The sequence below is a fragment of the Terribacillus sp. DMT04 genome (assembly GCF_019056395.1).
Taxonomy (GTDB): domain Bacteria; phylum Bacillota; class Bacilli; order Bacillales; family Amphibacillaceae; genus Terribacillus; species Terribacillus aidingensis_A.
The window spans coordinates 499,553-557,223 of sequence record NZ_CP077639.1 but is presented as its reverse complement, the minus strand read 5'-3'; the positions used below and the strand labels follow the sequence as shown (position 1 = coordinate 557,223).

Below are 57,671 nucleotides of genomic sequence, written 5' to 3'. Positions count from 1 at the left end.
TCACTTGGTGACGACTCTATGTATTTTACAACATCTTTTAGCAACTGTCAACTGCTTTTTGCAATTTATTTTTCGTTGCCGTTCGTCATATTTCGTTGCCGTTCGTCGACGGCTTAATAAATTTATCATGTATTAACGAAGACGTCAACACTTTTCGCTAACTTTTTTACTCTTTTTCTTATTAAGCCTCTGTAAGCCCCATTTTATCAGCATTTTTAAGCTTTCCGCCGCACTTGCCACATCCATATTTACGTAGGTTAACGGCCTTCTTCCGTTTATAAACGTGCCCGCATTTTGAACATATATACGTATGCAGCTGCTTTTCTTTCACAGATGGCAGCATGCTGCAAAAGCGCGGCGACTTTGTTTTCTTAAGTAGTTCACGGAATTCTGAATCCCGGTGCCCGTATCCCTTTCCTTCTATATGAAGATGATAATGACAGAGTTCGTGCTTAATTATCCCGATTGTTTCTTCCTGCCCCAGTTCTGCCAAATACTTAGGATTGATTTCAATAATTCGAGTACCTGGCAAATACCTGCCTCCGGTCGTTCGCAGACGATTATTATATCTAGCTGTATCTGTAAATGGTTTATGGAACCAATCTGCGGAAATCTCTTCTACAACTTGCTGGAGATTTTGCATCGTTATTTCTCTCAATGTTCCTGCACCTCCTGTTGCTGTTCTGCATATGATGCTGCAGACATTCATTTTTCCCTACATCTATGGGCTGCAGGAGGTAAAAGAATGCCTAATTGGTTAAAAAACCAGCTATCCCAAGCCTTCTTAACGAAAAACGTAAACCAATTGAAAGTGTTGAACCAATGCTGGTTCTTCTATAAAAGAAAACAGCAATCCAACGACGGATAAAGCCTCTGCCCTGCTCAGGACAGAGGCTTTTCCCTGTTGCTGTTACTTCACCATTGTAAGAGCAATCCGCTGTTTGTCAATATCCACCTTATCAACCCAAACAGTAACGACATCCCCTACCGATGCAATATCCATTGGATGTTTTACAAATTTATTCGACATTTTAGAAATATGCACAAGTCCATCCTGTTTAACCCCTATATCCACGAATACACCAAAATCAACTACATTACGGACGGTACCTTGAAGTTCCATGCCTTCTTTCAAGTCTTCCATTGCTAGTACATCTTGTTTTAATAATGGCTGTGCCAAATCATCCCGCGGGTCTCTCCCCGGTTGATTGAGTGCTTGTACAATATCCTGCAATGTAAGTTCTCCGATTTGCAATTCTGCAGCAGTTTCTTCTACTTGAAGCTGCGAAAGCTTCTCTTGCAGCTGTTTACTTCCTATGTCCGTTACATCGGCATTGAGCCGTTTAAGCAGCTGTTTTGTAACGCTATAGCTCTCGGGGTGAATTGGCGTACGATCCAACGGTTCTTCTCCATCTAGTACACGAAGAAACCCGATGCTCTGTTCATATGTCTTACTTCCTAATCTAGGTATGGACTTCAGCTGCTTCCGAGAAGTAAACTTACCAACCTCATTACGCTGCTTCACCACATTAGCTGCTACTGTTTTACTAAAACCAGATACATACTGCAGCAGAGACTCTGAGGCTGTGTTCACGTTCACGCCGACTTGGTTTACTGCTGTTTCGACAACAAAGCCAAGAGAATCATTCAGCTTCTTTTGCCCTACATCATGCTGATACTGACCTACTCCGATTGATTTCGGATCAATCTTAACCAGTTCTGCCAGCGGATCTTGAATACGGCGTCCTATCGAGATGGCACTCCGCTCTTCCACTTGCAGTTCCGGAAATTCTTTTCTGGCTAATTCTGAGGCAGAATAAACACTTGCACCTGCTTCATTTACGATAATATAAGCAACATCACGTTTTGAATCCCGAATCACATCGGCTATAAACTGCTCTGTTTCACGAGAAGCTGTTCCATTTCCAACTGCAATTAACTGGACATCATATTTCTCCAGCATATGTTCAACAACGCGGCTAGCCCCTTTTATATCATGTTTGGGGGCTGTGGGATAAATGACGTTCTTCTCTAGCAGTTTTCCAGTCTCATCAATCACAGCCAGCTTACATCCTGTACGAAACGCTGGGTCAACCCCTAGTACAACCCGTCCTTTCAATGGAGGCTGCAGCAAAAGGTTTTTTAAGTTTTCAGAGAAGATTTTGATTGCCTGCTCTTCTGCTTTCTCGGAGAGCATCGTGCGTATTTCACGTTCTACAGACGGCTGAATCAGTCGTTTATAACTATCCTCGATTGCCATATGCAAAACGGATACAACGGAAGATGATGTTCGCTGTTTGATAATTTTACGTTTCAAATAGGCTAGGATGACATCAGCAGGCGGTTCCACCGTAACTCGTAAAATACCTTCCTTTTCGCCGCGGTTGACGGCCAATACCCGGTGAGATGCCATCTGACGTACCGGCTCTTGATATGCATAATACATTTCAAAAATGCCCTTCTCATCTTCTTCTGCTTTCTTTACCTTCGTAAGCAGAACACCTGCTTTTTCTGTTTTATCACGAATATAGTCACGGAATGCAGGCTGTTCGCTGATCCATTCTGCCATAATGTCATTGGCACCTTGCAGCACATCTTCCGCTGTATGTAATTCCTTTTCAGAATCCAGATATTCTCTAGCTTCTTCTTCTGGGCTCTCTATTGTCTGTTCATACAATGCTTTGGCAAGAGGCTCTAACCCTTTTTCTTTGGCAATGGTCGCCTTTGTACGTCGCTTCTGCTTGTATGGTCGATATAAATCTTCAATACGCTGCAGCTGCATAGCGGCATTGATATCATTTTTCAGGCTGTCTGTAAGCTTTCCTTGCTCTTCAATTAATCGAATAACTTCCGTCTTCCGTTGATGAAGCTGCTGGGCATATTCCCATTTATCTTGAATTGCTTTAATTTCTACTTCATCAAGTGCGCCTGTTTGTTCTTTTCGGTACCGGGCGATAAATGGTACCGTATTTCCCTCTTCCAGCAGATGAATAACTTGTTTAACAGATGATTGCTTGATTGCTGTTTCTTTTTCGACCCATAGGATGAGTCTGTCTTGTATGGTAGCTTCCAATTTTGCTCCTCCTGACTTCTAATATAACTATTGTAGCAGAATTGATGGTTAGATAAAAAAAGGATCAGCACCATGATGTGGCTGCTGATCCTATTCCGTATATTTCATCGCAATTAACGTGACGTCGTCTTTATGCGGTTTCTGTTTTGAACAAGCGAACATATCACGTATTTTTCTAACATCTTTTTCTTTGAAAAGATGATGTGTCAGTTCATTATCCGTAACACCGTCAGAGAACATGATGAATATCATCTCATCCTGCAGCAGCCCGCGAGAAACTTTGTATTTCCTCGGATAGCCGGCAAGGAATCCCTGGCTGGGAATACATCGCTCTCTTTTACCGCCTGTAACAGTCATAATTCCGATGTTACCAATCGAGGTGAAGGAGTATGTTTCCGAACGATAATCCACTTTCAAAATACCAAGAACGACGCCTCGTTTTCCTATTAACACTTCATTTGATTTTCTAATTAATTCATCAATACCGCTATGAACGTTGTCTCGAATGACATCGACGACTACCTGAGAGGACTCTTTAGCGAATTCTCCGCTGCCAAGTCCATCTGCCAGCACACAAATAAATTCATGCTCTGATTCATAGTAGAAGTAACTGTCCCCACAGTAATAGTTGCCTTTCTTAGGCTCTTGAAATGCAGATACATCCATATGCTGATAAGATTCACTCAAAATCGTCAGCACCTTCAGCTTGCAGAGCTTCCCGCAATTTCCGCAGTGCTCTCCGCTGAAGACGCGACACGTGCATCTGAGAAATACCGAGTCTTTCTCCTGTATCTTTTTGGCTCATATTTTCAAAGTATGTGCAGCGAAGAATTTCCTGCTCCCGTTCACTAAGGATTGGCAGTACTTTTTCTAACAGCATTCTGCGATCAATATCTTCATAGCCATTATCCTGAGAACCTACCAAATCAAGGATTGCTACTGTGCTACCATCTGAGTCGGCTTCAATCTTCCGATCAACAGACAATGCCTTATAGCTTTTCCCCATCTCCATCGTCTCTAGAATATCCTCTTCTGATACTTCCAGATAGGCAGCAATTTCTGCTACTGTCGGGGAATGTTGATTTGAAGTTGTCAATTCATCAATTGCTTTACGAATCTTCGGACCAAGCTCCTTGATACGGCGCGGAACATGAACACTCCAGGTTTTGTCCCTGATGAAACGCTTAATCTCCCCAATAATTGTAGGAATAGCGAATGATTCAAAGGACTTGCCGAATTCCGGGTTATAACGGCGGATTGCAGCAAGCAAACCGAGCATACCGACTTGAACCAAATCTTCATGAATCGAACTGTTTTTTGAATATTTTCGTGCTATGGATACAACGAGATCTTTGTATGTGAGTACGATTTTTTCTTGGATTTCTTCATCTGTGGGATTCTTTTGCAGATGATCTATCCATGTATAAACCTCATCCTCACGGTTATTGTGTGGTTGAGATTTGGTCGTCATCTAGCCCCACCTCATTTTCATGAAGGTATTTCGTCATGAGGACGATCACTCCGGAATCACTGTTGATTTCCACTTTGTCCATCAACGCATCAATCAGGAATAAACCGAATCCGCCCTCCCTTAGTTGTTCGATGGGTTCTGCGGCTTCATAAGGGCCAATGTTCTGCTTCACTTGATCTAAATTAAAGCTGCCGCCATGATCTGCAACCATCACTTCAAGCCGATTTTCATAAACACCGAAACCAATTGTAACTTCGCCATCTTCATCTTTTTCATAAGCATGGTTCACAGTGTTTGTTACAGCTTCAGATATCGCTACCTTCAGATCTTCAATATCTTCATAGGAAAAGCCCATCCGATTTGCGACACCTGAAGAAGTCAGACGAATCACACCAACATATTCTGGTTTTGCCGGTACTTTAATCTCGATAAAATCGAAAGATTCCATAATTAATAGCCACCTTGTACTGTTTTGTCAACATCGATCACATCGATTAAGCCTGTAATCTCGAACAAACGGTATACACGGTCTTGCAGCTGTACGAGCTTCAATTCACTGTTGTTCTCTTTTGTCGACTTTAATCCGCTCACGAATACGCCTAACCCAGTACTGTCCATATAATTCACTTGCTCCAAATTCACTTCCACTTTGTTGCCTTGTTTCTCAGTAAGCGATAAAAGTGTTTCTTTCAGTTTAGGAGCTGTATATGCATCTATTTCACCAGCTAAAAGAACAATTGATTTGTCTTCTTGTTCTTGCACGTCAACAGTTAAGTTCATCCTGTACCTCCTAATGGCTTGTTACCATTCCTATGTAATACCCGTTTGTTCTTCATTTAAACATCTTTTTTGATAATAATTAACGTAAAATCATCTCGAAGATGAAAATCTTGGAGTTTCTCGAAATGTCTGTACACGCTCTCCACCAGTTCCTGGGCCGGAAGATGGGAAAAGCTTTTGATTACTTCAAGCACTTCTTCACTTTCTATGAACCGATCACCCTGGCGGCATTCGGTAACACCATCGGTCAGCAAAATAATCATATCACCAGCATGAATCTCTCTTTCATACTGCCGATATTGTGCTGTATCTGTCACCCCAAGAACGACACCTTTTGCTCGAATTTCCTCAAATGTATCATCAGCAGCGTGATAATAAAAGCCTGGTTCATGACCGGCCGATGAATAGGAAATCGTGCTAGCAGCCGGATTGAAAAGGGCATAGAACATCGTGATAAACATACTTGGGTCGACGTTCCGTTCCACTACTCGGTTAAGGCTTTCTAATATTTCACTCGGATTTTTATGCTCTGAAGGAAAACTCTCCATCGCATACTTGATCATCGACATACATAGCGCAGCAGGAATACCCTTTCCGATTACATCTGCTACCGTTATGCCGACAGTACCATCTGTGTGATGAATAAAATGATGATAATCACCGTTCATCTGATTGGCTGGAACACTGACAACTCCAATGTCAAAGCCCTCTACGTCCGGCTTCACTGTCGATAGCAATGTGTTTTGCATACGAGCTGCCACAGAAATCTCTGATTTGATCTCAAGCTGTGATTCACGCAAGTCCTGGAATTCCTGCAGTGCCAAACCATAAGAAATCATAACCTCCAGCAAAAAACTCATCGAGTGCTGGATGTTCTCCGGAAGGTCTGGATAAATCCCTTCCAGCGCATTAATATGTGTGTTGATGATCTCCTCCAGCGATATATTATGCTGTATGGAGCGTTTACTAATTTGCTCTGCCTCGTACAAGGCAGACTCATCTTGTGTATCGATATATTGCTTTAGCAATTGCCGATAGTGAGACAGATCTAGTTTTAGCGCATCCATCTGGCATCATCCTCCTCTAACGAACCCATTTAACGACTCTGATCTCGGTCCCTTCGCCTTCTTTTGATGTGATATCAAATTCATCCATCAGCCGTTTTACACCTGGAAGACCTGCGCCCAGACCTCCAGACGTGGAGAAACCATCCTCCATGACCTGACTGATATCTTTTATACCGGGACCTGTATCAAGGGAGACAATGCAGATACCGCGCGATCCGACATTCTCTACCTCATCAAAACAGATTTTGCCGCTTCCGGCGTACAGGTAGATATTACGGGCAAGCTCCGAGATAGCTGTCGCAATACGTGCTTGGTCAACAATACCAAAGCCAAGCTTTTTCGAAAAATCGCGGCCAAACTGTCTTGCACCGACAATGTCCCATTCTTTCTGTATATTTACGCAGGTTCTGAAGTCCATGATCACTCCTCCAGTTCCTGGCGCAGTTTAATCAATCCTTGTTCTAAATCTAATGCTGTTGTTACCTCATTCAAATGGATTCCCAAGTCAATAAGTGTAACTGCTACAGCTGGCTGGATGCCTGTCAAAACGACTTTTGCCCCCATTAAATCTGACATCGTTACAACATCACCCAGTACTTTAGCGATGAAGGAATCAATAATATCCACAGAAGTCAAATCAATGACAACCCCTGTTGCACCGCTCTGGTGAATCTTATTGAGCAAGTCTTCCTGAAACTGGATGGCAGTTTGGTCATCCAAATCAATCTGAATGCTGATCAGCAGGTAATTGTGCAGCTTCAATATTGGAATTCTCACGATTGTTCACTCCTATCAAGCGAATCGATCAGCTCTTCTATCGTCTGTTCTTCGCTGTTTGTTTGTACGATCATCTGATTCGTCATTTCTAATGCTGCTGTGAAACCTTTACGCAAAGAGCTTTTCGTCGGGAACTTACTAAGATCTATTCCTAGGTTGACGATTGTCTGCGCGATCTCTGGACGAATACCTACCAAGATACAAGTAGATCCAACCAACCTGACTGCTTCTGCTGCTTGGATAATATGGTGCGCCACCATGGTATCGACGACAGGGACTCCGGTAATATCTATCAGCACAACTTCGGCATGATGCTTAATGACACCATCCAACAAGTTCTCCATAATAAATTTTGCACGTTCCGTATCAATTGTGCCGATAAGCGGCATAACCGTTATATTCTCCATGACAGGAATTAACGGAGCTGACAACTCCTGCAGAGCAACTCGCTGAAGCGAGACAGTATTCTCCCAGCTGCCGGAATATTCATTCACTAGCTGATTGATAATTGGATTGACGAGCTCGTCCACATTCCGCAGTACTTCCGGAACAGATACCTCCAGCTCTTCATGCTCAATGAGAAACTCTATCGCAACTCTTTTAAAAAGCTGCAAACCATCTGTTAAATAACTAAGCGGCCAGCCTAGATTGATTACACGCTCTGTAAAGCTGTCCAAATCAGAAGTTAAGCTCTCCTTTTCAACACTGCCGAATATAATATTAACGAATTCACGATTCGTATTTTCGAAAAGATCGTTTGAAATAGACGAATTTGTGACTTCCTTCTGCTTTTCCGCGACTTCTTCAAGCCACATATGAACTAGGTTGTTACTATTATCAACCAAGATCTCCTTCAGTTTCTTTGCCATCATGAAACCCCCGTATTGTAACGTTCACCTTGTAAAGGCTGTAATAGCCGCAGTCATTTGCTCAAGGTCACTTTAATCTACTAATAATCTAACACCTATAAGACCGCCTTGCCAACATGGCGCCTCTGTTTAGTATATACTATTTTCCAATATGACTGAAATCATATAAAAAAAAGCCCTTACGATTACCGTAAGGGCTGGTCCGCACCTAAAACTCTGTAAGGCCGAGACTTATTTCGAGAGCTCGATTAATATTCTCCATCATTTGCGTATCAAGCTGTGTTATTTTGTCTGTCAGTCGCTGCTTGTCGATTGTTCGGATCTGTTCCAGAAGAATGACGGAATCCCGTTCAAAACCATACTTCTTGGCATCAATCTCCACATGTGTCGGCAGCTTGGCTTTTTGGATTTGCGCTGTTATCGCCGCTACGATGACTGTCGGACTGAATCTGTTGCCGATGTCATTCTGCAGGACCAATACTGGGCGCACTCCCCCCTGTTCTGATCCCACTACCGGGGACAGGTCGGCGAAATATACTTCGCCTCTCTTTACGATCAAAGGCCTACACCCCGCTTACAAGGCGCTCTAACGTTACTTCTGCCTCCTCTTCAGCTTGGAAAGCTTCTGAAGCGATATTTAAGTTGATACGTGCCATTTCCATGTATCCTTTTTGCATGGTTTCACGGATATCTTTTCTTTCTTGCACGTATGATTTCGTTGCTTGATAGAAGAAATGATCGAGACTGTCGTTATTATTCTGCATTAAACCATCCACCTCATTTAGGAGTTTCTTAGGCAGCTTTACAACGATTTCTTGTAAGCCTTCGGACACAACCATACACCTCCACCAATTCGCTCGGGTCGTTTCTGTAAAAATCCACTCTCATCATACCACCCGAGCCCGCTATTTGCAAAGGACCCTCCGGTACTTTTTGATAAAAAAAACCTTTTTTAAACAAAAAGTATAAGAGAAAGGCTGTCTTCCTGCCGAAAATTAGAATGTTCTGCCAGTATACAGTGTATTTGTCACTTCTACAGTCTGACCGGCGTGTTTATAAACGCGCGGCATTCGCGCTCCAATAAGACATGGAACTTCGTAATTTATTGTTTCCACCCAGTCGGCTGCTTCGTCCATGCTGATACAAGCGCCTTGCTGCGTTCCGATCAGTACAACTTCCGTACCAACAGGGTACGCTCGATCGAGCTTCACCATACATTGATCCATACATACCCTTCCAACGATCGGCATCCGTTTACCATCTACAAGCACCTCAAAACCTTGCATTTTACGAATCCATCCATCTGCATAGCCTATAGGCAATGTACCGATCCATTCTGGTCCGTCTGTTTCATAGGTTGCACCATAGCTTACCGCTTCATGCGCTTCGAGCTGTTTCACATGTACAATTCGGCTGTGCAGCGAAAACGCTTGTCGGAGTGAAATAGGATGCTCTTCCTTTACGACCTTTGACGGATAAAGACCATACATCCCAATACCAAATCGGACATAATTCGACTCTTCGGCGGCAAAGCGCATGCTGGCTGCACTATTATCGGTATGAATAGTGATTGGGTCAATCCATACTTCCCTTAATGTTTCCAGCAATTCATCTAACTTGCTTCGTTGTCCTTCAAAGTAAGCCAAGTCTGCTTCGTCCGCTGTTGCAAAATGGGTAAAGACCCCCTCTAGATGGAATGATGGATCTTTTAGTAACGAGACAACGGAACGAATTTCTTCCGACGTGCGAAAACCAATCCTGCCCATTCCTGTATCCAGCTTCATATGGAGACGAAGCGTTTTTGCCAGTTGCTGTGTACGCACTTCTTCCAGCCAATCTTTTCGATAAAAGGTCAGTGTAATATCGTGATCTGCAGCGATTGCAGCATCTTCCGGCCGTGTTGCTCCCATTACGAGAATAGCGGCTTGAATTCCAGCTTGGCGCAGGTGAAGCGCCTCATCCAAGAAAGCGACTGCCAATGCTGATGCACCTGCATGTAGCGCTGCTTGTGCGATCTGTATATATCCGTGTCCATAGGCATTCGCTTTAACTACCGCATAAATTCCTTTGTCTTCTCCGATATGTTCTGCCAGTTGCTTTATATTATATTCAACATCATCAAGATTTATTTCTACCCAGGAATCTCGATAAAAATGGTCAATCTGCATTACATGTCATCTCCTAGAAAATTTACCTTTGTTTATTATATGTATTATAACAGGAAATTAAAAAAGCAGACGAATGTCGTCTGCTTCCTTCGTTATTTGATGGCTTGACCGCTTATAGAAGTAGCAACTTCCTGAATCTCTTCTCGTGTTAATTCTTCACTGGCAAGCATGTAATCGACACCATTTTGCGTCCAAGTTAAACTGGAGGAAGTAATAGCACCGACCGTAAACCCGAGACTGTAAGGCTCACCAGACGCAGGAATTGCCGCAGCCGCTACTGCATTAGACACATCTGCTGGTTCTTGAATCAATGTAAAGTTCTTCTCCCCTTCATATGTGAGGATGACACGTTCCTGTCCGTCCGCATTGACTTCCTTCTCTTCTGCAAGCGTAGCTCCTGCTGTTTCTGTCGGATAGAGGACAGTTAATCCTTGCTGCTCAGCTGGCGCTGCGGATGCTGGTGTACCGGATACAGAGCTTGTCATATTGTTTTCCAGCTCAAAATCCTTTGCTTCAAACTTCGGATCAAGCTTAAATGATGCAAAACTCACTTCTACCATTGGCTTTTTGTCTTTATCCAAAACTTTAACCAATTCTGGTGTGTACGTTTTCTTATTAAAGTAAACTTCCTGATACGGCAGCGTCGTATTGTTCTGGTACGTTGTCTTCGTACGGAAAATGTAGTGCTCTTCTGTCATCTCAAACGTCGCATTGCTATCTTTCAGCACATCTTGCACGAGGGATTGATACAAGTAAGGCTGACTGCTGTTATAAGGCCATTCGCTTTGAAATTTAAAGCTTTTTTTCATGGCCGGAGTAAGCACAAATACACCATCTTTATTTCGCAAAATCACTTGGCTGCCTTGTTCGTCTGTGCCATTTTTTAATAGGACACGGTAATTGTCATCTTTTTGATACCAAACATCAATTCCGTATGCTTGCTGTTCTTCTCCAGTGTTCAGCTTCATAGTGGCTTCTGCTTTGTAGCCTTTCATTTCAGCTGATGTTTCTTCCAGCTTTTTCACTACATCTTCCTGAGAGGCCTCGCCGCATCCGGCCAATAAAAGTAAAAAGGCAGCAAAGACGATCATACCAGCAAATTTCTTCATGGTCACACTCCTTTGTCAGCTATACAGCGAACAAAGAGAACATGCCACCGTTATAAGGAAATGTCACGAAAGACTTTGGCCAGCCCTTTCATCAGGTCTGTTGCCAAAAGATCTTGCTGCGAATGCGTATCTTCTACCAAGACATCCGCCGCTTTTCCATGGACATAGACACCGTTTGCAATAGCTTCCAGAGGATCTTCATGCTGCATGAGCATGGCTAGCAGGATACCGGAAAGAACATCACCGCTGCCGCCTTTCCCCAAACCAGGGTTGCCCGTTGTATTGACAAGCTGGGTGCCATCAGGTGCGGTAACGATTGTATACGTTCCCTTCAGCACGAGATAGACCTGATAGACAGTCGCAAATTTCCGGGCCAGTTCAAATGGCTGCTCAAGAAGCTCAGGCACTTTCATATCCAAGAGCATCGCCATTTCTCCAGGGTGCGGCGTTAAAATGGTCGGTGCTTGTCTATTCCGCAGGATCTCCAAGTCAGATTTAATATGATATAAGCCATCAGCATCTAACAGAACAGGAACCTCTGCTTGTTCCAGCACTCTTTTCGTAAGCGCTGCGGTATCTTCTCCTCTGCCCATCCCCATTCCGGCAACTACTGCATCGTATGGGCTCACATCTAAGCTCTCCGTATCCACTAGTACACCGTTTTCTCCAGCAAGGCTAGTAAATGTTGCTTCTGCCAAGTGAGATAGAACAGACGGAATGACCTGCGGAAGCGTGCCGACAGTAAGTAAACCTGCACCAGCCCGAAGCGCAGCCATGCTAGCCATAGTGACTGATCCCGGCATCTCTGTTCCTCCCCCAATGAGGAAGCCCTTCCCATTCGTCCCTTTATGAGAGAAAGACTGCCGAACAGGGAATGTCCGCTTCACGTCCTCTTTTGTCCATGTTCGTGCACCAGCTTGTCTGCCTAAGTAAGCAGCTGGCAGGCCAATGGATACCGTTTCCCACTTTCCATAAAACGGAGCCGTCTTCTGGATAAAAGCAGTAGGCTTTGGTGCTTCTATAATAAAGGTGTAATCTGCTTGTAAGGCTTCTTGAAAATCGGCTGCATCATCAGCTGGGACACCAGAAGGCAAGTCAACAGCTAAAACAAGGGCATCTGTACTGTTAACTGCTTGAATGGTTTCGGTATACGGACTGCGCAACTCACCCCGTACACCTAAGCCTAACATGGCATCAATAATAACATCAGCCGAATCTAATGAGGACTGAAATGTGTCTGCCTCCACATCCGCTACATGGCCGCCAAGCCGGTTATATAACTGCTGGCACAGTGCCGCATCTGCCGTTAAATTACGGCCGACTTGCACAGCCGTCACATCATACCCTTCATTTAAAAGCGTTCTAGCTACAACGTATCCATCGCCGCCATTATTGCCAGACCCACAGAGGACAAAAATTCGGTCCGTGGTTCCGATCAGCGGTTTCATTTTCTCAGCAATTGCCCGGCCAGCAGATTCCATTAAGATGCTGCCGCTAATTCCGATATCCTCCATCGCATAACGATCTACTTCGTACATTTCCTTTGCGGTGACAATATACACGCTGTTCCCTCCTACCCGCACTACAATTTATGAGACATGTCCAAGAAATATGCAGACAAGTCTATTTGTCTTGCGTGATGATTACTTGTGCTGCAGCATATGCATCTGAATGTGTAATTGATAAGAAAAAGTGTTCTCCCGCTTCTTGATCTGCTGCTTGCAGAACAGGCGCGCCGGCTTTGTTCGGTAAAACCTCAATATCTTGCAGACTAAGTCTTCCTAAGCCTGTTCCGCGTGCTTTTGCATAAGCTTCCTTTGCAGCGAAACGCCCTGCGGCGAATTCCGCTTTTCGTTTCTCGGACGTCAGTTTTTGATAGTGCGCTTTTTCTTGGTTTGTCAGTATCCTATCCAAAATCCGCTCATTGCGCTGGATTGCTTTTTCAATTCGTGCTAACTCTGTAATATCTAATCCGATACCCTTTATCACCGTCGGACAACCTCCTTTCGTACAGATTCTCTATCGTGTATTGTACCCTATATGTATAAAAGCAGGGAGAAAAGATATAAGATGTTATGACAAGCATTTTTTATTGTTATACGCTAAGCTTTAACCTATGAAAGCTATGAAGGAGGAATGATCTTGTTCCGCAGAACGGAGAGCTTTAAAGAATATCTATATGCATACCCTGTTATTAGCTCGATTGTAGCAATCAACTTGCTGCTTTGGATTATTACTGGCTTATTTTCCAATCCATTGGGCAATAGCATTTACCAGTGGGGTGCTGGTGTAAACTTGCTCATCTCTTACGGAGAATATTGGCGGCTTGTCAGCCCCGTTTTCTTGCATGCGCCAGGCAGTATCTCTCATGTTTTATTCAACTGTTTTTCGCTTGTTATTTTTGGTCCAGCCTTGGAACAAATGCTTGGCAAACTAAGATTCATCCTGATTTATTTACTAACTGGGATTATTGGCAATGTCGTCACATATGCACTGGATCCTTACAGCTTTGTAAGCCACATCGGTGCGTCTGGTGCTATCTACGGATTATTCGGCACTTACTTGTTCATGGTTTATTTCCGCAAGCACTTGATTGATGCAGCTAATGCTCAATTAGTTGTTATTATCTTCATTATCGGTGTGGTCATGTCGCTGTTTTCTGCCAATATCAACCTTACCGCTCATCTAGCAGGCGCGGTAGCAGGATTTATTCTGGCACCGCTTTTCCTCCTAAAAGCACAGCCATTCTCCGTTTACCGAAATAAACGTCCCAAAGCGCGTGAAGGAGATGAAGGCTTTGATCCTAATCGCTGGAAAAAGCGGCCTTACGGAAAACAAACGAACAAAAAACCTATTTTATGGATTATCATTGCAGCCTTAGTGCTTATCGCAATTTACGATTATATGACTTAATGAAATAACAGAAATAAACCGGGAGACATCCGCCTCCCGGTTTATTTTATATCATGATACTCATTTTGTTCATTTTGAGACAGCGTATGGTCGAGGCGGATATACTGACCACCTTTACGATCTTTAATTGCTATTCCCATTTTAGCTAAATCCTTTTGTAACTGTCTCGCTTTTGAATCTTCGTCATCCTTGAGATAATCTTTTCTAGCACGAAGCAAGCTATGCGCAGCTGCTGGTACTTGTAAATCACTCTCTTCCCAACGGCGATAAGCCGCCAAATAAGGATCGTCATAAAACCATGGATAGCCTAGGGAGAGAAAAGCTTGCGCAAGCTTCTCTTTATTGGCATCATATGCTTCTTTGTACATCTCATTATCTTGCCGCCCTACTAGGACGAGTGACTTACCCTCCAAATAGACGGACTGAATATCTTGTTTTCGAAAGTTGTCTTTTGTTTTCCTAATCTTAAGCAAGACAGCTTCTTTATTAATGATGACCGTTAATGTTTCATAGAAAATGAATTGAGATAGAGCTATCCCAGCAACTGCACCTACTATGCATAAGATAGCAGAAGCTGTTATCCCTGAATACGAAGCAATCTTTTCAACAAGATCTTCAAGCGGAAGCCAAGGCAGCTTTAGTATCCATTTCGCAATTACCGGCAAATACCAGCCTAAAATCGCCCCTAAAATAGGCGGTATAACATGTATGGCCGCTCTTTCTATTTTCGTTAGTCCTAATTCAATATCTTGCAAGTTTTATATCCTCCTTAGCTGCGAAAAGAGTACCAATCGGCAGCTGCCTGCGCATCCTCTTCCGCCAAATGCTTTACTTTAAAACTGCTGCCCGCCGCTCCGCCTGAAGCAACTGAAATTTTCACCGACTCTAATTGTTTTTTTGATTGAAAATAATGCTGTGATTCGCGAAATGCCTGCACTTTTTTACGCGGCACATGAACCGTAACACGTGACAATTCGCGGTAGCGCATCGTCAGCATATCAGCTGTCCAAGAAACACCGGCATCTTTATAATCCAACACACAGAACCAGACTGTAAGTAAAATTAACAGAATAGCAAGAAGGCCATACCAGTTTAAGAAGTACACCAGAACCCCCGTTATGAGCACAGAAATTAGTGTCGGTACGAAAGCATAACGCAGCCAGGCTCGTTTCGGAGGTTTTCGGAATGCCGTCTCTGTCACATATCCTGGTACTATCTCTTCCAAGAATTGCTGCAGTTCAGACCGCTTCAGCAGCGGGAAGAGAATCGTTGAGAAATTGTGTTTATCCGATTCCGCTCCTCCTGCAATCTCTGCACTAACTGCCAGTAAGCCCAATGGCTGTCGGAAAATATTTTCTTCGATTTTCAACGCCTGAATACGATGCAGCGGAATGGTGATTTCTCGTTTCTCCAATAAACCTCGTCGGACAAATAATTCCTCTCCTTGCTTGGATATCTCGAAGAAACAATATTTAAGAATTGTCCCGACCATCGCTATCATCCATGTAATTGCCAGACTGCCGATAACGAACAGAATAGATAACACAAGGCTTTGTTCCAACAGCCAATCAAAAGCAAAAGAGTAGATATCGAAGTCGGCAATATTATCTAACTGCTGTGTTATAGTAAACAGAAAACCGAAAAAAACACCTGTCCCTCCTGAAGTGGCAGCGGCAGCTAATAGACGCTGGAAACTAAGTTGATAACCCGCCTGCTTCTCGGAAAGAAGATCCTCCTTTAATTCAGTAATTCCATCATCTTCCTGTTCCTTTCGTTTTACAAACTGAAGAATAGCAGCAGCATCCTCTTTGGAAAGAGCCCCTATTTTACCTTCTGCCTTATTCCCGCCGCCTGCTGTTTGCACTTCCAGCTTCACGATACCGAAAAGCCGATGCAAGATATTGGCACTTGTATTTACAGAATGAATCCGATGTTTGGAAATATAGCGCTTTTTCCGAACAAAAAACCCTGATTCCAGGCGTAATTCATCTGCTTCTATCCGATACGTAAAACGGTACCAATGGAGAAAAGCTGCAAGTCCGCTTACTAACAGTACTGCTCCAATAAGCGCAAAAGGACTCCACCAAAACATTTCACTCAGATTTCGAAAGAACGCTATAAAGCCTAAAACTAATGGTATGATGGCATCTTTGATTAACTTCAACATCAGAAGAACGATACTGATTGGGTGCATGCGTTTTGGTTCAGACATCATCTTCCTCCACACGAGCCAGCGTTCCAATGCGATCGCGCAGCTCTAGTGCTTCCTCCAATAGTAAAGCCGGTATCTGATGTGTTGTTGCTGCTGTTGAAATAGATACGGTTGCTAATTTAAATCCTTTTAGTACCGGTCCTTGTTCCGTATCGACATGCTGTACGCGAATCATTGGCACAATTGTTTGGGTGACAATAAAGATACCATGCTGTATGTATATTTCCTGTTCAAAAACTTCATAACGCCACCTTCTCCAGCGAATACCCGGAAGCAGCCAAATAAAGATACAGGAGACCAATGCAATGAATGCCCATCCCAGATAGATAATATATGCTGGAATAGACCAATCACCCATAAAATAGGTCAGCACACCTGCCGCAATTGCTAGCACCAGTACGGAAATCCCCGCATTAATCCGCCAGACCTTCTTAGCACTGGCAGCAATTCTGTTTTGTGGTTCTCTTTTCATTAGATTCCCTCACTTCCTCGTTTCATCATACGATAAAAATGGTAATTTGTTTCAAAAACAACAAAAAAAACAGACACCAATGCTGGTGTCTGTCTTAGAATTAACTATTTTCGTTATTACGTTTACCACGGTAGCCGCCACTAGAGCGTTTGCCTTGTCCTTGGTAATTACGGCTGCGTGATTTACCGCCGCCGTTACTGCGTCCGCCGCCAGAATTGCGTCGGTCGCCGCCGCGGGAACCGCCGCCACGATATTTTTTCTTATCCTTGAAGTTGCCTTTAACACTGATTGGAGCGATAGAAGTAATGCGTACCGGTGCATTACGACGTTCTTTTGTCAGCATTTTCAATGCAGCTGCAACAACTGTTTGTGCATCAAACTGATTAATCAGCTCGTCTGCTTTGTCGTTGTAAGCTTGCAAATCTTTGCTTTCAATCGTACGCATCATTTTTTCAATAGCAATCTGCTGCTGACCTTGTGCTGCTTCATCATTTGTAGGTGCAGTTTTACGCGCAATCTTGCTCTTAGTTGTCTTTTCAATCAAGTGCAGATGCGGAACTTCTCTAGGCGTGATGAAGGAGACAGCTTGTCCGCCTTTACCAGCACGGCCAGTACGTCCAATACGGTGGACATAGCTTTCCGGATCCTGCGGAATATCAAAGTTATATACGTGCGTTACGCCAGAAATATCAAGACCACGTGCTGCTACATCTGTTGCAACTAACACTTCTACGCGGCCATTTTTAAATTTGTTCAACACGGACATACGCTTGCCTTGTGTAAGATCGCCATGAATACCTTCTGCGCGGAATCCGCGAGCTTGTAAACCTTCTGTTACTTCATCAACACGCTTTTTCGTTCTGCCGAAGATGATTGCCAATTTTGGCTCATCAATATCAAGCAAGTTTGAAAGTGTATCGAATTTTTGTCTTTCTTGTACTTCGATATAAGACTGATCAATGTTTGTTACAGTCATCTCTTTTGCTTTTACTTTGACTTCTGTAGGGTCTTTCATCAGTTTTGTACCGATATCACGGATTTCCTTCGGCATTGTTGCACTGAACAGCAATGTCTGACGCTCTTCTGGAATAGAAGAAAGGATTTCACGGATATCGTCGATGAAGCCCATGTTCAGCATTTCATCTGCTTCATCCAATACAGCAGTATGAACGCCGCTGAAATTAATTGTTTTACGACGAATATGGTCAAGCAGACGTCCAGGAGTCGCAACTACGATGTGCGGACCTTCTCTTAGAGCACGAATCTGACGTTCCATGTGCTGACCGCCATAAACTGGAAGTGTTTTAATACCTTTGAATTGACCAAGACGGTGAAGCTCTTCTCCTACTTGGATAGCAAGCTCACGTGTTGGTGCAATAACAAGGCCTTGGATTTGGCGTTTAGAACGATCGATTTTGCTGATCATCGGAATACCGAAGGCAGCAGTTTTACCAGTACCAGTCTGCGCTTGACCTAGTACGTCTTTTCCTTCTAGTGCGGAAGGAATCGTTTCGGCTTGAATCGGCGTCGCTTCTTCAAACCCCATTTTATCTAATGCTTTTAAAATTGGTTCAGAAATACCTAATGAACTAAATGTTGTCAATTTCTATTTACTCCTTTATATAAAAAAAGTTCTCACTGATGAAGCACGGCAGTTATACACAATAAAAAAGCCTTCTCCACGCTAAGGAAGAGGCCTTAAGCAAGCATTCATTGGATTTAATTATAGTAACACACTATTTGTCCGAATTCTACCTATATCTATGATTACACGTATATAGACGTGCATATGCCTCATAAAGCCCATCCAAAATTAAACACATATTTTGGAAACTTCTATTCGCTTTTCAAGCAGCAGGTCTACCGGCATTCTCAGCTTCATTCTTATTTTCTCCCTGGAGAAAGATATTAAACACCCTTACGTAAATTTCAAGCCTCCAGTAAAAAATCATCGACTTGGCTGCAGATCTGATCAATATCGGGCCCCAGACAAATTAAGTGCTTTGATTCATCAAACAGCACCAGCTTCTGATCAGCCGAACCTAAATGCTTATGCAAATACTTAACCGTCCGATACGGGACCGTACTATCTTGAATTCCCTGGACAATGAAAACCGGACAAGAAACATTCGGAAGTGCTTTCTTCGTATAATCTATACACTTTTTAAATTCTACAAATGCGCGAAGGGGCACCTTGCCTCGTTTCTCTTGCCGAAGCATATTCAAATCATCCATCATTTCACCTGAGAATGATTTCTTCATGTACTGTAATGCCTCTAACGTTAGCAGTTTCCAGTTAAGGTATTTACCTGAAGCGGAAAGCAGTACAAGCTTGTCTGCTCCATATTTTGCCGCTAAATGGCTTGCAATCATACCGCCCATAGAAAATCCAATAATATAAACAGGCGTACAATTTTCTGCCAGTCGCTCATACGCTACTTCGGCCGCTTGAATCCACTCTTTATATCCAACATCCTTTAGACACAATTCGTCTGTCTGACCATGGCCGGGCAGCGCAACCATTTCCACCTGCCATTCCATATGCTGCTTGCGGAGGTACTGGGTAAGTGGCTCCACCTCATACGTCCCGCCGGTGAAGCCATGGATACATAATATTCCTGTCATTCGATCATCTTCACTTTCTCTTTGTGTTATTTCAATATATTTAAAAAAGAGCCTAATGATTTTACAATAGGCGAAACTTGCTGGACTGTCGTCGCCATTTGCCCAACTGTAGACATCATTTTGTTAATATCCATCTGTCCATTCTTATCTTGAAAGTAGGATGCCAGCCCCTTGGTGAGCTGTGCTTGCTGTTTAGGCTGATACACATTTGTCGGCTGGGCGTACGCATGCCAGTATGGCGCAAGCGGCGGTTTCTTAAAGTATTCATAAGGTGTCGCCGCTGGCTGCTGCGGGGGCGGCGTTTGCTGCTCTCCCCATTGACTGAATTGCTCAGGTGGATATGGGTTAAAAAGATACGGATCGGTTTGTCTGTTCGTATCACCCACACCATCATTTGTTTGAATCTGTTCTTTATTATAATACTGCGATGCCGGATTTGTCTGGTAAACCGGCTCGTAATAATAACGCTGACGGCCATCGCTCATCTGCTGTTTCTGTGTATGGGAGCGCGGCGCTGCCGAATTGTAATAGTACATCGTCCACACGCCTTTCCTATTTCTCCTATATCGTATGTTGGGCGAAGGAAGGGCGTTAACTATACAAAAAAGAAAGCAAAAATCACGCTGAGTCCGTTGATTTTTGCTTCAATAACTAATCTGTGTCCGAGTGGATCGCATTCTATTTATAAGCCCAAGCACTTGCTGGAGCCTGTCTTTTTGGAAACCATGCACTTTCTCCCCATTTACCAAAACGAGAGGTGTGCTGTATATGGAATATGCCTGCATTTCTTTCAATAAAGCTGGCGAATCGGTAACATTCTTTACATTATAGGAGATATTCCACTCATCAAGCTGCTGTACTACTTTATCGCATTGCCTGCAATGATCACTGATGTAGACGTCCACTCTGCGATGCTTCATTTTCATTTCTCCTTTAGACTCTTACTTCATTCTATTCCATATTTTACCCAGTAATATGGTACATAAAACCTCTATACGTACAGAAATACTTTTCTTTTTCATGTAAGCCTTTACTTTTCAAAATTCAGTTTGAGCTCTTTCCTGCGTGGTATCAGTAGCATATGCAATTATATAAAAAGGAGCTGTTAGACATGCCAAAAGATCCAAAAACACAATATTACCATGATACGTTTCCAAAACAATTCCAAGACGCACCAGGACTCCAAAAAGAAATGGATCCGAAGCCAGATTGCGGCGAAGAGAGCTACAAAGGCTCTGGTAGATTGGACGGTCGCAAAGCACTTGTAACAGGCGGAGATTCAGGTATCGGCCGCGCCGCTGCTATCGCATATGCACGAGAAGGCGCAGACGTTGCCATTAACTACCTTCCTGAGGAGCAGCCTGATGCAGAGGAAGTAAAACAATTAATTGAGGAAGCGGGCAGGAAAGCTGTTTTAATTCCTGGCGATTTGAAAGATGAAGATTTTAACTACAAACTAGTCGAAGAAGCGCACGAGCAATTAGGCGGCTTGGACATTCTGGCTCTTGTAGCTGGTAAGCAGCAAGCTGTCGAGGATATTGCTGATTTGCCTACCGAGCAGATAAAAGAAACTTTTGAAACAAATGTTTATCCGCTTTATTGGCTGACAAAAGCTGCGATTCCGCATATGCCAGCTGGTTCTTCCATTATTACAACTACATCCGTTGAAGGCTTTAATCCTTCTCCGATGCTATTGGATTATGCCGCTACTAAAACAGCGATTATCGGATTTACCAAAGGACTAGCGAAACAAATTGCTGATAAAAGTATCCGCGTAAATTCTGTTGCACCAGGTCCCATTTGGACACCATTGCAAATTTCCGGCGGACAGCCGCAAGAGAACATTCCAGAATTCGGCTCAAATACACCGCCGACACCTGTAGGACGTGCCGGACAGCCAGCAGAGCTCTCCAGCGTTTACGTATTCCTTGCTTCTGAAGAATCCAGCTATGTAACTGCCCAAGTGTATAGCATTACTGGCGGTATTCCGACTGCATAAGCAAAAAGCTGCGAGCGTCTGCTCGCAGCTTTTTTTACTGTTTTACTGCTTTCCAATGATGTTTCGTTTGTTCATACGTTCCAATATGCCGGTGCAAGACACCATCTTCTAAATATGCTGTATGAGAAAAGCAAGCATTCAGCAGGTGCCGATCATGACTGATCCCAATGACCGTTCCATCAAATCGCTCCAAAGCTTCCTCCAGAACATGTCTTGATTCTAAATCCAGGTGGTTTGTCGGTTCATCCAATATCAGTAAGTTAATGCCTTCATGCATGAAAATAGCCAGCTTGAGGCGCATTCTCTCTCCCCCGCTCAGCCGTCCAATTGGCTGAAATACGGCATATCCGTAAAACATAAATGCTGCTAGCATATGACGTGCTTCCGCTTCCGTTACAGAAATGACGGACCGGAAATAATCAATCATACGCATGCTAGCATCAGCTTCTTCTAATGGATGCTGCGGTAAATAGCCGGCACGAACTGCACTGCCAACCTGCACACTTCCGCAATCTGCTGCTACATCTCCAAGGACTATTTTAATAAGTGTTGATTTTCCGCTGCCATTATCCCCGACAATTGCTAATCGTTCTTTATAACGGAGGTGCAGCGAAATATCCCGCAATATATCTCTAGCGCCGAAACGCTTATGAACTGACTCCAACCGTATGACATCTTCACCGCTGCGATTGTCAGCAGCCAGCTGCAGCTTCATCTTAGCTGGATCAATATTTGGTCTATCGAGTTTTTCCATTCGCTCCAAAGCACGTTCCATATTTCGCGCTCGCTTATGCAGCCCTTCATTTGGGGGATTAGCTTGGTTAGCCCATAATTTCAGGCGCTTGATTGTTTCTTTCATTTTCTTCATCTTCTTCTGCTGTTCTTTATAAGCTTCAAATTCCTGTAGCAGCTTTGCTTCTTTTTGCTTCAGATAGGAAGTGAAATTACCGGTATAGATTGTTACCTCTCCATCTTCTAAATCTGCAATTCGTGATACAGTGGCATCCAGAAAATACTGATCATGCGAGATAACACAAGCAGCACCTTGGTAATTGACCAAGAAATTTTCCAGCCATTCAATTGCAGCGAGATCAAGGTGATTCGTCGGCTCATCCAGCAGCAATAAATCCGGCTGCTGCAAGAGCACGTATGCTAATCCTACTTTTGTTTTTTCCCCGCCGCTAAGCTTCTCAAAAGGCTCTTCCAGCAAATGGCCAATATGCAAGCCATTTGCCGTGCGAGCTATGTGAGCATCCATTTCATACCCGCCTGCTTCTGCGAATTGCATTTGGACTTCTCCGTATACAGAAAGTGCTTTTTCCAGTTTCTTTGGATCGAGCATCTGCTCTTCCAACCTCTGCATCTTCTCTTGTAAAGCTCCCAGTGCATGAAAAGCGCCTGCCAAGTATTGCTGAACAGTTCCGTCTCGACCTTCAGGTAATTGCTCTAAATAACCTATCCTCGTTTGCTTGCGTATAAACACTTGCCCATCATCACAAGCTTCCAGACCTGTGAGTAATTTAAAAATAGTCGATTTCCCGCTGCCATTTCTGCCTACGAGTCCAAGTTTTTCTCCTGGTTTCACTTCTAAGTTAAGCTTGTCAAACAACAGATTTCCGCCCATGATTTTTTTTACGTTTTTTAGTGTTAATAACATCGCTTATCCGCTCCTTTTCTATATAAAAAAAAGCCAGACAGCAAGACTGTCTGACTCTGGCAAATTCAAAAAAGGGTACAAAAAAAACCACACGCAGGGTGTGGTTCTCTTCACGCCTATTTTATTTGTCGTAGAGAAATAGATCCTGCACATTATTCAGTATTCAGTTGATAAAAAAGGACATACGTATCCCGTTACCAACAAAACCATGAATAATCGCGCGGCGATGCAATAGATTTTGATCTGCTTCACGCGAAAGATTGTGCAACATCTGATTCCCCTCCTTCTCCTTCTAATTATTTCCACTATATGCGATTAAGAGCGAATTGTCAAACTATTCCCCAACAATCATATTCAGATGACCGGGATGTATATTAATCTCACCAGCGGTCTCTGCATATACTTCTCCGTCCATATCAACCGGTTTGCCAGCAGGAGACAAAATACGGACGGTTTCAGCATCCTGCATTTCTACTTCCGTGAGTTCCGTCAAATCTGTTTTATCTTGCTTTATTTGGAGAAGTTGTTTAAAGCTTGAAAGGGTAGAGTTCTTTACGACACAAAGCTGCAATTTGCCATCATCCGGCCTGATTGCTGAACCCGCCATCTCTCTTGTTCCAATGAATCGGCCATTCATCACTAAGATCATCACAGCTTCACCAGTTGCTTTTTCTCCATTCACCTCTATTTCATACGTAAAAGGCTCGACTTGATTAATGGTCCGTAACGTACTCATAAAATAAGAGAGCACGCCCCAAGTAGATTTTTCATTCTCATTGATATTGTTAGAAGTATCAGCAATCAACCCCATCCCCCAAAAGTTTAAGAAATAGGTGTCCTCATATTGTCCGATATCAATAGCCGCTGTCCGTCCGTCAGCAATCGTCTGTGCTGCTTTTTTCAAATTCTGTGGAATACGAAGCATACGACTGAAATCATTGCATGTACCACCAGGAATAATAGCTAGTTGCGGACGTACTGAAAGGGGGGCAATTGCGTTGATCACTTGGTGGATAGTTCCATCGCCTCCATGAATAATTAATAAATCTACCTTCTCCGCCATCCGCTTGCAGTAACTTACTAACTCCTCCAGATCCTTCGTCTGCATGATTTCAAGCTGTTTTACCGCTGGCGAAATCTTTGGAAGCGTTTGTCCAAGTTCTCGTTCCATTTGGTCTTTGTCCATATTTCCATTAATAACATAAACAGCATGTCCAAAAATCTGCATCGTTCTTCACTCCTTCCCTTTTATGTTCCCTGCAAGTTTTCCACTCTAAACTAAAGTAAGAAAAAAGCCGGCTGATAACCGACTTTACAATGCATGACCTGTCACAATCATATATCCGAGCATGAAGGCATTTAGAACGACGATCATTCCTGTTGCTGTCCAAGCCAGAATTTTGACATGCAGCTTATTCACGAACGGCCCCATTTTCTTTTTGCTGTTTGTGAACAACACCAATGGAATAACAGCAAATGAAAGCTGCAGGCTAAGAATTACCTGACTCCATACGAGCAAATCACCAGTACTTGATGGGCCATAAATACCAACGAAAATCAAAGCGGGAATTATAGCGATGATCCGCGTAAACAAACGCCGCACCCATGGCTTGATCCGAAAACGAATGAAGCCTTCCATAACAATTTGTCCAGTTAAAGTTCCTGTGATTGTGGAAGATTGACCTGACAAGAGCAAAGCAAAACCGAATAAGAAGCTGGCAGCACCAGCACCCATCACCGGGGTGAGCAGCTTATATGCTTCTTCAATACCGCCAACATGCTCGCCAATTGTATGGAAAGCAGCTGCACCTAAAATAAGAATCGCTGAATTAACGAAAAAAGCGACACCGAGCGAAAAGGTTGAATCAATATAAGCAAAACGGACGGCTTCTTTCTTTCCTTTCACTGTGTCATGATAATTTCTTGTCTGCACAATCGAGGAATGCAGATATAAATTATGCGGCATGACAGTCGCTCCCAGTATCCCGAGTGCCAAAAACAATATCGATGGATTTGTAACAACTTCTGCTGAAGGAATATATCCTTTTAGCGCTTCCGATAGCGCAGGATGTGAGAAAATCATTTCAAATAAGAAACAGCCAGCGATCGTGACCATCAATACCGTAATGATTGCTTCCATCCAGCGGAATCCTTTTTTCTGCAATAACAGAAGAAGCAGGACGTCCAATGCTGTAATAATAATTCCAATCATAATAGGTATATGGAAAAGTAAATTCAACGCTATGGCTGATCCGAGTACCTCAGCCAAATCGGTAGCGATAATTGCAAGCTCTGTCAGCAGCCACAATACAACTACTACTTTCGGATGAAACGCATCTCGAGTTGCCTGTGCTAAATCTCGCCCTGTAGCTATACCCAACTTGGCTGCGAGGCTTTGCATGAGCATTGCAATCAAGTTAGACAACAGCACGACAGCAAGCAGTGTATACCCAAAGGATGAACCGGCCGATATCGACGTCTCCCAGTTGCCGGGGTCAATGAAGCCGACAGCTACAAGTACGCCAGGTCCCATAAAAGCAAATAGCTTTTTAAAGAAATTCCCATTCTCTGGTATTTCCACACTACGATTCGATTCTTCCAGACTTTTTTCACCAGTCTTAGTGAGCCAGCCCTTATCCCTTTCTTTTCCCATAAGAATCCGCTTCTTTCTTGTTATATAATAGCGCAAGTTTACCAGAGGAAACATTTTTAATCAAGGAAAACAACACGATGTAAAAAAGCTTTCCTGTCATGCCAGGAAAGCTTTCTTTCTCCAAAATCTATCCAAGCTGCTGCTGAAGAAAAGCAATAACTTCTTCTGGAGATTTTGCATTGGCGCTGTGTAGATGCGCAAGTTTCTCACCGTTCTGGAAGATAAGGATGCTTGGTATTCCCATTACTTCCTGTTCAGTAGCAACGTCAGGTACTTCGTCATTATTCAGCTCAAACCATTTATAATTACCGTATTCCGCAAGAACTAAGTCGATAAACATATCCATACGCTTACAATCCGGGCACCAGTCCGCGAAAAACTTCACAATAACCGGCTCCTCACTTGCAATAACCTCATTAAATCTTTCTTTTGTGTTGATGTGTTCCATTCTCGTTTTCCCCCTTTTACATGTCTTTCTAAAGATACGGTACACACTAGAACGAAAGCAAGCAGTTAGCTCTCAGGTGCTTCCTCAATAAACGTAAGCTCAGGAACTAGCTTTGCCATATGTTTTTTCTTTGCCTCATATGCCGCCTTCATATCTGGCAGCTGGTACATCGGTTCAATGCGATAGTCATGCCAGTCTGTAAAGGTTAAATAAGTCAAAAGCACACTTGGATTCGCAGCAGTGACAGTTTGTCCATCTTGTTCCAGATCAAATTGAAAAGCAGCACCAATTCGCCGGTCCGTTTCCTCTTGTGCCGCAATAAAGTTCCCTAGTGAATAGATGGCAAGCGTCTTATTGCCGCCTTTTCCTGTCAGCCATTGTACAGGCTGTAAAACATGCGGGTGACAGCCTAATATTGCTGTTGCACCTTGATCTGCAACAAATTGCGCAAGTTGTTTTTGCTCTTCATTTGGATTATCTTGATATTCAGTCCCAAAGTGAAGGCTGACTATCGTTGCGTCGGCTGCTTGTTTTGCCCGTTTTATATCGTCTTTGATTTTTTGCTTATCAATTAAGTTAACAAGATAATCTTTTCCCTCGGGTACCGGAATCCCGTTCGTACCATACGTATAGCTAAGAAACGCAACAGAAATGCCTTCCGGTGTAGTTTCTATTGTTAGCTTTTCACTATCCTGCTTCGTTGCATACGCTCCAGTATATGCCAAGCCAATCTTTTCATATTGTGCAGCAGCATGCTTAATACCGGCCTCACCCTGGTCTAACGTATGATTGTTGGCCATCGTAACAACATCCACGCCCACATCCTTCAAGGTATCGCCAATTTCATCTGGGCTGTTAAAGGTTGGATATGTGGACACACCGAGCGCTTCTCCCCCCATGATGGATTCCTGATTGGCTACCGTGAGTGTCGTCTCTGTTAAGTATGGCTTCACATCTTGAAACATCGGGTCAAAGTTATAACCTGTCGCAGTCTTCGCTTCCGAATAAATCGAGCTATGTAATAGCACATCTCCAATAGCTGTAACCGAAACCGTTGGTTGAACCGGCTCCTTCTTCGCCTCCAACTCTATTGTATGCTGCTGTACAGCTGTGACTGCTTTTGCTTCTTCCTGTTTCGGCGTACCACCGCTGCATGCTGTTAACGTGACAAGAACCGCCACCCCTATCGTCATTGCTATTTTATTCATTCTTCGCCGCCTGTCTGTGCGTATTTTACTAGTATTATATATGCAGAACAGAATGAAAAACAGCACTTTTTGTAGAAATTGGTAACATTTCATACGGTTATTGCTTACAAAGGAGGTTTCGCATACAATTATCTTATTTTCAAGCCGACGGCACCTATCCAAACGGCAAGCTGCCTGTGCTGTTTCATCTCGATAGAATGTCCTTTAATACAACAATACAAGAATTTAACGTATCGCTTCCTCAGCTGAATCCCGTTACTGTGAACTCAACATGCTGTTATCTACATCTGTTTCGGAGCTCCAATGCCGAGCAGACGAAGCCCTTCTGCTAAAACAGTTTTTACGGCAGTGACGATAGCTAATCGCGCAGCCAGCTTTTCGTCTTCTTCCAATATACGCACTTTGCCGTAATAGCTGTTAAAGGCTTGCGCTAGGTCAATCACATACTTGGCAATACGGGATGGATCATAGTTAACCGTCGCATACGTAACAGCCTCTGGGAACTGAAGCAATTGAGAAAGAATTGACCATGCCTCTACAGCAGTATCTTTGTCAATCATCGGACTGGCAAGATTTATCTCGCTTTTGGCGAGCAATGTACAAGCACGGGCATGGGTATATTGTACATACGGACCTGTCTCTCCTTCGACTCGAAGCATATCCTCAAGTGAAAAGTCGATATCATGAATACGTTCCTGCTTCAAGTCGTGAAATAGCACCGCGCCCACACCTACTTGTCTTGCCACTTCTGCTTTATTAATCAGGTGGGGGTTCTTTTTGGATATATTAGCGTCTGCAAGCTGTATAGCCTGTTCTAATACTTTATCCAGCAGCACAAGCTTCCCTTTACGCGTCGACATTTTTTTCCCATCCTGCAGTACCATCCCAAATGGAATGTGCATAATACCATCCGACCAGTCATACCCCATTTTCGTTAAAACAAGTTTCAGCTGCTGGAAATGCAGACTTTGTTCATGCCCGACAACGTATAAACTTTTCGAGAAGTTATACGTTTCTTTGCGGTAGATTGCTGCTGCTAGATCGCGCGTTGCGTAAAGTGTTGCTCCGTCTTTCTTTTTAATTAAGCTAGGGGGCAGATTATATGCATCTAGTTGGACTACTTGTGCACCTTCCGACAAACTGAGTAGCCCTTTTTGCTCCAGTTCTTTTACAACACGATCCATTTTGTCATTATAAAAAGCCTCTCCTGCGTCTGAATCAAATGTCACGCCCATCAGCTCATACACACGGCCGAATTCTTCCATCGACACATTACGGAACCAGCGCCAAAGCTTAGTGGCATACGTGTCTCCCTGCTCCAATCTGCGGAACCAGTCTCTGCCTTCTTGGTCCAGCTGCTCATTTTGCGCGGCTTCTTCATGAAAACGAATGTACAGCTTTAGCAGCTCCGGAATCGTATTGCTGCGGACTTTTGCTTCTTCTCCCCATTTCTCATACGCACAAATAAGTTTGCCAAATTGTGTTCCCCAGTCGCCGACATGATTAATCCTTACAACCTGATAACCCTGTTTCTCCAGCAAAAGACTGATGCTGTTGCCGATCACAGTAGAGCGGAGATGCCCCATCGAAAACGGCTTAGCAATGTTTGGAGATGACAAATCAATTGTCACCAGCTCCCCTTGTCCTGCCGTTGTACTTCCATAACCCGCTTGCTGCTTTTGAATTGTTTGCAGCACCTGGCTGCCCACGTGTTCTTTATGGAGCGTGAAATTCACATACCCTCCCATTGCCTGGATAGCAGAGAAGGCTGCGTGTGATAAATTTGCCGCTAATTCACTCGCAATATGCTGCGGTGATTGTCTCTTTTCTTTCGCTAATGCAAAACAAGGAAAGGCATAATCTCCATGCTGCAGCTGTTTCGGTCTTTCAATCAGTTTTTCCGTTTCTTCCTTTGATTTGTTCAGTGCTTCAGCTACTAGTTCAGCTGCGATTGATTTGTACATGTCTTATTCCTCCTAAAATAAAAATAACCCGCCTCTTCCATTTGGAAGAGACGGGTTATCCCGCGGTACCACTCTAATTGTCTTTTACAGACCAGCTCAACTTGTTAACGAGATTGATATCCCGGCAGCCTCTACTTTCTCGTTCGTTCAAGGCTGCTGCCAAGAAAGTCCGGTTCCTGCTGCCCTCCACATCCCGCTTTCACCATCCGGGACTCGCTGCTGTTTCCTGCTGCAGTACTCTCTTTCTTATCGGCTTACATATATTGTTACTTATTATAGCGATTTTTACGTCAGATGCAACCCCTTGTTTAGAATTTTATGATGTCGGGAAAACTAGATGTAACACAATAAAGGAGGATGATCGCATGGCTAAACAATATAATAACTACCAACCCGTACGCATGAATGGTGTAAGTCTGTCGGATGCACGTGAAGTAACTTTCCGCAAAGAGTTCAAACAAGCGGATATTGCCGGCGGCTTCCACAAGAAGAATAAACGATAATCAGTTTTTAATCCTGCTGTTTCAAAAGACAGCAGGATTTTTTTTGTATACTTTTTCCTCTTGATAGCGTCGTTATATATAGCAAGCAAAACAGGAGGAGAAAAAATGATAACCATAAAAGATGTATCTCATCACTATACAATGGGGAAAAAGGGAAAAGAAACAGTTGTCTCCGTGCTCCGCCATATTGATTTTCATGTACAAAAAGGTGAGATTGTCAGTCTTGTCGGCAAAAGCGGCTCCGGCAAGTCGACGCTGCTGCATATCATCGGGGGGTTTATCAAGCCATCCAGCGGCGAAGTAAAAATTAACGGAACAGATATTACTAACAGGGATGAAGGCAGACTGGCTGATTTTCGCTTACAGCACATCGGTTACATCTTTCAAAACTTCCAGCTGATTCCGAGTATGACCGCCGCTCAGAACATCGAATTACCACTCATACTGAATGGCACTGCCAAACAAATACGTAATCAAAAAGTGGCTGACATGCTTCGCCAAGTAGAGCTTGAAGCGTATTCTCACCACTATCCGTCTGAATTATCCGGCGGTCAGCAGCAGCGTGTAGCCATCGCCAGAGCACTCATACTTAATCCGTCTTTAATTTTAGCAGATGAACCAACCGGCAGTTTAGATAGTGATACCGAGACAGAACTGCTTTCTCTCATTCGCAAACTAAATAAACGAAACGATATCACCTTCTTCTTAATTACCCATGATCAAGAGGTTGCCGCTATCGCCGATCGGCAGCTGGAAATCAAAGATGGGCAGATGCTTCAAGCGAGAGGAGCGCTGCCGGTATGACATTCGGAGATAAGTGGCGATTTGTACGCCAAAATATGAAAAAGAACCGCGTGCGGGTTTTCATGACCATTCTTGCAGCAGCAATGGGAAGCTGTTTCTTAATTGTTCTTGCTTCTGTCGGATTTGGTTTGCATGATTCGATTGTAGAAGATCAGCTGGAAAGCAGTGTAATTACGAAAATAGAGATTTACGGAAAAAATGATACAGATCAAAATGGCTTTACAAGCGAAAACATTGCTGAGTTGCAGCAAATAGATGGGGTTGAAACAGTACGAGAAATACAGTACTTAGGTGAAACCTCTTACCATATTGACGGCTATACAAATGAGATGCCTGATTCAATTGCAGTCGATTTCGAAAAGGAGAAACAAACGGGCCTTGAGCTAGAGAGCGGCAAATTACCTGAAGCAGAAAATGAAATTATCGTCAGCAGTGATTTTGCGAAACAGCTTGTTCAAGATGATATCGAGGAAAAAGACCTTTATGCCGAAGAAGGCGTGGTTAAGACGGAATATCAATATCAACAAAATCTTCTTAACAAAGAAATCGAGCTGCAAGCATTCGCCACTCCAGAAGATGCAACCGAGCCAAAGGCCACTGCAGAAACAGTCAAGATTGTTGGCATCGAAGCAGCACCAGCAAATGAATATGCCTATAGGAATAGCGTTAAAACAACGCCTGCACTGAAAAGAAAATTAGATGATGCATTACAAATGACAAATAGCCACACAGAGCAAGGAGACCCGTTATACAGTGAAGTAGAAGTGTATGCCTCTAATGCAGAATCAGTAGACGGTATCTTAACTTCCTTGGAGGAAAAAGAGTATCAAGCCTACTCAAACTTGGAAGAACTTAAAAATATAAATGTGTTATTTAACGTTGCCAAAGCTGGGCTGATTATTGTTGGTACGATCGCTGTATTGATTGCATCCATAGGCATTTACAATACGATGACCATGGCAGTAACAGAACGGGCACCTGATATCGGTATTATGAAAGCGATTGGCGCAAATCCAAAGACAATCAAACAAATTTTCCTTATGGAGAGCACGTTTATCGGACTTGCTGGTGCATGGATTGGAACAGCAGCCGCTTACATCATTAGCTTCTTTGTTAATACCGGGGTGCCAATTATCTTGGAACAAATTTTCGAAGAGGAAATACCAGAAACAATGCAGCTCTCTTCTATCCCTTTCTTGCTCGTTGCCATCAGCGTATTGATTTGTTTGATTGTAACGATTCTTTCCGGCGCCAGACCAGCTAAACAAGCGACCAATGTCGATGTCATTCGGGCGCTGCGCCGGGAAATTTAATACTAACTAAGGATCTCTACTATTTTAGAGATCCTTTTTAGTTACACATTTTTTTCTATTTAATAATATAAAACGATGCTAGCAATGAAAGAAGGTCTTTTATGGGAGGATATCATATTGGTTGCTGCGGAGGAACACACTATCGTTACCCGTTTGGAATAGGAAACACTGGGGTTACTGGGGTTACTGGCTTTACTGGACCTACTGGACCTACTGGGACTACCGGCGCTACTGGCTTTACTGGGCCTACTGGACCTACCGGGGCTACTGGCTCTACTGGTCCTGAAGGAAATTCCTCAACGAACTATGAGACCGTAAAGCTTGGAGATATTAATGCAGTTATTCCATTTAATGCAGGCGCGGGTAACAATCAGGCTACTGGGGCACTAGTCTTCGGTGATGCTTCAGTTGTTTCCACTTTGAGTACTTTCATTGTTCAAACTGGAGCTACGACTGGCGCATTCCAAATGGCAGTCATATTGCCGATTACCAACGCGGTAGGAACTGTTGTTGGAATCACCGATTTTGTAACGACCATTACAGGTGGAATATTTCAATTGCCGCTGCAGACTCCTGTTTTATTAGAAGACGGCACAGTCTATTACTTCGCCATCTATAATCAAGTAAATGGTTCTGAGGTAGGTGGTCGTTCTACTGGTTTAGGCACAACCCAAGACGGACCGCCGATTAACTTTCGCACTCAAAATCTTACAGGCTTTGCTATCGGAGATACAATTGATATAAGCGACGAGAGCTTGTTACTCTCCCCATGGATTGCCGGTCATTAAAAAAGCGCCACTAAGGGCGCTTTTTCAAATATCTATAGTCTTATGATCATGTCGATCAACATCATATTCATCCTTCAAATGTACAGGTGCCATCTTAATGATAAGCTGGAGGATAAATGTCGCTACAGCCAAATCATCCACTATTCCGATTCCAATGAGAAAATCGGGAATCAAGTCGAATGGAAAGACGAAATACAACACAATCAATGCAATGGCGGTTACTTTCTTCGCTGCTGCCACTTCTTTAGCAGTAAAGAATGCTTTTAGAAATGGGACCGATTTGCGGAAATTGAACAGAAAACGGAGCCTGCTCCATAGTCTGGTCATATCATCCATCCTTTCTGTCCAAGTGGGACTGCTACCATTTTAAGGGATAGACAGTTTTTTCACAAGAAATACGAAAAGCCCAGCATTTGCATGCTAGGCTTTTCGTTAAGCAATTATGCTTTTTTCTTTTTAGATGCTTTTTCACGTTCGTTCTTGTTAAGGATTTTCTTACGAAGACGAATGGATTCTGGTGTTACTTCACAGTATTCATCGTCATTCAAGTATTCAATCGCTTCTTCAAGAGACAAATCACGTGTTTTACGAATTGTAGAAGTTTGATCTTTATTCGCAGAACGTACGTTAGTTAGATGCTTCTCAACTGCAATGTTAACAGTCAAGTCATTATCACGGCTGTGTTCTCCGACGATCATACCAGCGTATACATCTGTACCCGGAGCAGTGAAGATGATACCGCGGTCTTCTAATTTCATAATACCGTAAGTTGATGCTTTACCTTGCTCAAGTGCAACAAGAACACCTTTAGAACGGCCGCCTACTTGTCCAGCAACAACTGGCTCATATCCGTCGAATGTATGGTTCAAGATACCAAATCCGCGCGTTTGGGACATGAATTCTGTAGAATAACCGATCAAACCACGAGAAGGTACACGGAATTCAAGACGCACTTGACCGTTACCTTGGTTGATCATATCAACCATTTCCCCTTTACGGGAACCTAGAGATTCCATAACAGCTCCAGTGTAATCTTCCGGTACATCTGCTTGTACGCGTTCTACCGGTTCACACATTTTGCCATCAATTTCTTTTAAGATAACTTGCGGTTTGGAAAGCTGCAATTCATAACCTTCACGACGCATATTCTCAATTAAGATAGACAAGTGAAGCTCACCGCGGCCGGATACAGTCCAGGCATCAGGAGAATCAGTTGGATCTACACGAAGACTTACATCTGTCTCAAGCTGTGTAAGCAAACGTTCTTCGATTTTACGGGAAGTAATGTATTTCCCTTCTTTACCTGCGAACGGGCTGTTGTTCACAAGGAAAGTCATTTGCAATGTAGGTTCGTCGATACGCGGGATTGGAAGTGCTTCCGGCTTATCAACCGAGCAAACAGTTTCCCCTACGTTTATATCTTCAAGACCCGCAACAGCAACAATGTCACCAGCTTTTGCTTCTGTAATTTCTGTACGTTTCAAGCCAATGAAACCGAATAGCTTCGTGATACGGAAGTTCTTCACAGAGCCATCTTTCTTCATCAAGGAAACTTGATCGCCAACCTTAACAGAACCACGGAAAATACGACCAACACCAATACGGCCTAGGAAGTCGTTGTAATCCAAGATTGTAACCTGGAATTGCAAGCCTTCATCTGCATTATCAATTGGAGCTGGAATGCTCTCCATGATTGTGTTGAAGATCGGGTCCATTGATTCTTCTAGTGCTTCTGGCGCGTCGCCGGAAGTACCGTTCAATGCGGATGCGTAAACAACCGGGAATTCAAGCTGTTCATCATCTGCACCAAGTTCGATGAATAGATCAAGTACTTCATCAATTACATGCTCAGGACGCGCACTCGGTTTGTCGATTTTGTTTACAACAACAACCGGAGTAAGCTTTTGCTCCAATGCTTTTTTCAATACGAAACGAGTCTGTGGCATTGCACCCTCGTAAGCATCTACAACAAGCAGAACGCCGTCTACCATCTTCAGTACGCGCTCCACCTCACCGCCGAAATCGGCGTGTCCTGGTGTATCCAATATGTTAATTCGTGTATCGTTATAGTTAATCGCAGTGTTTTTCGCCAAGATTGTAATACCGCGCTCTTTTTCCAAGTCATTGGAATCCATTGCGCGCTCATCCACGTGTTCGTTATCACGAAACGTACCAGAATATTTAAGCAACTGGTCAACCAAAGTTGTTTTCCCGTGGTCAACGTGGGCAATAATCGCGATATTGCGAATATCTTCTCTTAATTGCATGTATACATGTCTCCTCTTCTTCATGTAATCCTAACCGACTACAACCTGTTAATTATACCATAGTTCGCGCTTGGTACAATAGGACAGGCAAACATTTACATTATAATATTATGGTAAAGCTTGCCCCGCCTAACTTAGATTTACCCGCTTGAATGGTACCATTATGCCTTTCTACGATCGCACGGGAAATCGCCAAGCCAAGACCAGTTTCACCGCCGTCTCCTTTTACAAAACGCTGGAACATATTCGGCAGTAATTCATCTGGAATTCCTGGACCATCATCTGAAATCGTGATTTCGACGCTTCTGCTATCACTTGGCTGTACAGATAGATGAACTTGACTATTGGCGTGGCGGATGGCATTAGACGTTATATTCATCATTGCCCGAAGCAGCTTCTCTTTATCCCCATTAATTATAATGTCAGAAGGTTTATTATAAGTTAAGTTAATATTTTTGTCGCTTACAAGAGGCAGTGCCCGGTCAATTGTTTGATTGATAAGCTCTTTAATCTCTACTCGTTCCTCTTTATAAATTCCTTCTTCACTGTCTAGCTTGGCCAGCAAGATCATCTCGTTTATGAGCTGTTTTAATCGATTGATTTCTGATACAACAACCTCTAAGCCGTGCTCCTGATCTTTACCGGTGAAGACGCCGTCTTTAATCCCCTCGGCATAGCCTTGAATCGTCATGAGCGGTGTTTTTAATTCGTGGCTGGCATTTTGGAAAAATTGACGCTGGGACGTAATGTAGCGATTCAATTCCTTCGCCATCTCAATTGCGCTTTGTTCTACTTCTTTAATTTCACCGCTCGCTTTAACCGATTTAATCTGATCAAATTCACGACGCTGAATCTTTTTCAGCTGATATTTCAATTCAGTTAAAGGCCGCACTAAGCGCTGTGTTAAGTACGTACTGATTAAAATTGCTATCATGACACCGATTAAGAAAACAAGCAGAATGCGCTGAAAGAAACTTTGCTGTACTTCTTCCAACTCTCTGATAGGACGAAGAATAACCATATGCTGTTCGGGTCCTATTCTAATTGATTTGACAACAAAACTATTTTGGTTATCCTTCCAAATGGTGTTTTCACGTGTAGGAGCCGTATCATGGCTTTCTGCAAGCCTCTCCGCATCCGACTTTACTAAGTTGGTATAAGTTACTTCCTCTGCTTTTTCGTCATAAAGAAACATACTAAGATCCAAATTATTAAGCATGGAATCGAGTGTAGGGGCAGGGATTTCGTCTATGCCGCTAATTGCCGTAAGTAAAATCTGTCCGCTCTCCTCTAACTGTCTCGTCTCATTGGTCACGAGTAAACTTTTCAATTGTGAATACAATGTTATTGCCGTGAATCCCATCACAATAATAAGCAAGGTTGTGAAAGCTAGATTTAGCTGCGTTTTCAGTCTCATTCTTCATCCATCCTGAACCGGTAGCCAAAGCCCCACACCGTTTCAATCGGAATACCCTCCATCTTTTTGCGAAGCCGTTTTACCAAGTCATCAACGGCACGATCGCTGCCGAAATAATCTTCTCCCCATACTTGCGTGAGCAGCTCATCGCGTGAGAAAGCACGGTTAGGATTTTGAACAAGGATTACAATCATCTCAAATTCTTTTGCAGTTACTTCCACTTCTTCTTCATGCCAGTAAACACGGCGTTCCCCTAAATGAAGCTGCAAATCGCCCGCTTCTAAATCCATCTGTTTCACAGCTGCCTGCACGTCAGGCTGTGTTTGCGGATTCCATCTTTTAAAGAGTCGCTTCACACGCGCAACTAATTCGCGCGGGCTGAAAGGTTTGGTCAGATAATCATCGCCGCCCAGTTCCAAACCGAGGATTCTGTCGATCTCTTCATCTTTTGCTGAGATGATAATGATTGGCACCTCGCTTGTTTGGCGTATTTTATTACATAGCGCATATCCGTCCATTCCTGGCAGCATAATGTCCATGATCCACATATCTGGATTTTCCTTTTCTGCCAGCTCCAAAGCCAGTTCAGCTGTCTCGGCTACACTGACTCGGTAGCCCTCCTTTTTTAAGTACGCTTCTACTATATTTCGTATATTAGGATCGTCTTCAACAACAATAATATGATTTAACAAGTGCTCGTACTCCTTTCTTCTCTATCGCTATTTTCCCATAAATCCTTGAAAAGAAAAGCCTTTCTCTTCGATTTATCTATTCCACATATTTTACATAATTGCTCCAAATAAATCCCAAAGCCTGGCAGTAGAATAGGAAGTATAGAAATCGCAAACAACACGAAAGAGGTGTCTTATATGAATAGAGATAACGACCAGCAATACAATGATTATCCAGAAGAGCCGCAGCATGATTCTCATTACGAACAGGAGCCTTCTAATTCGAATGAAGCCTACAGAAGATCGGAACAAAAAGAAGAAACACAAACTTACGGACATGCTATTCAGATAGATGAGCCGGTAAAACAGCCGCAGCAGCCAAAACAGAAAAGCAAAAGTTGGACAAGTTTTATCAGCGGTATTGCTGGTGGTATTTTAGTACTTGCGATTGTTGCTGTCCTTGTATTCACTAATGTTATTTCGTTTAATTCTGACGCAGCAAGCCCTTCGACAATGGGGACAGACAATATATCAACTACAACATCCAGTAACAAAACATTAGCAGCAGAGACGAGTACAAAGAATCTAACTTCTGCCATCCAAAGTGCTTCTGCAGCAGTAGTCGGCGTAGAGAACTTACAACAAGCAGATTTATTCTCTGAATCACAGGAAGCAGGTTCTGGTTCAGGTGTTATTTACAAAAAAGAAGATGGAAAAGCATACGTTGTAACGAACAACCACGTTGTAGAAGGTGCTTCCAGCTTGGAAGTGACATTAGCTAACGGAGAAACAGAGAAAGCTACATTGCTTGGCACAGATGAAATTAGTGATTTAGCTGTACTGGAAATTGACGGAACAAACGTTGATGCAGTGGCCGCATTTGGTACTTCAGATGATTTAACTGTTGGTCAGCAAGCGATCGCAATTGGAAACCCGTTAGGATCTCAATTCGCCGGTTCTGTGACACAAGGTATCATCAGCGGTCTGGATCGTTCTGTTGCAGTTGATTCCAATAATGACGGCACAGAAGATTGGGTTTCCGAAGTACTGCAGACAGATGCAGCAATCAACCCTGGTAACAGCGGCGGAGCATTAATTAATGCCAATGGTGAGGTAATTGGTATTAACTCGATGAAGATTGCGCAGGAAGAAGTAGAAGGTATTGGATTCGCCATTCCAATTGATGCAGCGAAGCCACTTATTAATCAGCTTGAAACATCCGGTAAAGTGGAGCGTCCTTATATCGGTATTGGTGCTATCAGCTTGGATCAAGTACCGCAGGCTAGCAAGCAGCGAACATTGAACTTACCAGACGATGTAACAGCTGGTGTCGTGCTTGCACAAGTAGTAGAAGGTTCAGCAGCTGCCGAGGCAGGACTTGAGCAATATGATGTTATTACGAAAATTGACGACCAAGATATTACTAGCATGGTTGATTTACGTTCCTATCTTTACTCTGATAAAAAAATCGGTGATGAAGTGAATGTGACGTATTATCGAGATGGCAGCAAAGAATCAGCGAAACTTACACTAACAAAAGAACAAGCAACAGAAGTCACTAATTCTGCCGAGCAACAACAACAGTAAGCACAGCTTATTGATCAAATAAATGGCGGCCGCATCCTAACACAAAGTTAAAAACATGATATCCCCAACATGTCATATTAGCGTCCAAAGGCTCTGCCCCGCCTTTCCCAGAAAAGCGATCATCTGCAACATGGATGATTGCTTTTTTAATTTGATAGTTCGAATGAAAATAACCATTCTTAGCGGATATCGTATTTGTATTTCATTATAACAACCACCATATGGATGTTATTGCATTGCTAGCTGCACACACATTTCTTCTTGTCAGAAAGTATTTTAGCTGCTATTTATGTCTAATCTGTCACAGACCATGCTCCCGCCCAATATATTATAAATAGACATTACATAAAGGAGCATGATCAATGACGAACGTACTAATTGGTACTACTGTAAAGCAAGACCCTGACATATTGTCTGCCTACTTAGACTCTCTCCGTGACCTTCAAACAAAGAACATGTCAATCTCTTTTTGTTTTGTAGACGATAACGATAACCCTGAATCAAGTTCGCTGCTCGCTAATTTTGCAAAAGAAAGACCGACTGTCATCTTTCTATCCGAAGGAACAGACGCCTATTTGAAAGATGAACATACGCATTATTGGACAGAATCGCTAATCTGGAAAGTAGCTGCATGGAAAAATCGAATTATCTCTTTTGCATTAGAGCAGCACTATGATTATGTATTTTTCGTTGACTCCGACCTTATCTTGCACCCTGTCACTTTGAATCAGCTGCTTGCTAGTGAAAAAGATATTATCTCGTGCGTCTTTTGGACACAATGGCAGCCAGGAACACAAGCGCTGCCGCAAGTCTGGCTGAAAGATGAATATGATCAATTCGCTCATGCTCGCGGGGAATCACTGTCGGGTGAAGAACAGGCAGAAAGACACCAAACTTTCCTCAGTCAAATGCAAGAACCCGGGGTATATGAAGTGGGCGGCTTAGGGGCATGTACATTAATCAGCCGAAATGCTTTAGAAAAAGGTGTCCATTTCGGCGAAATCCCCAATCTTTCATTCTGGGGAGAAGATCGGCATTTTTGTATTCGCGCTGCCGCACTAGGCTTCTCTCTCTTTGTTGATACGCATTATCCTGCATTTCACCTGTATCGAAAAACAGATTTAGCAAAGCTTCCTGCTTATAAATGGGAACAAAACTGGCCAGGTTCTGCACCACGCATCTCGAAAGCAAGCAGCAATACACTAACTTTATCTATGATTGTTAAAAATGAAGCAGGACGCTATCTGGAACGTGTTTTACACAGTTGTTTACCTGCTGTTGACCAGGCAGTTATCATTGATGATTACAGTACAGATAACACAAGAGCGATTTGCCAAACGCTTTGCGCTGCCTATAATGTTCCGCTTAAATTGATTGAGAATACTGCTTCCAACTTTTCGAATGAAATCGGGCTTCGCAAACAACAATGGCAAGAGACAATTGCTGAAGATCCTGACTGGATTCTAAATTTGGATGCAGATGAGGTGCTGGAGAATGCCTTTTCAACAGAAAAAGACCGGCTTCTAAACCAAGCCGATCTGGACCTTTATTCATTTCGTTTATACGATTTCTGGGATGAATTTCATTACCGAGAGGATACGCATTGGCAGGCTCACCATTTTTACCGCCCTTTCCTGCTCCGCTATCAGCCAGCCTTTCCATATGAATGGCTGGAAACACCCGTTCATTGCGGCCGATTTCCAGTAAACATTTTCAAACTGCCCAATGGTATTAGTGATTTGCGGGTAAAGCATTTTGGCTGGGCGAACGAGAATGATCGAAAGCGAAAGTATGAACGCTATAAGCAGCAAGATCCACAAGCTGTGTATGGACAGGAAGCACAATATGAGAGCATTTTAGATGCTAATCCCACTTTAATTAAATGGACGGAGGTTTCTTCTTTCGAAAGATAGCACGAAAACAATAAAGTCGTCCCCATTGATCATCAAACAGGGCATTTGCCGGCAGTTCGGTCTGAACGTCGCCAGCGTATTCCAAGCCGGCAAGTTCAGCTAATGTTTCCATAACTTTTAAATCAACTGTTGGATAATCGAACGTTACTATAACGAGACCTCCCGGCTTTAAGGTACGGCTGAACTGCTCCCAAGCACGCTTTTGTACACTTACGTCCAAATGTTCTATTACCGAAATACAGAATATCTTATCAAAGAGGGCATCTTCGTAAGGCAGCGCAGTGAGATCAGCTGCAGTACGGTGAATTCTTTGCAGCAGTCCTGCTGGTAATCGTGCCGCTTCTTCTTTCCCGAAATCCTTGCTTATATCTTCCAGGATGGCCTGATCATCCACAATTCTTGTATCTATATCGCATGCATAGACTGCCTGTGCGGCGGTCGCCAAGTGAAATTTAAATGGATGACTTATTCCCGAGGCAGCATCCAGTACAGTATCCCCTGCCTCTGCAAACGAAGCTGCCCATTTATATTCATAACCGCGACTCCACCAAGCATCCGGTAATTTCAGCACAAAATCGCGCGCTGCACGATCCTCACGTGTGAAAAATCTCGAAGTCCATGCTTCTGTCAACATGCTTCAACCCCTTTAAATTTAGAATACAGTCATTTAGTACAACGTATTCCACTGGATAAGCATGTATGCCCGCTTTCTACTAGACAGCAAAAGCCGGGCAAATTCCGCCCGGCTATGCTTATTCATCATATAAAATTGATTTCACATCTGCATCTTCCAAATAGTCTTCATATTTTTCATGATCTTCGTTAACACCATCATATTTTCCATGCATATCAGCGATTAGGAAATTTTCTATATCTTCCGCTCCGCCTACTTCTTCACCGGAATTCAATGCCATATACTCATAGTCCTTCTCGGAGTTAACAAAATCAGAGGGGGTTTCTGACGAGCCGTATGCTTGCAATTCTTGGAGCGTATCTTCTCCATCATAAAAATTATGCTCTGAGTCTTCTTCATCATCTTTTCCTTCTAAATCTTCCAGACGCGGATGAATGACCGCTTCTTCTGCCGGCCGGTCATGTAATGTCATTTGCTGCGGCTTGAACGCTACAAGCGTTTCCGCTGTTGGCATGGCAAGCAATCGTTCATCAGGAATCGGCTTCCCTGACTTTTGACAAATGCCGTAGGTGCCCTTCTTCATTCTGTCCAGCGCTGCTTCAATATCGTGCTGTTCTTGCTCCAAGTGGTCATTTAACGCAATGTCTTTCTCTCTTTCGAATAATTCCGTTGCTGTATCGCCTGGATGATTATCATAATTGCTCAGTTCACCTACTGCATCCTTGTTATACGACATTTCAACACCAAAATGGTCCTTCAATGTTTGTTTTAATTCTTGCAGCCGATTTTCCAGCATCTCCTTACAAGCATGTAGTGTCTCTGGTCTGACCATGTTTTTCCCTCCAGTATCTTTCTTAACTGTGTGTTAGTATGTGACAGAAAACACTTCTCTATTAACTATGCGCTTCTTATAATCAAGAAAATGGAGGGATGATGGATGCCGAAGCGAAGACTGTACTTACTTGGAGGAAATACCTCTCAAAGAGAAGCCAATGCCCATTTTAGCAGGGCAGCCGGCGGAAGAAATGCCCAAATTGCACTGCTGCTCGTCTACCGAGAAGGCTGGGAAGATTTTCTGCAGCACTATACAAAACACTGGCTGGATCAAGGGGTGCTCGAGCGCAATATCTCGGTTATTATGCCAAATGAGAAAAGCACATTAGACGCTCATGCAGCAGCACAGCAACTAGCAGCTGCTACTGGCATTTTTATCGGTGGCGGTCATTCTGAAACATACTATGCACAGTATACAAAACAGCCGTTCAAGCAGCTTATAAAAGACAACTATGCAGCTGGCGTTCCTATCGCCGGCAATAGTGCAGGAGCACTTCTGATGCCGGACACAGTCCTTCTCTCACCTCATGATACGGATAATCAACAAGCATGGAGCGGACCGGGACTCGGCTTGCTGCATAACCAGCTAATCAGCGTTCATTTCTCTCAGTGGCAAGATGAATACCATCTTACAGCTGGCTTAGAGCGACATCAAGTGCCTTACGGATACGGCATTGATGAAGATGCCTGCCTTTATTTCGAAAACGAACAGCCCACTGCGGTATTTGGTACAGAACAAGTAAAACGCATAGAAAAAGGGACCCTATAGTGTAGGGCCCCTCTGTATTAGTTAGATGTAGAACGCAAGTAATAAGACGTTTTAATACCAGAATCCCAAACTGCGATATGCAAATCAAGCAGTTCTTTTGCTTTAATGGAGTTCGGTACGTACATGTTGAACGAAATAGCTTGATCAATATGCTTTTGGCGTGCTGCATTTTGCTTTACGCTCCACTGCTGATCAATTTCATATGCAGATTTGTAATAACGATCTGTTTCTGCATTCAAGTCCGGAGCCGTTACCGGAATTTTATAATCCTTCTTTTCTTCAGAGTAGAATTTGCTGAAGATCGGGTCAGTCGTTGCTGTACTTCCTGCAATTAAAGCAGTAGAAGAGTTCGGTGCGACTGCCATCAAATAAGCGTTACGCATTCCGTTTGCTTTCACTTGTTCTTGCAGACCTTTCCAGTCAAGTTCAGACTCGCCTGTTGTATAGCCTTTATTATCAAAGTAGCTGCCATCTGCCCAGTCAGAGCCTTCAAAGATTGGGTAAGCACCTTTCTCTTTGGCAATCTGCATGCTGGACTGAATCGTCAAGTAAGCGATCTTCTCATACAATTCATCAGCATAAGCTACTGCTTCGTCACTTTCCCAATCAATATGTTTCAAAGCAAGCAAGTGATGCCACCCGAAAGTTCCAAGACCGATGGCACGGTACTTCTGGTTTGTAATTTGCGCTTGCAGGACAGGAATTGTGTTCAAATCAATAACATTATCCAGCATACGAACCTGGATTGGAACTAAGCGCTCCAAGACATCCTCTGTAACAGCTTTCGCCAAAGAGATGGAAGAAAGGTTACACACAACAAAATCACCAGGTTCTTTTGTGATAATAATTTTGCCGTCTTGTGTCGTCTGTTCTGTCATTAACGTAGGGCTTTGGTTTTGCATAATTTCTGTGCAAAGGTTGCTGGAATAGATCATACCTGCATGTTTATTTGCATTCTGACGGTTTACTTCATCACGATAAAACATGAAAGGACCGCCTGTTTCAAGCTGACTGCGAAGAATACGTTTCATCACATTGATAGCCGGGATTTCTTCTTTATGCAAATCCGGATTTTCAACACATGCCCAGTATTTTTCGCGGAAAGATCCTTCTCCTCTTGTTTCATCGTAGAAGTCTTCCAAAGAGAAGCCCATCACACGGCGAACTTCATGCGGATCGAATAGATACCAGTTTCCGCGTCCTTGTACTTGTTCCATGAAGATATCCGGCAGGCAGACACCTGTGAATAAGTCATGTGTACGCTGGCGCTCATCCCCATTATTCAATTTCGCATCGAGGAATGGGAAGATATCTTTATGCCAAATATCAAGGTACGTAGCAATCGCACCTTTACGCTGACCTAATTGATCGACGCTTACGGCTGTATTATTCAGCTGTTTCATCCATGGAAGCACACCAGAAGAGGCACCTTCAAAACCTTTGATGGCACTGCCGCGGCTGCGGATTTTGCCAAGATACACACCAATACCACCACCATTTTTAGACAAGTTGGCAATATCTGTGTTGCTGTCGAAAATACCTTGCAAGCTGTCATCCACTGTGTCGATGAAGCAGCTGGAAAGCTGTCCGTAGCTCTTTCCAGAGTTAGACAAAGTCGGCGTAGCCACTGTCATATAAAGATTGCTCAACGCCCAATATGCCTCTGTTACAAGCTCTTTACGTTTCTCTTCTGGTTCCTTACTCATAATTGTCATGGCAATAATCATGAAACGTTCCTGCGGAAGCTCATACGTACCGCCTTTATGATCTGTTGCCAAGTAACGATCCGCAAGCGTACGCAGACCAATATATGTGAACAACCCGTCTTTCTTGTAATCGATCAAGCTATGGAAGTAATTGATATCATTTTCACTGTAAGTGTCGAGAAGGGATGTGCTATAGATACCAATCTCAGTCAATTGCTGGATTAAGCTGTAGAAAGATCCGTACTTTTCTTCGAATTTGTAACCACGATTAGTAGCAGCTTCGAAATAAAGCTGTTCCAAATACAGACTCGCTGCGATATATGTCCATTGCGTTTCTTCTTCATCAAGCTGCGCCAACCCTTCCAGAATTAACTGATTCAGCCATTCCTTATCGGATGACCAGGATTTTTGCTGCGATAACCGCTCACCATATTGAATCAGGTGTTTTGCATCAGATGCCGCAAAGCGTGATTCGAGCACGGCTGCTACATGCTCTTTCCAATTGACTGTTTGTGTCGTATCTAACATGTTGAAACTTCCTCCTCTAAAAATACAGGTGTATTAGTAAGTACTTTCTTACCCCTAAACGCACAAAGTGAGCAACTACCAGGAAACTGTCTGCTCTGTCTGTACTACTAGATACAGTAGTAACATGAATCAGAAACGACAAATAAAAAGTGTTAAAAAACACTGTCTATCAAGCGAATGAAGCGATTTCTTCACCCTCTTGTCGATACCCGGCTTGCTCGCCTTCGAAACTATATATAGTATTGCATTATGTTTTCACTAACAAGATGTTGTACAAATGACTTTACCATACAATCTTGCCTCTTTCAATCTCTACTTTATCTGCAAGACTTATTTCACAATCTATCTTGCAAAGAAAACTGCCGTCTTTCGAGGTTTTTTGCAGGCGAAAAATTGTTTGTGATTTTCAGCCAAAAAACCTCCGCACAACTCGACAATCAAACTGCTTAGCGGTACGATAGACATGCATTCGACAGGAGGGAATATGATGAAAAATATGAAACGCGTAGGTTTTATAGGGATTGGCGTTATGGGTAAAAGTATGAGCCGTAATTTGATGCAAGCTGGATTTGAACTGGACGTCTATGCAAGAACAAAAGCAAAAGCACAGGATCTAGTAGACACGGGCGCTGTCTGGCATGATACACCAGCTAGCCTGGCACAATCGGCTGATGTCGTAATTACGATGGTCGGCTATCCTAGCGATGTGCAGGAAGTCTACTTTGGTGAAAATGGGATCCTCCAGCACGCTAAACCTGGAACATATGTCATAGATATGACCACTTCCAAACCAGCGTTAGCCGAAGAGATTTATGCAGAAGCAAAGAAAAACGGTATTTTCGCATTAGATGCACCAGTCTCCGGCGGTGATGTTGGTGCCAGAAACGGAAAGCTTGCCATCATGGTCGGTGGTGACGAAGAAGCATTCCAAACTGTATTGCCTGTATTGGAAACGATGGGTGAGAACATTATCCTGCAAGGACCTGCTGGTTTCGGGCAGCATACAAAACTAATTAACCAAGTGACCATCGCCAGTAATATGGTTGGTGTTTGCGAGGCAATTGCGTATGCAGAGCACGCAGGAATGGATCCGTCTAAAGTGCTTCAATCTATTACAACAGGAGCTGCTGGAAGTTTCAGCTTAAGCAACCTGGCTCCTCGAATGATTAAAGGTGACTATGATCCTGGGTTCTATGTGAAACATTTTATCAAGGACATGAAACTGGCGCTCGAAGCTGCAAAAGAAATGCACATGATGACACCAGGACTAGAACTAAGCCTCTCCCTATACGAACGATTGGAAGCAAATGGTGATGCAGATCTTGGGACACAAGCATTGATTAAATTATTTACGAAGAAAGCATTAAATTGAGGCCGAGTATCGTCGGCCTCTTTATACGAGGATAAACAACAGTATTGGCAGCGTAACGAGACTTAAAATGGTGCTGACCATAGTTGTACTTGATACATAAGAAGGCTTGGCGCCAAATTCAAGTGCGTATATAGTCGTGTTAGCTGCTGTAGGCATTGCAGCTACCAAGATCATAATCTGCTTTACCATATCGTCAACTGGCAAAATAAAAGTAAACAAGTAAGCAACAACAGGGGATATGAGCAGTTTAAGTACAAGTGCATACGAAAGACGTTCATATTCCAAGGCTTTTAATGAGATAGTCGCCAGCTGCATACCGAGAACAATCATGACGGTAGGTATTGCCGCATCAGCTACGAGCTGTACAGCTTGGGAAATCGGTCCGCTTAGCGGCATCCTCAAGAGCTGGAATAGAATTCCGAGCAACGCTCCATAAATAATTGGTATCTTCAAAACAGATATCAAGGTTGCGCGCAGAGAACGATTTGCCCCTCCGCCTTTGGCAGCGATAAAGACCCCAATCGTTGCCATCACAAGCTGCTGCAAAACAAGCAGAATAACTGCATAATGGAACCCGGCTGCACCAAATACGAATAACACGAGCGGCGCACCGTAGTTACCATTATTCATAAATGATGCACCCAGCATTAAGCTATACGTGTCTTGACGGTCATATCTTCGCACCCAGCTGATGATGTAACAGATCAGCAGCAGTGCAAGACAAAGTCCGACAACGAAGATGGCTAGATACATATAATCTTTGCTTAGCCGGTTTTCATAAAATGTCTGGAAAGCTAAAACCGGGGACAGCAAATAAACGGACATCTTCGAAATACTGCGGATATCAAACTTCAATAACTTCTGACCAATAAAGCCGATTAAAAAAATGCCAAAAATAGGCAATAACGTCAATATGTACCCCACAATGGATCATCCTATCAAAAATTTATGATTGCAAAAATTCGATCTTCCCATCTCCAATACGAGCAATACGAGCTAAGGATTCTACTTCTATACCTATTTCCTCCAACCGAGCTCTCCCTTTTTGGAAACTTTTTTCGATAACAATTCCAATACCAGCAGCTGATGCACCAGCTTGTTTTATAATATTTATCAACCCCGCGGCCGCTTCTCCGTTGGCTAGAAAATCATCAACAATTAAGACATGATCATCCGGAGATAGTCGGTCTTTTGAGATTGTCACATCTGAATATACCTTCTTTGTAAAGGAATAGACAGATTCACAATAGACGTCACCTTTCATTGTAAGGGACTTCTGCTTTTTGGCATACACGACAGGAACACCAAAAGCAAGACCTGCCATAAGAGCCGGAGCAATTCCGCCTGCTTCAATTGTGACAATTTTTGTCACAGGCTGGTGCTGGAACTTCTGATAAAACTCTTTACCGATTTCATATAGAAGGGCTGTATCCATTTCGTGGTTTAAAAAGCTGTCGACTTTTACAATAGAGTCTCCAATAATGGTACCTCTTTCGCGAATTGCTTGATGAAGTAATTCCACGTTAGCGTGTCCCCTTTCTTTCCTCAGCAGCTGAAGCGACAACAAATGCTAAATCATCATTTCCAAAGAATTGTAATACCTCCAGCAGCATCTCATCCGAGATATCCGATGCCTCCTCTTTTGGCAGCATCTCTTCTAACGCTTCTTGCAGTGCAGTATTTTTCCCTTGGTTTGGATAGGCCTGCTCATATAAGGTCACAGCATCCAAATCATGATTCGTACACCATTGCGCGAAGATTCGAATCATCATTCGCTCATCCTCTTGATATTTCTCAATGATCTTTTTCGAAAGCTCTTCTTGACTCATGTACAGCACACCTCTCCTTAAAATGATAAAAGACGCATCCTGGACTAATCCAGAATGCGCCTTTGTCGTCGTTATATAAGGATATATTACAGACGAGTTACGTTAGCAGCTTGTGGGCCGCGGTTGCCTTCAACGATTTCGAATTCAACTTCTTGACCTTCGTCAAGAGTTTTGAAGCCGTCAGCTTGGATAGCAGAGAAATGTACGAATACGTCGTCTCCGTCTTCTCTTTCGATGAAACCAAAACCTTTGTCTGCGTTAAACCATTTTACTTTTCCAGTCATTTAAATGACCTCCTTACAATAGAAGTACAAAAGTACAGGTATTGAATCGTTATACCTTTACACCTACACCACTTATTGTGAAAGAGATCGTAAAGATTATTCAACCGTTTCTTTTGCCTCTTAAGAGTAACGTTTTTTATGTAAGATTGCAAGTGTATTCTAACTTTTTCTTCAAAATATGTTAAGAATGAGACATCCGTCCTAATAAAACGCTTTCAACATTGCAGCATATGACAGAAATCGCTTTCACACCAACGTATTCTGTCCTGTGCCAATGGACCTTGTTTTTTGACGTATTCCAACATGCATTTACTAGTTATATTTACAGTTTGTTCTTCCTCTTCCCTTTTCATACCTAGCATTGTAAGAAATACGTTTTTGACAGTCTTCCTCCCTACTTCTTATATCGAATATAGCTTGTAAAGAATAACCCTCATGAAAGGATAGGCGCAATGGAAACTTCTCGTGATTTAGTAACAGCTTCTTGACACGCACCATTTCTATACTAGCGCCAAATCCACCGAAAAACTAAACGTGCTCTCCATTATCCCGATAGCTATAGTTACGCTAACATTCGTAACTGGTTTCTTTGGAATGAATCCTTCCATCTCACTCCGACAGCCCGTTGACAACAGCTAGCGTCAGCGGCTTCTTGGTACTAGTCACTCTGGCATGAGGTATTATTTGAAGTACAAGCTATTTTAATTACCAATTGTACTGGGCAGCCTTTCGTGCTAAAATATTTGTTTGCAAGAGTATAAATAACGACATATCGCCTAAATTTGTATCTTGCAAATATAAATGACAGGTGGAAAATAACATGAGTGATTATCGCGTATTGTTGTATTATAACTATGTAGATATTGAAGATCCGGAAGCTTTTGCCAGCGAACATTTGAAAGCTTGCAAGGAACTCGGATTAAAAGGCCGTATCCTTGTTGCGAAAGAAGGTATGAATGGTACCTGCTCCGGAACAGTAGAACAAACACAAGCATATATGGACATGATGCATGCGAAACCAGGATTTGAAGAAATGGTCTTCAAGATTGACCAAGCAGATGAACATGCTTTCAAGAAAATGCATGTACGTGCGCGTCCTGAATTGGTAACGCTGCGTCTGGAAGATGATATAGACCCTCGTGAGACAACAGGCAACTACCTATCTCCGAAGGAATTTTACGAAGCAATGCAGGATGAGAACACAGTAGTTCTTGATGCTAGGAATGATTATGAGTATGATCTCGGTCACTTCCGCGGCGCTATCCGTCCTGAAATCGAAACATTCCGCGACCTGCCAGACTGGGTCCGCGAGAACAAAGATATACTAGAAGGAAAACGCGTTCTTACCTATTGCACAGGCGGTATCCGCTGTGAGAAATTCTCCGGCTGGCTTGTTCGCGAAGGTTTTGAAGATGTTGGCCAATTGCATGGCGGTATTGCCACATACGGTAAAGATCCAGAAGTACAAGGACAGCTTTGGGATGGCCGCATGTATGTATTTGACAGCCGTATCTCTGTACCAATTAACCAAAAAGAACATGTCATCGTGGCGAAAGATTACTTTGATAATGAGCCTTGTGAACGATATGTAAATTGCGCAGATCCTTCTTGCAACCGACAGATCATTTGCTCTGAAGAAAATGAGCACAAGTATCTTCGCGGCTGCTCTGACAGCTGCCGCCGCTCCCCGCGTAACATGTACGTGGAAGAACACGGCTTAACACCAGAAGAAGTCGAAGAGCGTCTTGCTGAATTGGAAAACGAAACAGTAGCAAACTAAAAAAGAACCCTCAGGGGTTCTTTTTTTAATGCCACTCTAAAAATTCCAGTCTATTTCCAAAGGGGTCATGCACATAGATACGGTCTGCACCTGGCAAGTCTGCATCATCTGAAAAGTCTACACTGTGTTGATCTAAATGTTGCCGCAAGGAAGATAACCCTTCTACTTCAAAAGCCGGATGAGCTTTTCGTGCTGGCGAAAAAGGTTCTTCTATTCCCAAGTGTACCGTAATGCTGTTGCAACTGAACCACACACCGCCTCTTACTCGCAAGCTGGCTGGCTTTTCGATTTCTTCAAAACCTAGTACATCTACAAAAAACTCTCTTGCCTGCTCCTCACTGCCTTTTGGGCAAGCAAGCTGTACATGATCCAGCTGTTTTAGAAAAAACTCCACCTGAACAACCCCCTTTTTTTCTATATTCTACCACTTGCTAGTTTGGATTGTTATCACTTCATTTCCAGATGTGCTACATTGTACGTGTAAACAAGAGGAGGATAACTATGACAGTATATGATTATGCCGCGGTTACCTTGGATGGAAAAGAAGTTAATCTAAGGGATTATGCCGGTAAAGTTCTCGTTATCGTGAACACGGCAAGTAAATGCGGATTTGCACCACAGCTTGAACAGCTGCAGGAGATATATAAGAACTATCAAGACAAGGGGCTTGTTATTCTCGGCTTTCCAAGTAACCAATTCATGAATCAAGAACCAGGAAGCAGTGAAGAAATCGCGGAAGTCTGTCAGCGCAATTACGGTGTTAGCTTTCCAATGTTTGAGAAGATAAAAGTAAACGGACCGGATGCACACCCGCTTTATAAGCATCTGACAAATGAGGCAGGCGGTCTTTTCTCTAAGAAAATAAAATGGAACTTCACAAAATTCCTAGTTGATGCGGAAGGACATGTGGTAGAGCGATTCGCACCAAAAACAAGTCCAGCAGATATGAAACCTTCTATTGAAAAACTGCTTCAACAATAAGCAAAGCATACAAAAAGCCCTGCACTAGCTAGGTGCAGGGTCACTCTTCTGGATCTGTGTTAGACGCTTGCTTGGTGCGGTGTTTATGCCGATCATCTTCTAGATCTCTCTCCACTTCATCCACCGGCACATCATCTGTCATCATATCCTGTTTATTTTCCAGTTGTTTCTCTCGGTTTTCACTCTCTGCTTTGGAATAGCCGTGTTTATCCTTGTCGCCTTTTGCGCCGTTCTTCTGTACCATCGTTACCCCTCCTCATATCTTCCCTATATGTAAGCCCTTTCCCTTTTTAAACGATGTAAAAACCTTCCTTAGCGTTGGTAACCAGTTAACGCAACGGGTATACTAAAAGATAGATAGCGTTTTTTACGCCTGGCAACAGGGTAAATGCTTTAAAAGATTGTCAAATGAGGTGAATCACACAATGAAACCAACTGCTCTAATCACAGGAGCGTCCAGCGGAATCGGCTACCATCTCGCCAAATGGTTCGCTAAGGCTGGCTATGATTTGATTATTGTAGCGAGATCGAAGGATAAACTCCTATCCCTGCAAACAGAATTGCATGATTCGAATGTGACTGTCATTCCTCATGATCTGTCCATACCAAACAGTGCTTACAAGCTTTATGAAAAGATTCGTGATGAAGGAAAAACAGTCGAAGTGCTGGTTAATAATGCTGGCTTTGGACTAAGCGGCAAGTTCGAGGAAACAAGCTTTGAGACGCAGCAAAAACTGATGCATCTCAACATGGTCTCGTTATCCAATCTAACTCGATTGTTTATCGATGATATTATCCATTCTCCATTCAAAACGGTGCCGAATGGGATTCTAAATATCTCTAGTATGGCTGCTTTCCTGCCTGGTCCGCACATGGCAGCCTATCATGCGTCAAAGGCATACGTGCAGTGGTATTCCGAAGCATTGGCTGAAGAATTGGCTCCGAGAGGCGTGACAGTTACCGCACTTTGTCCAGGTCCTACGCAGACTGAGTTTTTCAAACGTGCCGGTAATGATAAGATTATGTCTTCTTTCCGCGATGCCCCAGAGGATGTGGCCCGCCAAGGCTTCCTCGGATTCATAAAAGGTAAACGCGTGGTATTTCCGTCTATGAACATCCAAGCAGCTGTTTTTTTCATGAAGCTGCTTCCTAGCAAAATGCTAGCCAAAATAGCGAAAAATATGTACACAAAATAAGCAAAAAAGACACCCCTCGAGGTGTCTTTTTTGCTCATCTCACATAGCGGCGCCGGTAGCTGTAAAAGTAAGCTGCCAATGGCCACCATGCTGCTGCAAAGATTGGATACACTGCCCAGATTACCACTGGTGAATACGCGATATTCACGAACAGGAAAAACAAACTAAGAGCACCAAAGCCAAGTACAGAAAAGAATAGACTAGAATTCATCCGCTTTCCGATAAGAGACAACGGCCACCAACTCATCGCAAAGATGATGAATCCATACCAAGGCGTTTCATGTCCGAAATACTGGTGCAGAGCAATATAATAGAAGCAAACAGCAAGACTAATGACTAACGCTGTTTTTATACTAGCAAGCGATTTACGGAACATTACCAACGTCGGCCATAATGCAAGCGCACCAAATGTGTACAAACACCAAAGTACCTCAGGTGTATCAGTTAAATTCTCATGCACAAGTACAGTTCCAACAAATAGTGCTGAAAGCCAGGAAACGATCGCTTGCTGCTTTGGCAGCAGAATCTGCAGCGCTAAAAGCACACAAACACCTAAGCTATATGTGTACCAAATTTCCTGCGGTGTCGTCTTCATGTTGATATATACCGTATATCCCCCTAAACTAACGAGCATAAAGGCAACAAACAACCGCCACGGATTCATCTGTGCATCACCTTTCTTCTTCTAGCTTTCATCCATACAAAAGCCATGCTCACAGGCCACCAAAGAATAGCAAATGTCGGGAAAACAAACCATATCTCGTGAGGCGTATAATACATATTCACAAAAACAAGCAGCGCAATAATTAAAACACTGCCGCATATGGAGAAACCAAGATTAAGCGTACTCATATCCTCTTTCTGTTTCTTTGGCTTATCGCTTTTTTGCCTCGGTTCCTGCTGCAGCTGAAATTCTTTTTTGATCTCTGCCAGATTTCCGAAGTCCACAATCGCTTTATTTATTGCGTCTTCTTCCGCTTTTCCATCCAGCATGAAATCAGCTGCTTTTTCTTCCATTGAATCCTTTATTTCTTCTTTCAATGTTGCAACTTGTTCTGTTTCTGGCAAGTCTGCAAATTGTTCTTCTACATACGCTCTGATTTTCTGCATCAGACACCCTCCATAAAAATATCAATTAATTGCTTAGCTTCCTGCCATTCTTTCGCCGCTTCCTGCCAATACGCCTTTCCAAGCGTTGTGAGGGTATAATACTTCCGCTTGCCGCCATGTGATTTCTCCCCTTGATACGATTCAATCAGCTCCCGGCGCTCGAGCCGCTGAAATACGGCATAAAGTGTTGCTTCTTTAATCTGGAATGCATCGTCTGTCCAAGCTGCTATGTCTTTCGAGATTTGGTATCCATACTTATCGCCCTCCATCAGCAGACGAAGAATAATGGAATCCAGATGACCTCGAATTGTATCACTCCGAATGTGGCATCCCTACTTTCAAATTACTCTATCTGATAAAGTAATCATAAAATAAATTACTCTGCGTGTCAAAGTAATTATTGCACTTTTTTCCAAAAATAAAAAGCAGGCACTCAGCTTGCTTTTGTATGATTTAGGTTTCTAATAAAAGCTTCAACATCTGCTTTATTTTCCACAAGCATAACTTTATCTCCATACTTGGAGAACGCATCATATATATAAGGTTTGTTCGACTTTTCAAAATAACGGTTCCATTTAAACATTTTCAAAAACATTCGAAAAGAAGGCGTATAATTGGCCTTCTCAAGACCTGTTATCTGTCGTAAATACCGCTTCGCAATCCTGATATTATGTACCCTGGGAGCTGGTGTCAGCCAAATAATTAAATCAGCTTGACGCAGACTCTCTTCTATCCAATCAGCTGTATGAACACCTTCTATAATCCATGATTCTCTGCTGGTAATATCCTGCAGTATTTGCCGTCTTAGCTTTTCCGATCGTCGCACATCTCCGTCAGGCGACCTTTTCCACATCATATTATCCAACTCGTAGTGTGGTACAGTCAGCTGTACTGTCATTTCTCTTGCTAAAGTTGTCTTGCCGCTGCCAACAGATCCTACAATATGTATCTTTTGAGGAAACTTACTCATTATCCCTATCCAACCCGTCATTGTGTAAAAGCAGCAGTGTCATATCTTCTATGAACTGTTCTGGCTTATCTAACATAATCAAATGATCTGTCTCTTCATAGTAAAGGATATCTGTCTTAGGATGCTCCTGGCAGAATTGCTTTAAATCATTTTCCACATCTTGCTTCTGCTGCTGGTTGTGCAAAGCAACCATAATCACGACTTTCTTTGATTTCTCCATCTGTCTGAGCGTTTTAATCGGATCAAAGTAATAGAAAGCCTCTAAGTACTTTTGCTGCACAGCTGGTGAAGCTTTTAATTGATAAGCACCTGTTTCTTTATTCAAAATTACTTGGTCAGCTGCTGCGCTTGCAATGTGCTCATTCCATAATTCGGGATCATCTTGTCTCATATACTGTAAATAAGCGTGCATCGTTTTCAGTACGGAAGCAGAAGGTGCTTCAAACGTCATATCATCTATACAGAGATCCTTTATTTGACTCAAAGCTGCAAACCCGCCATCAATAAGCAGTACACCTTTTGTGCTGTACTTGCTAGCATATGCAAGTGCTGCGGCTGCTCCCAAGGAACTGCCTGCAACATATAACGAATTAACATGTATTGTTGAAATTCGGTTATGAATACAATCAGCAATCATTTGAAAATCATAATTATCTGCTTCTTCACTTTCTCCATGCCCCGGTAAATCAATCATAATAATGTAAAAATTCTCTTTAAGCTGGTCACAAACTTGTTCCCATATTTTATTCGTCCAGCCTAGGCCATGTATCAGCAATAATGCCGGTTTTGCCTGATTTCCTGCCGTTTCATAGTGTATATGCATAGTACACCCCCACCAAAATATACATTATTTTCCGGAAATAAAAAAGAGCAGAGAATCTCCTCTGCTCAATGAATTAGATTTGTTTTAACAAGTTTGCCATTTCGATCGCTGATACTGCTGCTTCTGCACCTTTGTTACCCGCTTTTGTGCCTGCACGTTCAATTGCTTGTTCAATCGTGTTTGTCGTTAGCACACCAAAGATAATTGGAATGCCCGCTTTATTTGCTGCGCCTGCTACACCCTTTGCGACTTCATTGCTGACGTAATCAAAGTGAGGTGTCGAGCCTTTAATAACTGTACCTAATGTAATAACTGCGTCGTATTTTCCAGTTCCAGCAAGTTTATCTGCTACTAGCGGAATCTCAAATGCACCCGGCACCCAGGCTACGTCTACTTTCGCTTCGTCTACACCATGACGCTTTAATGTATCAATAGCACCGCTTAACAGTTTGCTTGTGATAAATTCATTGAATCTGCCTACAACAATACCAATCTTTAAATCTGAACCTACTACATTTCCTTCAATTGTGTTTACCATTTGAATGCTCCTTTATTGTTCGATAAATTTTCTGTTATAAAACCTTTGTTTTATTTCCCTGGCGATACGCAATTAAATCTTCAATCGTGATTAACGGCAGTTTATGCACAGCTGCTAGCTTTTCTAAATCAGGCATACGAGCCATAGAGCCATCTTCTTTCATAATCTCGCAAATATAGCCAGCTTCTGCTGTTCCTGCTAGTTTTGCTAAATCAACTGCTGCTTCTGTATGTCCTGGTCGCTCCAGAACGCCGTTTGTTTTCGCGATAAGCGGAAAGATATGACCAGGTCGCTGGAAATCTGCCGGTTTACTCGTGTTATCCGCAAGCTTTGCAATTGTATGCGCGCGTTCAAATGCACTAATACCTGTTGTGGAATCCTTGTGATCGACACTTACTGTAAATGCTGTCCCATGCGGATCTGTATTGGCATTTACCATCGGGGGCAAATCCAACCTTTCAGCAATTTCCCGGGAAATAGGCGCACAGATCAGACCTTTTCCGACAGAAGCCATGAAATTAACTGTCTCCGGCGTGGCGTATGCTGCCAATGCGAGCAAATCCCCCTCATTCTCTCGCTTCTCATCATCGGTGACGATAATCGGCTTTCCGCTTTTCAAATATTCCAATGCATGCTCGATGGTCGTTTTCACCATGCAGCCCTCCTCAATCTAAAAATCCATTCTGTTCCAAAGTCTCTCTCGAAATCCCTGCAGGCTCTGCTGTTTTCTGATGATTCAGCAGCCGCTCCATATACTTGGCAAGCTGATCAAACTCAAGATTCACATGATCACCAACCTGCTTATCTCCTAAAATCGTCGCTTGCCTTGTCTCGGGAATTAGAGAAATCGTAAAATTGTCTTCTCCTACCTCAAAAACTGTTAAGGACACACCATCTACCGAAATAGATCCTTTTGTCATTAAATATTGGAGACCTTCGCCTACTGAAATGTTGATATAACGGGCGTTTGCTTCTTCGCGAATGTTGGTAATCATTCCGTTTGTATCTACATGTCCGCTTACAAAATGACCGCCCATTCTGCCTGCAGGCTGCAGCGCGGGCTCCAGATTAACTGCATCAGAGCTGTGCAAACCGGACAGCGTGCTGGACCGAAATGTTTCGGGCATCACATCCACTTGAAAGCTATGCGGGGTAAACGCTGTGACGGTGAGGCACACACCGTTAACAGAAATACTGTCGCCAATATGCATATCTTTGGTGAGCTTCTCACTGGCAATCGTAAGCTGCATCGCCTCTTCTTGTTTTTCCACAGCAATCATACTGCCTACTTCTTGAATGATTCCAGTAAACACAGATTCTCCTCCTCGTTTCTGCTTATCCGACTAGGGGCAAACCAATTTATAAGTCACTACGAATGGGAATTTGACCGTCTCGGGGCAATGTGACGGTTTATTGGGGGTGGTACGGGTATAAGTGGTCTCTGTTATAGTTTCGGCAAGAGCAGACATTTCACTTACACCAATTAACCATACTAGCTAACATAAAAAGCCCCAGAATAACTGCTTCTGGGGCCTTGGCTTTAAAAATTATAGCGAAAACAAGCTATTGTCATGTGACAAAGCTCATGT

The 57,671-nt window shown here is 43.1% G+C and carries 64 protein-coding genes and 1 pseudogene; 14 read left to right on the top strand and 51 right to left on the bottom strand.

The annotated features are described in order from the left end of the window. Positions 1-181: 181 nt before the first annotated feature. Positions 182-658: a SprT family protein gene (locus KS242_RS03045; protein WP_371747588.1), complete on the bottom strand. Its 477-nt coding sequence runs from the start codon at positions 656-658 to the stop codon at positions 182-184. Between the two features lie 87 nt (positions 659-745). On the opposite strand from KS242_RS03045, the gene cmpA reads away from it, so the two are divergent. Further along, the gene (gene cmpA, locus KS242_RS03040) at positions 746-868 is read left to right on the top strand and encodes a cortex morphogenetic protein CmpA (protein WP_097043186.1); all 123 of its coding nucleotides are present in this window, start codon (positions 746-748) and stop codon (positions 866-868) included. 42 nt (positions 869-910) lie between these two features. Here cmpA and KS242_RS03035 read toward each other — a convergent pair whose 3' ends face one another. From KS242_RS03035 to acpS, 15 genes are all read right to left on the bottom strand, one after another. Beyond that, positions 911-3,073 carry a Tex family protein gene (locus tag KS242_RS03035; RefSeq protein ID WP_217322969.1) on the bottom strand — a complete coding sequence of 721 codons (2,163 nt, stop codon included), beginning with the start codon at positions 3,071-3,073 and terminating at the stop codon, positions 911-913. Positions 3,074-3,163: 90 nt separating this feature from the next. Next, positions 3,164-3,760 carry a SpoIIE family protein phosphatase gene (locus KS242_RS03030; RefSeq protein ID WP_254391787.1) on the bottom strand — a complete coding sequence of 199 codons (597 nt, stop codon included), beginning with the start codon at positions 3,758-3,760 and terminating at the stop codon, positions 3,164-3,166. Next, entirely contained in the window at positions 3,753-4,544 is a 792-nt protein-coding gene (sigB, locus tag KS242_RS03025) for an RNA polymerase sigma factor SigB (RefSeq protein ID WP_217322968.1), read from the bottom strand. The genes KS242_RS03030 and sigB overlap by 8 nt, the downstream gene beginning before the upstream one ends. Further along, on the bottom strand, positions 4,516-4,992 hold the full coding sequence (gene rsbW, locus KS242_RS03020; protein ID WP_077305188.1) for an anti-sigma B factor RsbW: 477 nt from the start codon (positions 4,990-4,992) through the stop codon (positions 4,516-4,518). Before rsbW ends, sigB begins: the two co-directional genes overlap by 29 nt. A gap of 2 nt (positions 4,993-4,994) precedes the next feature. Further along, complete coding sequence (locus tag KS242_RS03015; protein ID WP_217322967.1) at positions 4,995-5,324, bottom strand: anti-sigma factor antagonist; 330 nt, start codon at positions 5,322-5,324, stop codon at positions 4,995-4,997. A gap of 56 nt (positions 5,325-5,380) precedes the next feature. Further along, positions 5,381-6,391: a PP2C family protein-serine/threonine phosphatase gene (locus tag KS242_RS03010; protein ID WP_217322966.1), complete on the bottom strand. Its 1,011-nt coding sequence runs from the start codon at positions 6,389-6,391 to the stop codon at positions 5,381-5,383. A 16-nt stretch (positions 6,392-6,407) separates the two neighbouring features. After that, positions 6,408-6,809 carry an anti-sigma regulatory factor gene (locus tag KS242_RS03005; protein WP_077305194.1) on the bottom strand — a complete coding sequence of 134 codons (402 nt, stop codon included), beginning with the start codon at positions 6,807-6,809 and terminating at the stop codon, positions 6,408-6,410. A 2-nt stretch (positions 6,810-6,811) separates the two neighbouring features. Continuing rightward, positions 6,812-7,168 (bottom strand): STAS domain-containing protein, encoded by a 357-nt coding sequence (locus KS242_RS03000; protein ID WP_038558142.1) that lies wholly within the window; start codon positions 7,166-7,168, stop codon positions 6,812-6,814. Then, positions 7,165-8,037 (bottom strand): RsbT co-antagonist protein RsbRA, encoded by an 873-nt coding sequence (locus KS242_RS02995; protein ID WP_217322965.1) that lies wholly within the window; start codon positions 8,035-8,037, stop codon positions 7,165-7,167. Before KS242_RS02995 ends, KS242_RS03000 begins: the two co-directional genes overlap by 4 nt. A 208-nt stretch (positions 8,038-8,245) precedes the next feature. Further along, complete coding sequence (locus tag KS242_RS02990) at positions 8,246-8,596, bottom strand: type II toxin-antitoxin system PemK/MazF family toxin (RefSeq protein WP_077305197.1); 351 nt, start codon at positions 8,594-8,596, stop codon at positions 8,246-8,248. Positions 8,597-8,600: 4 nt separating this feature from the next. After that, a complete protein-coding gene (locus KS242_RS02985) occupies positions 8,601-8,876 on the bottom strand; it encodes an antitoxin (protein ID WP_217322964.1) in 276 nt (91 codons plus the stop codon). A gap of 156 nt (positions 8,877-9,032) precedes the next feature. Then, positions 9,033-10,205: an alanine racemase gene (alr, locus tag KS242_RS02980; protein WP_217322963.1), complete on the bottom strand. Its 1,173-nt coding sequence runs from the start codon at positions 10,203-10,205 to the stop codon at positions 9,033-9,035. 92 nt (positions 10,206-10,297) lie between these two features. Further along, entirely contained in the window at positions 10,298-11,314 is a 1,017-nt protein-coding gene (locus tag KS242_RS02975) for a LolA family protein (protein ID WP_217322962.1), read from the bottom strand. 50 nt (positions 11,315-11,364) lie between these two features. Beyond that, positions 11,365-12,876 carry an NAD(P)H-hydrate dehydratase gene (locus KS242_RS02970; protein ID WP_217322961.1) on the bottom strand — a complete coding sequence of 504 codons (1,512 nt, stop codon included), beginning with the start codon at positions 12,874-12,876 and terminating at the stop codon, positions 11,365-11,367. A gap of 61 nt (positions 12,877-12,937) precedes the next feature. Further along, on the bottom strand, positions 12,938-13,303 hold the full coding sequence (gene acpS / locus KS242_RS02965; protein ID WP_217322960.1) for a holo-ACP synthase: 366 nt from the start codon (positions 13,301-13,303) through the stop codon (positions 12,938-12,940). Between the two features lie 147 nt (positions 13,304-13,450). Here acpS and KS242_RS02960 point away from each other — a divergent pair, with 147 nt between their 5' ends. Continuing rightward, positions 13,451-14,227 carry a rhomboid family intramembrane serine protease gene (locus KS242_RS02960; protein WP_371747587.1) on the top strand — a complete coding sequence of 259 codons (777 nt, stop codon included), beginning with the start codon at positions 13,451-13,453 and terminating at the stop codon, positions 14,225-14,227. Positions 14,228-14,268: 41 nt separating this feature from the next. On the opposite strand, the gene KS242_RS02955 is transcribed toward KS242_RS02960, so the two are convergent. The 7 genes from KS242_RS02955 to KS242_RS02925 all read right to left on the bottom strand — a co-directional run bounded on the left by KS242_RS02955 (position 14,269) and on the right by KS242_RS02925 (position 20,456). After that, on the bottom strand, positions 14,269-14,982 hold the full coding sequence (locus KS242_RS02955; RefSeq protein ID WP_217322958.1) for a YqeB family protein: 714 nt from the start codon (positions 14,980-14,982) through the stop codon (positions 14,269-14,271). Between the two features lie 14 nt (positions 14,983-14,996). Beyond that, positions 14,997-16,439 (bottom strand): PH domain-containing protein, encoded by a 1,443-nt coding sequence (locus KS242_RS02950; RefSeq protein WP_217322957.1) that lies wholly within the window; start codon positions 16,437-16,439, stop codon positions 14,997-14,999. Next, positions 16,432-16,911: a PH domain-containing protein gene (locus tag KS242_RS02945; RefSeq protein WP_217322956.1), complete on the bottom strand. Its 480-nt coding sequence runs from the start codon at positions 16,909-16,911 to the stop codon at positions 16,432-16,434. The genes KS242_RS02950 and KS242_RS02945 overlap by 8 nt, the downstream gene beginning before the upstream one ends. 100 nt (positions 16,912-17,011) lie before the next feature. Beyond that, positions 17,012-18,514 (bottom strand): degradosome RNA helicase CshA, encoded by a 1,503-nt coding sequence (locus KS242_RS02940; protein WP_254391786.1) that lies wholly within the window; start codon positions 18,512-18,514, stop codon positions 17,012-17,014. A 326-nt stretch (positions 18,515-18,840) separates the two neighbouring features. Continuing rightward, the gene (locus KS242_RS02935; protein WP_217322955.1) at positions 18,841-19,536 is read right to left on the bottom strand and encodes an alpha/beta hydrolase; all 696 of its coding nucleotides are present in this window, start codon (positions 19,534-19,536) and stop codon (positions 18,841-18,843) included. Positions 19,537-19,562: 26 nt separating this feature from the next. Further along, positions 19,563-20,072, bottom strand: coding sequence for a YppG family protein (locus KS242_RS02930; protein WP_217322954.1), 510 nt, complete (start codon positions 20,070-20,072; stop codon positions 19,563-19,565). Between the two features lie 108 nt (positions 20,073-20,180). Further along, entirely contained in the window at positions 20,181-20,456 is a 276-nt protein-coding gene (locus KS242_RS02925) for a glutaredoxin family protein (RefSeq protein WP_217322953.1), read from the bottom strand. Positions 20,457-20,647: 191 nt separating this feature from the next. On the opposite strand from KS242_RS02925, the gene KS242_RS02920 reads away from it, so the two are divergent. Next, entirely contained in the window at positions 20,648-21,535 is an 888-nt protein-coding gene (locus tag KS242_RS02920; RefSeq protein WP_217322952.1) for an SDR family oxidoreductase, read from the top strand. Between the two features lie 34 nt (positions 21,536-21,569). Here the strand turns inward: KS242_RS02920 and abc-f are convergent, their stop codons facing one another. From abc-f to argS, 7 genes are all read right to left on the bottom strand, one after another. Then, complete coding sequence (gene abc-f, locus KS242_RS02915) at positions 21,570-23,192, bottom strand: ribosomal protection-like ABC-F family protein (protein ID WP_217322951.1); 1,623 nt, start codon at positions 23,190-23,192, stop codon at positions 21,570-21,572. 163 nt (positions 23,193-23,355) lie between these two features. Next, entirely contained in the window at positions 23,356-23,463 is a 108-nt protein-coding gene (locus KS242_RS18235) for an RAxF-45 family protein (protein WP_305852599.1), read from the bottom strand. Positions 23,464-23,526: 63 nt separating this feature from the next. Next, on the bottom strand, positions 23,527-24,420 hold the full coding sequence (locus KS242_RS02910) for a diacylglycerol/lipid kinase family protein (protein WP_217322950.1): 894 nt from the start codon (positions 24,418-24,420) through the stop codon (positions 23,527-23,529). Between the two features lie 84 nt (positions 24,421-24,504). Beyond that, complete coding sequence (locus KS242_RS02905; RefSeq protein ID WP_217322949.1) at positions 24,505-25,845, bottom strand: Nramp family divalent metal transporter; 1,341 nt, start codon at positions 25,843-25,845, stop codon at positions 24,505-24,507. A gap of 127 nt (positions 25,846-25,972) precedes the next feature. Then, on the bottom strand, positions 25,973-26,293 hold the full coding sequence (locus KS242_RS02900) for a thioredoxin family protein (protein ID WP_217322948.1): 321 nt from the start codon (positions 26,291-26,293) through the stop codon (positions 25,973-25,975). A gap of 65 nt (positions 26,294-26,358) precedes the next feature. Next, the gene (locus tag KS242_RS02895; protein ID WP_217322947.1) at positions 26,359-27,501 is read right to left on the bottom strand and encodes a CapA family protein; all 1,143 of its coding nucleotides are present in this window, start codon (positions 27,499-27,501) and stop codon (positions 26,359-26,361) included. Between the two features lie 281 nt (positions 27,502-27,782). Continuing rightward, a complete protein-coding gene (gene argS / locus KS242_RS02890; protein WP_217322946.1) occupies positions 27,783-29,465 on the bottom strand; it encodes an arginine--tRNA ligase in 1,683 nt (560 codons plus the stop codon). A gap of 365 nt (positions 29,466-29,830) precedes the next feature. Here argS and KS242_RS02885 point away from each other — a divergent pair, with 365 nt between their 5' ends. From KS242_RS02885 to KS242_RS02870, 4 genes are all read left to right on the top strand, one after another. Continuing rightward, positions 29,831-29,968, top strand: coding sequence for a YfhE family protein (locus tag KS242_RS02885; RefSeq protein ID WP_217322945.1), 138 nt, complete (start codon positions 29,831-29,833; stop codon positions 29,966-29,968). Between the two features lie 105 nt (positions 29,969-30,073). Then, a complete protein-coding gene (locus tag KS242_RS02880) occupies positions 30,074-30,772 on the top strand; it encodes an ABC transporter ATP-binding protein (RefSeq protein ID WP_217322944.1) in 699 nt (232 codons plus the stop codon). Next, a complete protein-coding gene (locus KS242_RS02875) occupies positions 30,769-32,085 on the top strand; it encodes an ABC transporter permease (protein ID WP_217322943.1) in 1,317 nt (438 codons plus the stop codon). Before KS242_RS02880 ends, KS242_RS02875 begins: the two co-directional genes overlap by 4 nt. Before the next feature lie 101 nt (positions 32,086-32,186). Further along, positions 32,187-32,873 carry a hypothetical protein gene (locus KS242_RS02870; protein ID WP_217322942.1) on the top strand — a complete coding sequence of 229 codons (687 nt, stop codon included), beginning with the start codon at positions 32,187-32,189 and terminating at the stop codon, positions 32,871-32,873. A gap of 24 nt (positions 32,874-32,897) precedes the next feature. Here the strand turns inward: KS242_RS02870 and KS242_RS02865 are convergent, their stop codons facing one another. The 4 genes from KS242_RS02865 to KS242_RS02850 all read right to left on the bottom strand — a co-directional run bounded on the left by KS242_RS02865 (position 32,898) and on the right by KS242_RS02850 (position 37,249). Further along, positions 32,898-33,200 (bottom strand): YkvA family protein, encoded by a 303-nt coding sequence (locus tag KS242_RS02865; protein WP_217322941.1) that lies wholly within the window; start codon positions 33,198-33,200, stop codon positions 32,898-32,900. A 113-nt stretch (positions 33,201-33,313) separates the two neighbouring features. Further along, a complete protein-coding gene (gene typA / locus KS242_RS02860; protein WP_217322940.1) occupies positions 33,314-35,140 on the bottom strand; it encodes a translational GTPase TypA in 1,827 nt (608 codons plus the stop codon). 100 nt (positions 35,141-35,240) lie between these two features. Continuing rightward, positions 35,241-36,557, bottom strand: a complete 1,317-nt coding sequence (locus tag KS242_RS02855) for a sensor histidine kinase (RefSeq protein WP_217322939.1) — start codon at positions 36,555-36,557, stop codon at positions 35,241-35,243. Continuing rightward, positions 36,554-37,249, bottom strand: a complete 696-nt coding sequence (locus KS242_RS02850) for a response regulator transcription factor (RefSeq protein WP_217322938.1) — start codon at positions 37,247-37,249, stop codon at positions 36,554-36,556. The genes KS242_RS02855 and KS242_RS02850 overlap by 4 nt, the downstream gene beginning before the upstream one ends. Before the next feature lie 177 nt (positions 37,250-37,426). On the opposite strand from KS242_RS02850, the gene KS242_RS02845 reads away from it, so the two are divergent. After that, positions 37,427-38,815: a S1C family serine protease gene (locus KS242_RS02845; protein ID WP_217322937.1), complete on the top strand. Its 1,389-nt coding sequence runs from the start codon at positions 37,427-37,429 to the stop codon at positions 38,813-38,815. Positions 38,816-39,177: 362 nt separating this feature from the next. Then, positions 39,178-40,728, top strand: coding sequence for a glycosyltransferase family 2 protein (locus tag KS242_RS02840; protein ID WP_217322936.1), 1,551 nt, complete (start codon positions 39,178-39,180; stop codon positions 40,726-40,728). On the opposite strand, the gene KS242_RS02835 is transcribed toward KS242_RS02840, so the two are convergent. Both KS242_RS02835 and KS242_RS02830 read right to left on the bottom strand, forming a co-directional pair. Further along, a complete protein-coding gene (locus KS242_RS02835) occupies positions 40,694-41,362 on the bottom strand; it encodes a class I SAM-dependent methyltransferase (RefSeq protein WP_217322935.1) in 669 nt (222 codons plus the stop codon). The genes KS242_RS02840 and KS242_RS02835 overlap by 35 nt on opposite strands. 118 nt (positions 41,363-41,480) lie before the next feature. Beyond that, positions 41,481-42,194 carry a TraR/DksA C4-type zinc finger protein gene (locus KS242_RS02830; RefSeq protein ID WP_217322934.1) on the bottom strand — a complete coding sequence of 238 codons (714 nt, stop codon included), beginning with the start codon at positions 42,192-42,194 and terminating at the stop codon, positions 41,481-41,483. Positions 42,195-42,299: 105 nt separating this feature from the next. On the opposite strand from KS242_RS02830, the gene KS242_RS02825 reads away from it, so the two are divergent. Further along, positions 42,300-42,965: a Type 1 glutamine amidotransferase-like domain-containing protein gene (locus KS242_RS02825; RefSeq protein ID WP_217322933.1), complete on the top strand. Its 666-nt coding sequence runs from the start codon at positions 42,300-42,302 to the stop codon at positions 42,963-42,965. A gap of 17 nt (positions 42,966-42,982) precedes the next feature. Here KS242_RS02825 and KS242_RS02820 read toward each other — a convergent pair whose 3' ends face one another. Next, entirely contained in the window at positions 42,983-45,199 is a 2,217-nt protein-coding gene (locus tag KS242_RS02820) for a ribonucleoside-diphosphate reductase subunit alpha (protein ID WP_217322932.1), read from the bottom strand. A 484-nt stretch (positions 45,200-45,683) separates the two neighbouring features. On the opposite strand from KS242_RS02820, the gene KS242_RS02815 reads away from it, so the two are divergent. Beyond that, on the top strand, positions 45,684-46,571 hold the full coding sequence (locus KS242_RS02815; protein ID WP_371747586.1) for an NAD(P)-dependent oxidoreductase: 888 nt from the start codon (positions 45,684-45,686) through the stop codon (positions 46,569-46,571). A gap of 21 nt (positions 46,572-46,592) precedes the next feature. On the opposite strand, the gene KS242_RS02810 is transcribed toward KS242_RS02815, so the two are convergent. The 4 genes from KS242_RS02810 to KS242_RS02795 all read right to left on the bottom strand — a co-directional run bounded on the left by KS242_RS02810 (position 46,593) and on the right by KS242_RS02795 (position 48,684). Then, positions 46,593-47,495, bottom strand: coding sequence for an AEC family transporter (locus KS242_RS02810; RefSeq protein ID WP_217322931.1), 903 nt, complete (start codon positions 47,493-47,495; stop codon positions 46,593-46,595). Between the two features lie 22 nt (positions 47,496-47,517). Then, positions 47,518-48,093 (bottom strand): xanthine phosphoribosyltransferase, encoded by a 576-nt coding sequence (locus KS242_RS02805; protein WP_217322930.1) that lies wholly within the window; start codon positions 48,091-48,093, stop codon positions 47,518-47,520. Position 48,094: 1 nt separating this feature from the next. Continuing rightward, positions 48,095-48,400, bottom strand: a complete 306-nt coding sequence (locus KS242_RS02800; protein WP_217322929.1) for a hypothetical protein — start codon at positions 48,398-48,400, stop codon at positions 48,095-48,097. 86 nt (positions 48,401-48,486) lie between these two features. Beyond that, positions 48,487-48,684: a cold shock domain-containing protein gene (locus KS242_RS02795; RefSeq protein WP_077305238.1), complete on the bottom strand. Its 198-nt coding sequence runs from the start codon at positions 48,682-48,684 to the stop codon at positions 48,487-48,489. Positions 48,685-49,504: 820 nt separating this feature from the next. Between KS242_RS02795 and KS242_RS02790 the strand changes: the two genes are divergently transcribed. Beyond that, positions 49,505-50,464, top strand: a complete 960-nt coding sequence (locus tag KS242_RS02790; protein WP_217322928.1) for an oxygen-dependent tRNA uridine(34) hydroxylase TrhO — start codon at positions 49,505-49,507, stop codon at positions 50,462-50,464. 25 nt (positions 50,465-50,489) lie between these two features. On the opposite strand, the gene KS242_RS02785 is transcribed toward KS242_RS02790, so the two are convergent. After that, complete coding sequence (locus KS242_RS02785; RefSeq protein WP_217322927.1) at positions 50,490-50,858, bottom strand: VOC family protein; 369 nt, start codon at positions 50,856-50,858, stop codon at positions 50,490-50,492. 107 nt (positions 50,859-50,965) lie between these two features. Here KS242_RS02785 and KS242_RS02780 point away from each other — a divergent pair, with 107 nt between their 5' ends. After that, entirely contained in the window at positions 50,966-51,445 is a 480-nt protein-coding gene (locus KS242_RS02780) for a glutathione peroxidase (RefSeq protein ID WP_217322926.1), read from the top strand. Between the two features lie 40 nt (positions 51,446-51,485). Here KS242_RS02780 and KS242_RS02775 read toward each other — a convergent pair whose 3' ends face one another. Then, complete coding sequence (locus tag KS242_RS02775; protein ID WP_217322925.1) at positions 51,486-51,689, bottom strand: hypothetical protein; 204 nt, start codon at positions 51,687-51,689, stop codon at positions 51,486-51,488. 181 nt (positions 51,690-51,870) lie between these two features. Between KS242_RS02775 and KS242_RS02770 the strand changes: the two genes are divergently transcribed. Then, positions 51,871-52,641 (top strand): SDR family NAD(P)-dependent oxidoreductase, encoded by a 771-nt coding sequence (locus KS242_RS02770; RefSeq protein WP_217322924.1) that lies wholly within the window; start codon positions 51,871-51,873, stop codon positions 52,639-52,641. A gap of 34 nt (positions 52,642-52,675) precedes the next feature. Here the strand turns inward: KS242_RS02770 and KS242_RS02765 are convergent, their stop codons facing one another. The 8 genes and pseudogenes from KS242_RS02765 to ribE (KS242_RS02730) form a co-directional block, all read right to left on the bottom strand. Continuing rightward, a complete protein-coding gene (locus KS242_RS02765; RefSeq protein WP_217322923.1) occupies positions 52,676-53,305 on the bottom strand; it encodes a hypothetical protein in 630 nt (209 codons plus the stop codon). Then, positions 53,302-53,751 (bottom strand): permease prefix domain 1-containing protein, encoded by a 450-nt coding sequence (locus KS242_RS02760; RefSeq protein ID WP_217322922.1) that lies wholly within the window; start codon positions 53,749-53,751, stop codon positions 53,302-53,304. The genes KS242_RS02765 and KS242_RS02760 overlap by 4 nt, the downstream gene beginning before the upstream one ends. Beyond that, positions 53,751-54,074: a PadR family transcriptional regulator gene (locus KS242_RS02755; protein ID WP_256444541.1), complete on the bottom strand. Its 324-nt coding sequence runs from the start codon at positions 54,072-54,074 to the stop codon at positions 53,751-53,753. The genes KS242_RS02760 and KS242_RS02755 overlap by 1 nt, the downstream gene beginning before the upstream one ends. Before the next feature lie 110 nt (positions 54,075-54,184). Continuing rightward, positions 54,185-54,721, bottom strand: a complete 537-nt coding sequence (locus KS242_RS02750) for a P-loop NTPase family protein (protein WP_217322920.1) — start codon at positions 54,719-54,721, stop codon at positions 54,185-54,187. After that, positions 54,714-55,544 carry an alpha/beta fold hydrolase gene (locus tag KS242_RS02745; RefSeq protein WP_217322919.1) on the bottom strand — a complete coding sequence of 277 codons (831 nt, stop codon included), beginning with the start codon at positions 55,542-55,544 and terminating at the stop codon, positions 54,714-54,716. Before KS242_RS02745 ends, KS242_RS02750 begins: the two co-directional genes overlap by 8 nt. A 73-nt stretch (positions 55,545-55,617) precedes the next feature. Beyond that, complete coding sequence (ribE, locus tag KS242_RS02740) at positions 55,618-56,082, bottom strand: 6,7-dimethyl-8-ribityllumazine synthase (protein WP_217322918.1); 465 nt, start codon at positions 56,080-56,082, stop codon at positions 55,618-55,620. A 40-nt stretch (positions 56,083-56,122) separates the two neighbouring features. Further along, a pseudogene (ribB, locus tag KS242_RS02735) lies at positions 56,123-56,737 on the bottom strand (3,4-dihydroxy-2-butanone-4-phosphate synthase); the annotation flags it as partial. Between the two features lie 10 nt (positions 56,738-56,747). Then, positions 56,748-57,395 (bottom strand): riboflavin synthase, encoded by a 648-nt coding sequence (ribE, locus tag KS242_RS02730; protein WP_217322917.1) that lies wholly within the window; start codon positions 57,393-57,395, stop codon positions 56,748-56,750. Between the last annotated feature and the right edge of the window lie 276 nt (positions 57,396-57,671).

Bases quoted from the DNA above. Each gene is read 5' to 3' on its own strand.
- cmpA (WP_097043186.1), top strand. From the start codon at position 746: ATGCCTAATTGGTTAAAAAACCAGCTATCCCAAGCCTTCTTAACGAAA.
- sigB (WP_217322968.1), bottom strand. From the start codon at position 4,544: ATGACGACCAAATCTCAACCACACAATAACCGTGAGGATGAGGTTTAT.
- rsbW (WP_077305188.1), bottom strand. From the start codon at position 4,992: ATGGAATCTTTCGATTTTATCGAGATTAAAGTACCGGCAAAACCAGAA.
- KS242_RS03015 (WP_217322967.1), bottom strand. From the start codon at position 5,324: ATGAACTTAACTGTTGACGTGCAAGAACAAGAAGACAAATCAATTGTT.
- KS242_RS03010 (WP_217322966.1), bottom strand. From the start codon at position 6,391: ATGGATGCGCTAAAACTAGATCTGTCTCACTATCGGCAATTGCTAAAG.
- KS242_RS03005 (WP_077305194.1), bottom strand. From the start codon at position 6,809: ATGGACTTCAGAACCTGCGTAAATATACAGAAAGAATGGGACATTGTC.
- KS242_RS02995 (WP_217322965.1), bottom strand. From the start codon at position 8,037: ATGGCAAAGAAACTGAAGGAGATCTTGGTTGATAATAGTAACAACCTA.
- KS242_RS02985 (WP_217322964.1), bottom strand. From the start codon at position 8,876: ATGGTTGTGTCCGAAGGCTTACAAGAAATCGTTGTAAAGCTGCCTAAG.
- alr (WP_217322963.1), bottom strand. From the start codon at position 10,205: ATGCAGATTGACCATTTTTATCGAGATTCCTGGGTAGAAATAAATCTT.
- KS242_RS02975 (WP_217322962.1), bottom strand. From the start codon at position 11,314: ATGAAGAAATTTGCTGGTATGATCGTCTTTGCTGCCTTTTTACTTTTA.
- KS242_RS02960 (WP_371747587.1), top strand. From the start codon at position 13,451: ATGATCTTGTTCCGCAGAACGGAGAGCTTTAAAGAATATCTATATGCA.
- KS242_RS02950 (WP_217322957.1), bottom strand. From the start codon at position 16,439: ATGTCTGAACCAAAACGCATGCACCCAATCAGTATCGTTCTTCTGATG.
- KS242_RS02945 (WP_217322956.1), bottom strand. From the start codon at position 16,911: ATGAAAAGAGAACCACAAAACAGAATTGCTGCCAGTGCTAAGAAGGTC.
- KS242_RS02935 (WP_217322955.1), bottom strand. From the start codon at position 19,536: ATGACAGGAATATTATGTATCCATGGCTTCACCGGCGGGACGTATGAG.
- KS242_RS02930 (WP_217322954.1), bottom strand. From the start codon at position 20,072: ATGTACTATTACAATTCGGCAGCGCCGCGCTCCCATACACAGAAACAG.
- KS242_RS02925 (WP_217322953.1), bottom strand. From the start codon at position 20,456: ATGAAGCATCGCAGAGTGGACGTCTACATCAGTGATCATTGCAGGCAA.
- KS242_RS02920 (WP_217322952.1), top strand. From the start codon at position 20,648: ATGCCAAAAGATCCAAAAACACAATATTACCATGATACGTTTCCAAAA.
- abc-f (WP_217322951.1), bottom strand. From the start codon at position 23,192: ATGTTATTAACACTAAAAAACGTAAAAAAAATCATGGGCGGAAATCTG.
- KS242_RS18235 (WP_305852599.1), bottom strand. From the start codon at position 23,463: ATGTTGCACAATCTTTCGCGTGAAGCAGATCAAAATCTATTGCATCGC.
- KS242_RS02910 (WP_217322950.1), bottom strand. From the start codon at position 24,420: ATGCAGATTTTTGGACATGCTGTTTATGTTATTAATGGAAATATGGAC.
- KS242_RS02905 (WP_217322949.1), bottom strand. From the start codon at position 25,845: ATGGGAAAAGAAAGGGATAAGGGCTGGCTCACTAAGACTGGTGAAAAA.
- KS242_RS02900 (WP_217322948.1), bottom strand. From the start codon at position 26,293: ATGGAACACATCAACACAAAAGAAAGATTTAATGAGGTTATTGCAAGT.
- KS242_RS02895 (WP_217322947.1), bottom strand. From the start codon at position 27,501: ATGAATAAAATAGCAATGACGATAGGGGTGGCGGTTCTTGTCACGTTA.
- argS (WP_217322946.1), bottom strand. From the start codon at position 29,465: ATGTACAAATCAATCGCAGCTGAACTAGTAGCTGAAGCACTGAACAAA.
- KS242_RS02885 (WP_217322945.1), top strand. From the start codon at position 29,831: ATGGCTAAACAATATAATAACTACCAACCCGTACGCATGAATGGTGTA.
- KS242_RS02880 (WP_217322944.1), top strand. From the start codon at position 30,074: ATGATAACCATAAAAGATGTATCTCATCACTATACAATGGGGAAAAAG.
- KS242_RS02875 (WP_217322943.1), top strand. From the start codon at position 30,769: ATGACATTCGGAGATAAGTGGCGATTTGTACGCCAAAATATGAAAAAG.
- KS242_RS02870 (WP_217322942.1), top strand. From the start codon at position 32,187: ATGGGAGGATATCATATTGGTTGCTGCGGAGGAACACACTATCGTTAC.
- KS242_RS02865 (WP_217322941.1), bottom strand. From the start codon at position 33,200: ATGACCAGACTATGGAGCAGGCTCCGTTTTCTGTTCAATTTCCGCAAA.
- typA (WP_217322940.1), bottom strand. From the start codon at position 35,140: ATGCAATTAAGAGAAGATATTCGCAATATCGCGATTATTGCCCACGTT.
- KS242_RS02855 (WP_217322939.1), bottom strand. From the start codon at position 36,557: ATGAGACTGAAAACGCAGCTAAATCTAGCTTTCACAACCTTGCTTATT.
- KS242_RS02845 (WP_217322937.1), top strand. From the start codon at position 37,427: ATGAATAGAGATAACGACCAGCAATACAATGATTATCCAGAAGAGCCG.
- KS242_RS02840 (WP_217322936.1), top strand. From the start codon at position 39,178: ATGACGAACGTACTAATTGGTACTACTGTAAAGCAAGACCCTGACATA.
- KS242_RS02835 (WP_217322935.1), bottom strand. From the start codon at position 41,362: ATGTTGACAGAAGCATGGACTTCGAGATTTTTCACACGTGAGGATCGT.
- KS242_RS02830 (WP_217322934.1), bottom strand. From the start codon at position 42,194: ATGGTCAGACCAGAGACACTACATGCTTGTAAGGAGATGCTGGAAAAT.
- KS242_RS02825 (WP_217322933.1), top strand. From the start codon at position 42,300: ATGCCGAAGCGAAGACTGTACTTACTTGGAGGAAATACCTCTCAAAGA.
- KS242_RS02820 (WP_217322932.1), bottom strand. From the start codon at position 45,199: ATGTTAGATACGACACAAACAGTCAATTGGAAAGAGCATGTAGCAGCC.
- KS242_RS02815 (WP_371747586.1), top strand. From the start codon at position 45,684: ATGATGAAAAATATGAAACGCGTAGGTTTTATAGGGATTGGCGTTATG.
- KS242_RS02800 (WP_217322929.1), bottom strand. From the start codon at position 48,400: ATGAGTCAAGAAGAGCTTTCGAAAAAGATCATTGAGAAATATCAAGAG.
- KS242_RS02795 (WP_077305238.1), bottom strand. From the start codon at position 48,684: ATGACTGGAAAAGTAAAATGGTTTAACGCAGACAAAGGTTTTGGTTTC.
- KS242_RS02790 (WP_217322928.1), top strand. From the start codon at position 49,505: ATGAGTGATTATCGCGTATTGTTGTATTATAACTATGTAGATATTGAA.
- KS242_RS02780 (WP_217322926.1), top strand. From the start codon at position 50,966: ATGACAGTATATGATTATGCCGCGGTTACCTTGGATGGAAAAGAAGTT.
- KS242_RS02775 (WP_217322925.1), bottom strand. From the start codon at position 51,689: ATGGTACAGAAGAACGGCGCAAAAGGCGACAAGGATAAACACGGCTAT.
- KS242_RS02770 (WP_217322924.1), top strand. From the start codon at position 51,871: ATGAAACCAACTGCTCTAATCACAGGAGCGTCCAGCGGAATCGGCTAC.
- KS242_RS02765 (WP_217322923.1), bottom strand. From the start codon at position 53,305: ATGAATCCGTGGCGGTTGTTTGTTGCCTTTATGCTCGTTAGTTTAGGG.
- KS242_RS02760 (WP_217322922.1), bottom strand. From the start codon at position 53,751: ATGCAGAAAATCAGAGCGTATGTAGAAGAACAATTTGCAGACTTGCCA.
- KS242_RS02750 (WP_217322920.1), bottom strand. From the start codon at position 54,721: ATGAGTAAGTTTCCTCAAAAGATACATATTGTAGGATCTGTTGGCAGC.
- KS242_RS02745 (WP_217322919.1), bottom strand. From the start codon at position 55,544: ATGCATATACACTATGAAACGGCAGGAAATCAGGCAAAACCGGCATTA.
- ribE (WP_217322918.1), bottom strand. From the start codon at position 56,082: ATGGTAAACACAATTGAAGGAAATGTAGTAGGTTCAGATTTAAAGATT.